Origin of the sequence: Luteococcus sanguinis (genome assembly GCF_039527675.1) — a bacterium.
GTDB classification, from domain to species: domain Bacteria; phylum Actinomycetota; class Actinomycetes; order Propionibacteriales; family Propionibacteriaceae; genus Luteococcus; species Luteococcus sanguinis.
In genome coordinates, this window is sequence record NZ_BAAAKI010000013.1 from 114,404 (window position 1) to 165,501 (window position 51,098).

Below are 51,098 nucleotides of genomic sequence, written 5' to 3' on the forward strand. Positions count from 1 at the left end.
CAGCGGTTTCGCAGACCATCCGGCGGCGGCGGATCGACTCGGTGAAGGCCGCGCGCAGGTTGTCGTCCAGTTCGTCGGCGCAGCGGGCCAGCACCTCCGCGGGCACGCGCAGGTGTTCCGGGGTGACCTTGTCGAACTGCTCGCTGAATCGGCGCAGCGCAGCCTCGCCCTCGGTGGCCACGGCATCACAGATCGGGCGGACCGTCTCCAGGGCATGGTCGACGTCGAAGGACGCGCGGGGCACGGCCTTGCGGTAGTCGAAGTCGTCGGCGGCGCCGACCTGGCGCAGATCCACTTGTCGCAGCACGTGGCTGAGTCTAGTGAGCGGCGCTGACAACCCCGTGCGATTTCCAGTCGCTGGGCCACCGGTCCCTCCCCCGACGATCCCCGAGCAGACAATCACCATCCCCGATCCTGTCGAGGGGTCCCCCCGGCCACCCCCATCCCACGACCCCCGAGCCGGTCGGTTTTGGCCCGTCCGGGTCGATACCGACGACGGGCCCCACGAATCAGGTCGGTTTCGACCGGTTCAGGCCAAAGCCGACGGTGGGACCCCGGACCGCGTGCCCGAATGGTGGAGGCGAGGGCCGGACGGTTTCCAACGGGGTGCCAAGATCGGGAGCATGGCCAAGCACTCAGCCGGAACGCCCGCGACCGTTGCCCTGACCAAGGCAAAGGTGGCGCACACGCTGCACCCCTACGAACACGACGCGGGCAACACCCACTTCGGGGACGAAGCGGTCGCGGCCACCGGCCAGATGCCCGAGCGGGTGTTCAAGACCCTGCTCGTGAGCTGCCAGGGCAGCAAGGAGAGGCTCGGGGTGGCCGTGGTGCCGGTGTCCACCCAGCTGGACCTCAAGGCGGTGGCTTCGGCGCTCGGGGCCAAGAAGGCGGCGATGGCCGACCCGGCTGAGGCGGAGAAGGTCACGGGATACGTGGTCGGCGGGATCTCACCGCTGGGCCAGAAGAAGAAGCTCCCGACCGTGGTGGACGCGTCCGCGATGGTCTATCCGTCGATCTTCGTGTCCGGGGGACGACGAGGGCTGCAAGTGGAGCTCTCCCCCGATGATCTGGTCTTCCTCACGCGGGCACAGGTCGCGGACATCGGGCGCCGAGCCCTGTAGTTGGTAGAGCCGGCCAGAGGGAACCCTAGACAGGCACGGGGAACGTCGGGGAGCGGCTCAGACGCTGTTGTCGCGGCCCAGGGAGGAGCCGAACATCACCGGGAGCACCGCCGCCAGCTGCCAGACCAGGAAACTCGTCCAGGTGTGGAGCTTGAACTGGATCGGGACCACGTCCCCGGCCTGGGCCTCGAAGATGCGCGTGTCAAAGTCCCCGGGACCCATGGCCACACCCACCCGCCAGCAGGCCAGCGACGCGACCAATGCAGCGCCCATCGCCAGCAGCGTCACGGGCCAGCCGAGGCGACGGAATCCGCGCCAGGCCAGCCATCCGACAAGCAGTCCGACTACGACACCCACCAGGCTGAACCAGGCATCGGTGGCGAAGAATTTGGTGATCCCGCGTTCGGTGGTCGAGGCGCCACCATCGTCGGCGATGGTGTAGGTGGGCAGGTCGACGACCGCGTGCCACACCAGCCCCGACACCAGTCCCGCAGCCAGTGAACCGACCAGGAAGGCGATGATGCCGCGCACGATTGGCAACCCGAAGCGCCCCGTCCAGCGCGCAGGCGTCCCATAGGCGTCCGTCCGCGCCGGCAGCGTCGCGGAAGCTGGAGACGTCGCGCTGGCACCGCCGCTCGCCGGCAGCGGCGCAGCGCCGAGATCACTCGGCACGCTTCCTCGATCCACCGACACGGGCCCTCCTTCGACCGGCACAGCCTAGCCAGCCAGACAGGACGGCCCCAACAGGGCCTTCAGGTCGGCCATCAACGGCCCGGACGGGTTGACGCGCAAGGTGTCGTCCAGCCGGAAGGTCGTCGCCTTGGCCGGGCTGAGCAGCTTCAACCGCACCTCGGTGAGACCCGGATGCGCCCCGAGCACCTCGCGCAGCTGCGCGACCACGGGCGGCGTACAGCGTCCGGCGGCCAGCTGGATCGTCACCGGCCCGCTCGGACCCTCGGTGATGTCGGGCAGCACCAGCTCGGTCGCCTGCATCTCGACCGAGTCCTCCTTCTCGCGCACCCGGCCCTTGATCCGCACCACCGTGTCGGTGGCCAGGCTCATCGCCACCTGCTCGTACACCTTCGGGAAGACCATCACCTCGATCGAGGCCTCCAGGTCTTCCACGCTCAGGATCGCCCAGATGGCACCCTGCTTGGTCTGCTTGCGCTGGATCTGGGTGATCATGCCGGCGATGTTGACCTGCAGGTCGCGCGGACCCTCGGGCGAGAGCAGGTTGCCGATCGAGAGGTCCCGCTCCGCCTCCAGGATGTGCTCCAGACCCTGCAACGGATGGTCGGAGACGTACAGCCCCAACATCTCGCGCTCGAAGGCCAGCTTGGTGCGCTTGTCCCAGTCGTCGATCGCGGGGACGACGACGTGCTGCTGCGCCGGGCCGAGGTCCGCCTCGTCCCCGCCGCCGAAGCCGAACAGGTCGTCCTGGCCGTTCGCCTGGTTGCGCTTGAGGTCGATCACCTGGTCGACGGCCGGTTCGAAGACCTCCATCAGCGGACGCCGTCCGTGGCCCATCGAGTCGAAGGCACCGGCCTTGATCAGCGACTCGATCGTCCGCTTGTTGCAGACCTGGATCGGGACGTGGTCGAGGAACTGCCCGAAGTCGGACGCGTGCCCGTGCTCCTCGCGTCCGGCGATGATGCCCTCGACGACATTGCCGCCGACATTGCGGATGGCACCCAGGCCGAAGCGGATGTCCTTGCCGACGGCACCGAACTCGGCGACCGACTCGTTGACGTCGGGCGGCAGCACCTGGATGTGCTGCGCGCGCATGTCGGCCAGGTAGAGCGCCATCTTGTCCTTGTCGTCACCGACGGACGTGAGCAGCGCGGCGCCGAACTCGGCCGGGTAGTTGGCCTTCAGGTAGGCGGTCCAGTAGGAGACATAGGCGTACCCGGCCGCGTGGGACTTGTTGAAGGCGTAGTCGGCGAAGGGGACGAAGACGTCCCACAGCGCCTGGATGGCGGGGGTGGTGAAGCCGTTGCCGGACATGCCGTCGCGGAAGTGCTCCCACTCCTTGTCCAGGATTTCCTTCTTCTTCTTGCCCATCGCACGACGCAGCAGGTCGGCGCCACCGAGGGTGTAGCCGGCCAGCTGCCGGGCCGCCGCCATGATCTGCTCCTGGTAGACGAGCAGGTGGTAGGTGTCGCCGAGGATCGGGTCCAGCGCCTCGCGCAGCTCCGGGTGGATCGGCTCGATCGCCTGGCGTCCGTTCTTGCGCTCCGCGTAGTTGATGTGTGCGTTGGCGCCCATCGGACCCGGGCGGTACAGGGCGATGACGGCGGTGATGTCGTCGAAGGTAGTCGGCTTCAGCAGCCGCAACAGCGAACGCATCGGCCCACCGTCGAGCTGGAAGACGCCGAGGGTGTCGCCGCGCGAGAGCAGCTCATAGGTGGCCGGGTCGTCGAAGGGCACCGTCCGCAGGTCGACCTCCTCACCCCGGTTCGCCTGCACATTCTTGATGGTCTGGTCGATCACGCCGAGGTTGCGCAGCCCGAGGAAGTCCATCTTCATCAGGCCCATCTCCTCGCACTGGGGATAGGCAAAGCCGGCGATGATCATGCCGTCCTTGTCCCGGCGGTGCATGGGGATGACGTCGGTCAGCCGTTCGCGGCTGATGATGAAGGCGCAGGCGTGCACGCCGGTGCCGCGGATCAGGCCCTCCAGCCCGCGTCCGGTGTCGACGACCTTCTTCACGTCCGGGTCGGATTCGTACAGGGCGCGGAACTCGCCACCCTCGGCGTAGCGCTTGTGCTGCGGGTTGAACAGGTCGTTGAGCGGGACGTCCTTGCCCATCACCGCGGGCGGCATGGCCTTGGTGATCTTGTCGCCCAGCCCGAAGGGGTAGCCCAGGATACGGTTCGCGTCCTTGACGGCGGCCTTCGCCTTGATGGTGCCGAAGGTGTTGACCTGGCTGGTGTACTCCTTGCCGTACTTGTTCGTGACGTAGTCGATGACCTTGTCGCGCTGGCGGTCGTCGAAGTCGAGGTCGATGTCGGGCGGGCTGACGCGCTCGGGGTTCAGGAACCTCTCGAACAGCAGCCCGTGCTGCATCGGGTTCACCTCGATGATCTGGGTGAGGTAGGAGACCATCGAACCGGCCGCCGAACCTCGTCCCGGACCAACCGGCACGCCCGACTCGCGGGCGTGGCGGCAGATGTCGGCGACGATCAGGAAGTAGGACGAGTAACCCATCGGCCCGATGACGGCCATCTCGGTCTCGATCCGGTCTCGCAGGCCCTCGGGCTCCCCGTCCGGGAAGCGGACGCGGACGCCCTTCTCGATCTCCTTGCGCAGCCAGGTCTCCTGGGTCTCACCCTCGGGGACGTCGAACTGCGGCATCCGGTCGACGAAGGCGAAGACGTCGGCATAGCTCTCGATGCGCTCGGCGATCTCGAGGGTGTTGTTGCAGGCCTCGGGCAGCTCACCGAAGAGCTGGCGCATCTCCTCGTTGGAGCGGATGTAATAGCCGGAGCCGTTGAAGCGGAAGCGGTTGGGGTCGTCCTTGTTGCGTCCCACGCCCACGCACAGCAGGTTGTCGTGGGAGTCGGCCTGGTCTTCGGTGACGTAGTGCGAGTCGTTGCTGGCCAGCAGCGGGATGTTGAGCTGCTTGGCCAGGCGCAACAGCCCGTCGCGGACGTCGCGTTCGATGGCGATTCCGTGGTCCATCAGCTCGCAGAAGTAGTTCTCGCGGCCGAAGATGTCCTGGTAGGCGGCGGCGGCCTTGACGGCCTCCTCGTACTGGCCCAGGCGCAGCCGCGTCTGCACCTCACCGGACGGGCAGCCGGTGGTGGCGATGATCCCCTCGGAAAGCTCGGAGATGATCTCGCGGTCCATCCGGGGCTTCATGTAGTAGCCCTCGTAGCTCGCCTTCGAGCTGAGCGTGAACAGGTTGCGCAGGCCGGTGGCATTGCGGGCCAGCATCGTCATGTGGGTGTAGCGGCCACCGCCGGAGACGTCCTTGCCACCCTCGACCGATGCGTCGCCGCCCATCTCGTGCCGGCCCGTCGCCCAGAACTCCTGCACCCGGGAGTGCCGCGAGCTGGGCGCGACATAGGCCTCGATGCCGATGATCGGCTTCACGTCCGGGTACTTCTTGGACGTCTGGAAGAACTCGTAGGCGCCGAACATGTTGCCGTGGTCGGTCATCGCGATGGCCGGCATGCCCTGGCGGGCGACCTCCGCGAACAGCTTGGAGTTCTTCGCCGCACCGTCGAGCATCGAGAACTCGGTGTGGGTGTGCAGGTGCACGAAGTTGTCCGCCATCAGTTGCCCAGCCACTCCTCGATCGTTCCGAACGAGTCCCCACCATAGTCGGGGCCGCCGACAAATCCGACGAGGACGACGGCCTGCCTCGTCGGCCCGCGTGGCGAGCTGTTCACGCGCTGAGAGAGGCACGCCGAACCTTCGTTGTCAGCCACCGGCACGGATTCCATGCTGGTCACGTGAACCTGCTCAGCCTCCCGATCCATCCCCTCGTCGTCCACGGTGCCGTCACCCTGATCCCCCTGGCCGCCGTCATCACGATGGCGCACGCGCTGCGCCCCGACTGGCGCTGGTGGTTGCGCCTGCCCAGCATGGTGGTCAACGCCCTCGCGCTGGTGGTGCTGTTCGTCACCCGCGCCACCGGTGACCAGCTCGCCCACGCCACCCCCGACAACAAGGCGCTGATCGAGGAGCACGACCAGATGGCTGGCCTGCTGACGATCGCGACGGTGCCGATGACCCTGCTGGCGATCTTCGCCGCCTGGAGCTTCGCCGCCACCTCCGGCGCGACCAGCGGCTGGGGTGCCAACGACGCACGCCAGCCCCGCTTCGCGTCGGCCGTGAAGTGGCTCGTGGTGCTGCTCGGCGTCGCCGTTCTCGTGTTCACCGTGCTGACCGGGCACTCCGGCGCCACCGCCGCCTGGAGCAAGTGACACAGAGCAAACCTGGCCCGCGAACCGCTACTGGTGCTCCGCGCAGCAGGGGCGGTTCGCGGGTGCCTCGAAGGGCACCTGGATCCCGCCGCTGGCCGGTTGGACGTGCAGTACCCAGCGTCCGTCTTGGCGCAGCGGACGGACGTGGTCGCGGGTGACCAGCGTCGCGTCCGCGGCCAGGGCCGGACCCATCGTGCGCACCTCGTCGATCGCCGAGAGCTCGGTCACGGCGCCGATGGTGAGAGTGCCGACCATTCGCTCGCTGCCCGGGTAGACGACCGCACGAGAGGGCCCAGCGGAAAGCTGGGCCTGCGCGGCCAGCCGCGCCCCGTCCGCCCATTCGGGGTTGCCCACCGACTCCAGCCCTTCGCACCCCGGCCCTTCGCACCACACTGCCGGCGCCTCGGGCTCGGTATGGACGTGGGAGTCGTGCTCGCCGTCCGTTTCGTCCCCGGACCCGAAGGCGGCCTGCACCACCCGCAGCACCTCGTCGGCCGAGCGCTCCCCCGCGTCCAGTTGGACGCTGAGGGCGACATGGTTGCCGGGCGGACCACCGGGCACCACGTGGGTGCAGATCCACAGACCGCCCCCATCGTGGGCTGAGCCCAGACCCGCTGTGGCAAGGCGGGTCTGGGCTCGAGCGATGATCGGCTCGGCGTCCAGGGGCTGGTTGATCCCCTGGTCGACGCCGATGATCACCGGGGCAGGACGAAGATCGGGTTCGTGTAGAACCACAGGTCGGTCCAGGGGTCGGCGTCACCGACGACGTCGATGGCGGGGCCCGCCGGGTCGAAGTCGGCGCCGAAGTAGCCGGCCTGGGTGCGGTTGCCGTCCGAGCCGCGGAGCCGGACGTAGAAGCCCTGCTCCTCGATGACGCCGAGGTCGTAGCTGACCTCGATGGCGTCCACGTGGCCCGAGACGTCCCAGGTCTTGACGACCTTGGTCTGCGGGGCGTGCAGGGTGTCGCGGTCGGTGACCGGGCCGGTGATGGCGCCCTTGATGACGTCCAGCTTCGCGAGTTTCGGGATGAAGGTCGCCCAGTTCGCGACCTGCGCCGGGACGACGCGGATCGTGAGCTTGGCGCGCTGGCCACGACGTCCCATCACCACACCACCGAAGGCCGAGGTGGAGCTGCCGGCGACGCTGACGCGCACGTCGATGTCCTCGATCAGGCGACCGTGGTCGACCCAGACATTGCCGGCGCGCATGCCCTGCATGACGCCCGCGTAGTTGCGGACGTTGGAGCCCACATTGGTGCGGGAGTAGTAGCCGGGCCAGTAGTCGCCACGCTCGACCTGCGGCTTGCCACCGTAGATCGGGTCGTTGTAGCGGCCCTGGGTGGCGAAGTCGCCACCGCCGCGCACCGCGGTGTCCAGGTAGACGGAGTGCGAGTCGGAGTTGGCGCTGATCCACCAGCCCTTGCCCTCGGCGAGCAGGGAGTCCCACAGGCCCCCGACGGTGGCGGTGTAGAAGTCGAAGCCGCCCCAGGTGCGGTAGCTCTCGGGAACGTAGCCCGCGAAGGAGTTCGCGCCGGGAGCGTTGCCGTAGTAGCCACGCGCGTCGCCGGGGCCCATGGCGTCCGCGGAGATGCCGGCGGCCTGGTGGCCGGGAGCGCCCTCCCACCCGATCGCGATCTCGGGGTTGGCGTCACGCCAGCCGCGCACCTCGTGCGGGGAGTCGATGCCGTTGCGGGCGGGGTGGTTGGCCAGGAAGAGGGCGTCGCGCACCTCGCGCGAGTCGACCATGCTGCCCAGGAACTGCACGCCCTTGACGGCCAGCGCCTCGTTCTCGGGGGTGTTGGCGGTGGCCTTCATCACCGCACCGTCGTAGTTGTTCTCGAACTGCTTGAGGACGCTGACTTCCTTGGCGCCCGGGTGCACGATGACGGTGCCGTGCTCGGCGGCCGGGATGTTCCACTCCAGGCCCTGGAAGACCAGCATGTCCTGGTGGCGCTTGCGGGCCGCGAGGATGTCGGGGTTGACCTTGTCGACGCCGATCTTTGCGTGGGTGGCCGAGCCGTGGTCGGTGATGACCATCCAGTCGAGCCCGTAGGCCTCGGCGTGGGCGACCTGGTCGTTGACCTGGTACATGCCGTCGGAGGAGTACTGGGTGTGGATGTGGTGGTCACCGGACAGCCAGCCGGCGCGGTGCCCGGCGCCGCTGGTGCGGGACTTGCCGACAGCGGCCGCGGTGGCGGCACCGTGGGTGTCGACGAGTGCGGCGGTGGCCGCGCCGGCACCGAGGACGCCCGCGGTGCGCAGCAGGGTGCGGCGGCGCATCTGCATCGGGGTCAGGTCGGCGTCGTCGACGCTGAGGTCGGTGGCCAGCTTCTCGTCGGACGAGAACTCGGCGTGGTGGTGGTGCGAGTGGCCACCGTCGTGTGAGTGCGTGATCCCGCCGTGGGAGTGGGTGTGCGACATGGGGGTTCCCTCCTGGGTTCGTCAGGCATGGTGCTCGACAGCTGCTTCCACCCAATCCCGCGCCGGTGACGATGGGCGAGAGCGTCGAACCGAACTGTGGGTGAACTCCCGAGGCCTGTTGCTGCTGGCACGCAAGAAGGCGCCCCGGCCGTGGTACAGCTGGGATCGTTGGGTTCTGAAACACCCCGGACGGACGAGCAGGAGGGCCGATGGAGACCGTGCCGCACAGTCGTTCCCGCGACAGTCACTCCCCCGACAGCCACTCCCGCGACAGTCACTCCCATACCTCGCACGCCCCCGACACACACGTCCAGCACCTGCTGGCTGGTGTCGCGGAGCGGTTGCGCGAGCAGGGGGCGCGCATGACCGGACCCCGCACGGTGGTGCTCCAGGTGCTCGCCGCCAACCCCGGGCACCTGAGCGCCGACCAGGTCTGTCAGCGGGTGACGGCGCTGGACCCGACCGTCCACTCCTCCAGCGTGGACCGCACGCTTGCCCTGCTGTGCCAGATGGGCGTCGTGCAGTCCGTCGCGGTGGCCCACGGCCAGACGACCTACCACCTGGTGGCCGGCAGCGCGCACGCCCACGCCCAGTGCCGCAGCTGCAACCGTCTCGTCGACCTCCCCATCGAGGTGATGGATCCCTTGTGTGCCACGCTTCGCGAGCGCACCGGCTTCAGCGTCGAGCCCGCCGGGGTCGCCCTGCGGGGGCTGTGCGAGCAGTGCGCGGGACGCCGGCCGGCGACCTGAGCGTCGCCAGCTGTTCACCCAGAGGTCCCCCGGCTTGTTGCACCCGGAGTGCAATAGTGGGCCGAAGAACGAGCCCACCCCCTCTCGATCCGAGGTCGCATCGTGCACATTCCCGACGGATTCCTCGACGCCCCCGTCTGCCTGGTCACGGCCGCCGGTTCGCTGGCCGCGGTGACCATGGCGCTGCGCGGCTGTCGCCGTGAGCTGGACGACCGCGCCGCTCCCCTGGCCGGTCTGGTGGCCGCCTTCGTGTTCGCTGCCCAGATGGTCAACTTTCCCGTCGCCGCCGGCACCTCCGGCCACCTGCTGGGCGGCGCGCTGGCGGTCGCGCTGGTCGGTCCGTGGACGGCGATGTTGTGCCTCACGGTGGTGCTGGCCGTGCAGTGCCTGCTCTTCGCGGACGGCGGGATCACCGCCCTGGGCGCGAACACCTGGAACATGGCCGTGGTCGGCGTCCTCATCGCCTGGGCCGTGATGACCGTGCTCGCACGTGTGCTCCCCCGCACCCGGATGACGGTGCTGGCCACGGTCGCGCTCGCCGGGCTGGCCAGCGTGCTCGCCGCAGCCGGCAGCTTCGTCGCGCTGTACGCGCTCGGCGGCACGGTGGACGTGCCGCTGGGCACGGTGCTGGGGGCGATGCTCGGCGTCCACACCCTGATCGGGCTCGGAGAGGCGGCGATCACCGCGCTGGTGGTCTCGGGCCTGCTGGCGCTGCGCCCCGACCTGGTCTGGGCGGCGCGCGGCCTGGTCGCCGACCGGACGCCCGTGCTGCGTGACGCCGCGGAGGTGTCGGCATGAGGCCCGTCTCGGATCCGCGGCTGCGCTGGGTGGCGATTGGTGTCACGGTGCTGGTCGCAGGACTGGTGAGCTATTTAGCGTCCGGCAGCCCGGACGGGCTGGAGGCCGTCGCCGAACGGTTCGGCTTCGAGCACGCGGCCACCGACCCGGTCTGGGGCCACTCCCCATTCGTCGACTACGAGGGCGTGCTGGGCATTCCCGCCGGCCTGGTGCGGATCGTCGGCGTCGCCGTCGTGGCGCTCGTGGTGTTCGCACTGCTTCGCTTCGCCGGACGCCGGTCGGCGCGATGACGCTGCTGCTGCACCGCCCCGCCGAGGTCACCCGAACCGACGCTGTCCGGCCGGCGCCAACCGTCTCCCTTCCGGCGGTGGTTTCGGCTACCGCCAAGGTGCTGGCGGCGCTGGCGTCCGTGGTGGCGGTCGTAGCGGTGCCTGCCCGCATGGTGTGGCCCTACCTGGTGGACCTGGCGATCGTGCTGGCCGTCCTCGCGGTTGCCCGGGTGCCGTGGCGACGCCTCCGGCGGGCCCTCCTCGTGGAGGCGCCGTTCGCGGCCTTCGCCGTGCTCGTCCCCTTCGTCGCCGCCGGACCGAGGGTGCACGTCGCGGGCATCGGCTTGTCGGTGCCCGGGTTGTGGAGCGCCTGGGGCCTGGTGGCTAAGGCGACGCTGGGTGCGCTGACTGCCCTGTGCGTGGCCGCCACCACCCGCGGACCGGACCTGTTGGACGCCCTGCACGACCTGCGCTTGCCGGCCCGTCTGGTGGAGATCGCCTCGTTCATGGTCCGCTACCTCGACGTGGTGCGTGACCAGTGGCAGCGGATGGGCATCGCCCGCGCGTCCCGGGGTTTCACTGCCCGTCGTCCGCGGGACTGGGTGGTGATGGCGCAGTCGCTGGGCACCCTGTTCGTCGCCTGCTACGAGCGCGGTGAGCGGGTGCACGTCGCCATGCTGTCGCGCGGTTACACCGGTTCACTCCCCCGCATCGCGGCTCCCGAGCGACGGACGCGGTGGTGGCCGGTCGTGCTGCCCGCGGCGCTGGTGGTCGCCGTGACCGTCTGTGCCCGGTGGTGGGTGTGAGCGCAGTGGTGGGTGTGAGCGCAGTGCCCGCACCGAGCCCGGCGATCGAACTCTCCCGGCTGACGCATCTCTACCCGGACGGGCACCAGGCCCTGTTCGGCGTCGACCTGATGATCGGCGCGGGTGAGCGGGTGGCGCTGCTGGGCCCGAACGGGGCTGGCAAGACGACCCTGGTGCTGCACCTGAACGGCATCCTGACCCCGGCCAGCGGAACGGTGCGCGTCGGCGGTCTGACCCCGACCGGACGTGACCTGCCCGAGGTGCGTCGCCGGGTGGGCATCGTCTTCCAGGACCCGGACGACCAGCTGTTCATGCCCACCGTCCGGCAGGACGTGGCGTTCGGGCCGGCGAACTACGGCCTGTCCGGGGACGCGCTGGAGGCGCGGGTACTGGACGCGCTGACCGCGGTGGGAATGCAGGACTGCGCCGACCGGATGCCCCACCACCTGTCGCTGGGACAGCGACGACGGGTGGCGCTGGCCACCGTAATGGCCCTGGAACCCGAGGTACTGGTGCTGGACGAACCCACCGCCAACCTCGACCCGGCCGCGCGACGTGACCTGGCCGCCGTCCTGGACCGGCTGGACGTGACCATGCTGATGGTCACCCACGACCTGCCCTTCGCCGCCCAGATGTGCGAACGCACCGTCGTGCTCTCCGAGGGCGTCGTGGTCGCCGACGGCACCACGGGCGCGATCCTCTCGGACGAGCCACTGCTCTCCCGCCACCGACTGGAGCTCCCCTTCGGCTTCGACCCCCGCGCGACGAGGTGAGTCGCGCCCGAAGGCGATGGAGCCGCTTACACCCCTTGTCCGACAGACCCCCTCGCGGAATACGCACGCGGCCCCGGGAATCCGCCAACTCCCGGGGCCGCGTGTGATTCCTGCCAGCTCAGGCCATCAGCTGGCGCACCTGCGGACCGATCGGACGGGGCAGACGCGACTCACGTTCCGACAGCCAGGCGTCCACACCATTCGCCGCGGAACGACCCTCGGCGATCGCCCACACGATCAGGGACTGGCCACGGCCACAGTCACCGGCCGCGAAGACACCTTCCACGCTGGTCATGTAGGCCTCGTCGCGCTTGATGTTGCCGCGCTCGTCCAACTCGATGCCCAACTCGGCGACCACCCCGTCCTGCTGCGGACCGGTGAAGCCCATCGCCATCAACACCAGATCGGCCGGCAGCTCCCGCTCGGTGCCCTCGACCGGCACGAACTTGCCCGCGTCGAACTTCACCTCCGACAGCCGCAGCCCCTTCACGTGGCCGTCCTCGTCGCCAAGGAACTCACTGGTGGAGACCGCGTACAGCCGCTCACCACCCTCCTCGTTGGCTGAGGCCACCCGGTAGATCATCGGGTAGGTCGGCCACGGCTGCGCGTCCGGACGGACCTGCGGCGGGGTCGGCATGATCTCCAGCTGGGTCACCGAGGCGGCCCCCTGGCGCAGGGCGGTGCCCAGGCAGTCGTTGGAGGTGTCACCACCGCCGATCACGACGACGTGCTTGCCCTCGGCGTGGATCTGTCCCTCGACGGGTTCCGGCATCCGGTCCTTGGTGCCCTTCAGCGCCTTGGTGGCCTGGGTCAGGTAGTCCATCGCCTGGTAGATGCCGCCCAGGTCGGCGCCGGGCACCGGCAGGCCGCGGCGCACCGTGGCGCCGATCGTCAGCACCACCGCGTCGAAGCGCTCCACCAACTGGGTGCCGGTCAGGCCACCCTGCTCGGCCGCGTCCGGGCCGATCGGGGTGTCGGTCTTGAAGACCGTCCCCTCCAGCACCATCTGCTTCAGGCGACGGTCCACCACCGCCTTCTCCATCTTGAACTCGGGGATCCCGTAGCGCAGCAGACCGCCGATGGCGTCGTCGCGCTCGTAGACGACCACCGTGTGCCCAGCCCGGGTCAGCTGCTGGGCCACGGCCAGCCCCGCGGGTCCGGAGCCGACCACGGCGACGGTCTTCAGCGAGTGCCACTGGGCCTGCTGTGGGAGGACGCGACGGTCGTCCCAGGCCTTGTCGATGATCGACACCTCAATGTTCTTGATCGTCACCGGGTCACGGGTGATGCCGACGACGCACGAGGTCTCGCAGGGTGCCGGGCAGAGGCGGCCGGTGAACTCCGGGAAGTTGTTGGTCGCGTGCAACCGGTCCAGGGCCTGGGTCCACTCGTCGCGCCAGACCAGGTCATTCCACTCCGGGATCAGGTTGCCCAGCGGACAACCCGTGTGGCAGAAGGGAATGCCACAGTCCATGCAGCGGCTGGCCTGGGTCTGGATGATCGGGAGCAGGGCCTTGCCCGGCCCGCCGGGATAGACCTCGTTCCAGTCGTTGACCCGCTCCTCGACGGGACGACGGTCCGCAACCTGGCGCGGGATGTTGATGAAGCCGCGGGGATCAGCCATGAGCTGCCTCCATCATGAGATCGGTCATTTCGTCCTCCTTGACGCCGGAGAAGAGGGCCTCCTCCTTCGCCTTCATCACGCGCGCGTAGTCACGTGGGCTGAGCTTGGTGAAACGCTGGGCGAGATCGGCGCGCGAGAGCCCCAGCAGGCCTGCCGCCACGGTGGAGCCGGTCAGCTCCTGGTGGCGACGCAGCAGGTCGGTGATCCGTTCGACGTCCGGCTCGGTCACCTGGACCGCGTCGACCAGCTCGGTGTTGAGCCGGGCGGCGTTGAAGTCGAGCAGCCATGCGACGCCACCGGACATGCCGGCGGCGACATTGCGTCCGGTGGGGCCGAGGATCAGGGCCTCGCCACCGGTCATGTACTCCAGCGCGTGGTCGCCCACCCCCTCGACCACCGCGGTCGCCCCGGAGTTACGGACGCAGAAGCGCTCGCCGACGACACCGCGCAGGAAGACCTCCCCGCTGGTGGCGCCGTAACCGATCACGTTGCCGGCGACGATCTGCGTTGACGGGTCGAAGGTGACGCCCTGCGCGGGGGTGACGATGATCCGTCCGCCCGACAGGCCCTTGCCGACGTAGTCGTTCGAGTCGCCGACGAGCTTGAGGGTCACGCCCTTTGGCAGGAAGGCGCCGAAGGACTGGCCCGCGGTGCCGGTCAGGGTGAACTCGATCGCGTCATCAGCCAGGCCCTCGCCCTTGGTCGCCACGGTGACGTGGTGGCCGAGCACGGTGCCGACGGTGCGGTCGACATTGCGGATGGTGAGCTCCTCGCGCACCTGCTGGCCAGCCTCGATCGCGGGACGGGCCAGCTCCAGCAGCCTGACGTCCAGCTTGCGGTCCAGCCCATGGTCCTGGGTGGTGACGCAGTGCAGCGGGGCACCCTCGGGCAGCTCGACCTGGGCCAGGATCGGCGACAGGTCCAGCCCGGCGGCCTTCCAGTGGTCAACCGCCGCGCGGGTGTCCAGCGCCTCGACGTGGCCGACGGCCTCCTCGATCGACCGGAAACCCAACTGCGCCAGGTACTCGCGCACCTCCTGGGCGATGAACTCCATGAAGTTCACGACGTGGTCGGCCTGGCCGTGGTAGTGCGCGCGCAGCGCCGGGTTCTGCGTCGCGATGCCGACCGGGCAGGTGTCCTTGTGGCAGACGCGCATCATGATGCACCCGCTGACCACCAGCGCCGTCGTGGCGAAACCGAACTCCTCGGCGCCCAGCAGGGCGGCGATCACGACGTCACGTCCGGTCTTGAGCTGCCCGTCGCACTGGACGACGATCCGATCGCGCAGGCCGTTGGCGAGCAGGGTCTGCTGGGCCTCGGCCAGACCGAGTTCCCAGGGGCCGCCGGCGTGCTTCACCGACGTCAGCGGGGCCGCGCCGGTTCCGCCGTCGTGGCCGGAGATCAGGACGACGTCCGCCTTCGCCTTCGACACGCCCGCCGCGACCGTGCCGACGCCCAGCTCGGCGACCAGCTTGACGTGCACGCGAGCCGAGGGGTTCGCGCACTTCAGGTCGTGGATGAGCTGCTTCAGGTCCTCGATCGAGTAGATGTCGTGGTGCGGGGGCGGGGAGATCAGGCCCACGCCGGGCGTCGAGTGCCGGGTGGCAGCCACCCAGGGATAGACCTTCGGGCCGGGCAGCTGGCCGCCCTCGCCGGGCTTGGCTCCCTGCGCCATCTTGATCTGGATGTCGGTGGCATTGCTCAGGTACTCGCTGGTGACGCCGAAACGTCCCGAGGCCACCTGCTTGATCGCCGAGCGACGCTCCGGGTCGTACAGCCGGTCGCGGTCCTCGCCGCCCTCACCGGTGTTCGACTTGCCGCCGATCCGGTTCATGGCAATCGCCAGGGTCTCGTGCGCCTCCTTCGAGATGGAGCCGTAGCTCATCGCGCCGGTGGAGAAGCGCTTGACGATGTCGCTGACCGACTCGACCTCGTCGATGTCGACCGGCGTGCGGTCAGAGCGGAACTCCAGCAGCGAACGCAGCGTCATCAGCCGTCGCGAGTTGTCGTCCACCAGGTTGGTGTAGCGCTTGAAGACCTCGTACTTGCCGGTCTGGGTGGCATGCTGCAGCCGGAAGACCGTCTCGGGGTTGAACAGGTGCTCCTCGCCCTCGCGACGCCACTGGTACTCACCACCCACCGGCAGGGTGCGGTGGGAGTTGGCAACCCCGTCGAGGGGGTAGGCGAGGGAGTGGCGCAACTGCACCGCCTGCGCGACCTCGTCCAGGCCGATGCCCTCGATCCGGGAGCTGGTGCCGGCGAAGAACTCCTCGACGAACTCCGAGCGCAGGCCGACGGCCTCGAAGACCTGGGCGCCGGTGTAGCTCTGGATGGTCGAGATGCCCATCTTGCTCATCACCTTGAGCACGCCCTTGCCCAGCGCCTTGTAGACGTGGTGGATGGCCTGCTCGGGGCTGACCTGCACGTACAACTCGTTGCGGGCCATGTCCTCGGCCGACTCGAACAGCAGGTAGGGGTTGACCGCGGCCGCGCCAAAACCGATCAGCAGCGCGACGTGGTGCACCTCCCGCACGTCCCCGGCCTCGACGATCAGGCCTGTCATGGTGCGGGTCTTCTCCCGGACCATGTGGTGGTGGATCGCCGAGGTGAGCAGCAGCGACGGGATCGGTGCATGCTCGCGGTCGGCGTGGCGGTCCGACAGCACGATCGTGCGGGCGCCGTTGGCGACGGCCTCGCTGACCTCGCGGCGGATCTCGTCCATCCGGTCGCGCAGCGACTGCGCTCCCCCGTCGACGCGGTACAGCCCGCGCACGACGTGCGTCTCGTAGTCGGGGTGCTCACCGTCGGCGTTGATCCGGACGATCTTCGCGAGCTGCTCGGAGTCCAGGATCGGGAAGGGGATCACCATCTGGCGGCACGACGCGGGGCCGGGCTCCAGCAGGTTGGCCTCCGGGCCGATGGAACCGGACAGCGAGGTGACCAGCTCCTCGCGGATCGCGTCCAGCGGCGGGTTGGTGACCTGCGCGAAGAGCTGGCTGAAGTAGTCGAACAGCAGTCTCGGACGCTCCGAGAGCACCGCCAGCGGCGTGTCGGTGCCCATCGAACCGATCGTCTCCGCGCCGGTGTTGGCCATCGGCGCCACCAGCAGGCGCAGCTCCTCGTGGGTGTAGCCGAACAGCTGCTGACGACGGGTGACCGAGGCGTGGGAGTGGACGATGTGGTTACGCTCGGGGAGCTCGTTGAGGTTGATCCGGCCCGCGTCCAACCATTCGCCATAGGGGTGCTCGGCGGCCAGCGCGTCCTTGATCTCGTCGTCCTCGACGATGCGGTGCTGCTCCAGATCGACCAGGAACATGCGCCCGGGCTGCAGGCGGCCCTTCTGGACGACGTCGGCCGGCTCGACCGGCAGCACGCCGGCCTCGGAGGCGAAGATGACCCGCCCGTCGGTGGTCACCCAGTAGCGAGCGGGGCGCAGGCCATTGCGGTCGAGCACGCCGCCGATCTGGGCGCCGTCGGTGAAGGTGACGCACGCGGGGCCGTCCCAGGGCTCCATCACGCAGGAGTGGAACTCGTAGAAGTCCTTGCGGGCCTGGCTCATCTCGGCGTGGTTCTGCCATGCCTCGGGGATCATCATCAGCACGGCGTGTGGCAGCGAGCGTCCGCCCAGGTGCAGCAGCTCCAGCACCTCGTCGAAGGAGGCGGAGTCAGAACCGTCCGGGGAGCAGATCGGGTAGAGCCGCTCCAGGTCGCCGGGGATGACGTCGCTCGACAGCAGCGCCTCACGGGCGCGCATCCAGTTGCGGTTGCCCTTGACCGTGTTGATCTCGCCGTTGTGAGCGATCAGGCGGAAGGGGTGCGAGAGCTCCCAGGCCGGGAAGGTGTTGGTCGAGAAGCGGGAGTGCACGAGCGCCAGCGCGGAGCGGAAGCGCTCGTCGTGCAGCTCGGGGTACACCTTCTCCAGCTGGTCGGTGGTCAGCATGCCCTTGTAGACCATGGTGCGCGAGCTGAGGGACGCGAAGTAGACCCCGCACTCGTGCTGGGCCCGGCGGCGCAGGACGTAGACCAGCCGGTCCAGGTCGAGCCCGGTCTCGGTGCCGCGGCCGGCGACGAAGAGCTGGCTGAAGTGGGGCATGGCGCCCAGGGAGATGGGGCTCAGCGAGTCGGTCTCGACGGGGACGTCACGCCAGCCGAGCACCTTGAGGCGTTCCTCGACCGCGATCTTCTCGATCGTGATGCGGGCCATGTCGCGATCGGCCTCGTCGACCGGCAGGAAAGCCATACCGGCGGCGTAGGCGCCCGCGGCGGGCAGGTCGAAGCCAACCTCGCCGCGCAGGAACTCGTCGGGAACCTGCACCAGAATGCCGGCGCCGTCTCCCGCTGCCTCGTCGGCGCCGGTTGCGCCACGGTGGTCGAGATTGCGCAGGGCCTCGAGGCCCTGCTCCACGATCTCGTGGCTGGCCTCACCGCTCAGTTGCGCGACGAAGGCGACGCCACAGGCGTCATGTTCGGTGGTGGGGTCGTACAGCCCGAACTTCGGGCGGCGAGGAAAGACCTCACGGGCCATGGTGTGCTCCCATCAGGAGGGGGACGGGTACCGGCGCAGCCGGGTGCCCGCCGAGAGTCGAGGTGTCGACGCCCGGGTGCCGGGCGAAGGAAAAATACGCGCGCCGTGTTACTGCTGTGTGACAGTTCACTGTGCGAGACGGGGGTCCCGCTGTTCGGACGAACCCTCGGCAGGTGTGGCGAAGGGCCGGTCGCGACGCGCGCCGTGGCGGCGTCCGATCCACATGAACAGCACCAGACCGATCAGGAAGACGACCACGGAAGTGTACTCGTTGAGACGCAGCCCGCCGATGGTGTTGACCGTGTCGATGCGCAGCCGCTCGACCCACAACCGTCCGAAGCAGTAGACGATCACGTACAGCGCGAACAGTCGTCCCCAGCCCAGCTTCCAGCGGCGCTCGGCCCAGACCAGGAAAGCGGCACCGGCGAGGTTCCACACCAGCTCGTAGAGGAAGGTCGGGTGGAAGGTGGCGTACTGCGTGAAGCCGGCCGGGCGATGGTCGGCGTCGATCTCGAGCCCCCAGGGCAGGGTGGTGGGACGTCCGAACAGTTCCTGGTTGAACCAGTTGCCGAGCCGACCCATCGCCTGCGCCACCAGCAGGGTGGGGGCCACCACGTCGGCGAAGTCACCGAAGCTCAGGCCACTGCGCCGGCACATGATCCACGCACCCAGCGCACCGAGCGCGACAGCGCCCCAGATGCCCAGCCCACCCTGCCAGATCTTGAGCGCGTCGATCGGGTTGCTCCCTGGCCCGAAATAGAGCTGGTAGTCGGTGATGACGTGGTAGAGCCGAGCGCCGACGATGCCGAAGACGACCGCGACACCGGTGATGTTCTCGAAGGTCTCGGCCTGTCCGCCGCGAGCCACGAATCGTCGCGTCCCCCAGGCCCAGGCCACGGCAATGCCGGCCAGGATGCACAGGGCATAGGCGTGGATCGTCACCGGCCCGAGGTGGAAGGCGGACCAGCTGGGGCTCGGCAACGACAGCAGCATGTCAGCCCTCGACCCCACCCATGGTGTTCACGGAACTCTCGCCGCGCACACCGGCAGCGAGTTCGTCGACCAGCTGCCGCAGGGGGGCCAGATCGCGGGTGCCCTGCTCCTCGCTGCGAAGCAGGTGGTTGACCAGCGCGGAGCCGACGATCACCGCGTCCCCGACCCCGACAAGTTCGGCGGCCTGCTGGCCATTGGAGACCCCAAGGCCGATGCCGACGGGCAGGGTCGGGTCAACCCGGCGGATGCGTTCCACCAGGATCGGCGCCGCTGTGGACGTGGTCTTGCGAGCGCCGGTGACTCCCATCACGGCGGTGGCGTAGACCCAGCCACGGCAGGCGGCGATGGTGGAGGCCAGGCGCTCATCGGTCGAGGACGGGGAGACAAGGAAGATCCGGTCCAGCCCGTGGGCATCGGACGCGGTGACCCAGTCACCGGCCTCGTCGGGGGTCAGGTCGGGGGTGATCAGCCCCGCTCCCCCGGCATTGCGCAGGTCGCGCGCGAAGCGGTCGACGCCGTAGCGGTCGACGAGGTTCCAGTAGATCATCACGACCGGGGTGGCCCCGGCGGTGCTGACGGCCTCGACCGCGCGGAAGACGTCGGAGGTCCGGACGCCGCGCTCCAGCGCCCGGGTGGTCGCGTGCTGGATGGCCAGGCCGTCCATCACAGGGTCGGAGTAGGGCATGCCCACCTCGACCATGTCGACACCACGGCCATTGCTGCCCTCGACCAGCGCGCGCATCGCGTCGATGGAGCCGGGGACGTCGGGGTAGCCGACCGGCAGGTAGCCGACCAGTGCTGCGCGGCCCTGTTCGCGGGCGCCCGCGAGGACCCTGCCGGAGATGCCCAGGCGGGACTCATCACTGGAGTTGGTGCTCACTTCTCGACCCCCATGGCCTCGCTGGTGGATGCGGGCTGCTCCATCCGGCCGGCCACGTCGTCCACCGAACCGTCGATGCCGAAGTACTTGATCGCCGTGTCAACGTCCTTGTCACCGCGTCCGGAGATGTTCACCAGGATCAGCGGACGGGCGTTCGGGTCGGCCTCGGTGAGCTGGAGGGCCAGCCGACGAGCGCCGGCGACGCCATGGGCGGACTCGATGGCGGGCATGATGCCCTCGGTGCGGCTGAGCAGCCGCAGTGCGTCCATCGCCTCGGTGTCGGTGACCGGCTCGTACTTGGCGCGTCCGGTCGCGGCCAGGAAGGAGTGCTCGGGGCCGACGCCGGGGTAGTCCAGGCCGGCGCTGATGGAGTGCGACTCGATCGTCTGCCCGTCCTCGTCCATCAGCACGTAGGTTCGCATGCCGTGTAGCACGCCCACCTCGCCCTGGGTGATGGTCGCGGCGTGGCGCCCGCTCTCGATGCCTTCACCGCCCGCCTCGAAGCCGTAGAGCGCCACCTCGGGGTCGTCGATGAAGTCGGCGAAGATGCCCATCGCGTTGCTACCGCCGCCGACGCACGCCGTGACCGCGTCGGGCAGGCGCCCGTAGCGGTCGAGCATCTGCTGGCGCGCCTCGGTGGAGATGATGCGTTGGTATTCCTTGACCAGCTTCGGGAAGGGCGCGGGGCCCGCCACGGTGCCGATCAGGTAGTGGGTGGTGTCCACATTGGTGACCCAGTCGCGCATCGCCTCGTTCATCGCGTCCTTGAGAGTCATCGAACCGGCCTCGACGGCGACGACCTCCGCGCCGAGCATCTGCATCCGGGCGACGTTGAGGGCCTGGCGCTCGGTGTCGACCTTGCCCATGTAGACCCGGCACTCCAGCCCGAACAGGGCCGCGGCGGTGGCGGTGGCGACGCCGTGCTGACCGGCGCCGGTCTCGGCGATGACGCGCTTCTTGCCCATCCGCTTGGTCAGCAGGGCCTGGCCGAGCACGTTGTTGACCTTGTGGGAGCCGGTGTGGTTCAGGTCTTCGCGCTTGAGGACGATCGTCGCGTTGCCGCAGTGCTCGCTGAACCGATCGGCCTGCCAGATCGGGGTCGGACGCCCGGCGTAATCGCGCCGCAGGCGTTCGAGTTCGGCCTGGAAGTCGGAGTCGGTCTGGGCGGAGGTGAAGGCCTCGTCCAGCTCGTTCAGGGCCGCGAACAGGGCCTCAGGGACGAATCGTCCACCGAACTGGTCGTAGTGGCCGCCCAGGTCGGGGAACTGGGATTCAGGCTGGGTCATGACGTCCTTACAGGTTGGGAAGGCTGTCTGGTCTGGCGGTTGGCGCTCACCGCGTCGCGTCGACCATGGCACGAATGGCCGCGGTCGGGTCGCCGTCTCGCACCAGCGCCTCGCCGACGAGCACGACGTCCGCGCCCTGGGAGTGCACCAGCGCCGCGTCCGCAGGTGTGAGGATCCCGGACTCGGCGACCTTGACGATGTCATCGCCCAGCATTGGTGCCAGCCGTCCGAACTGGGACAGGTCGACGTCGAGGGTCTTGAGATTGCGGTTGTTGACGCCGACGAGTTCGGCGCCCAACGAGAGGGCTCGCTCGGTCTCCTCGGGCGTGTGCACCTCGACGAGCGGGGTCATGCCGAAATCGGTGATCTGGTCGTGCAGGTCGCGCAATTGCGCGTCGTCCAGGGCCGCGACGATCAGCAGCACCAGGTCGGCACCATGGGCGCGAGCCTCGAGCACCTGGTAGGGCGCGACGACGAAGTCCTTGCGGAGCACGGGAATGGTGACGCGCTCGCGCACGGCGTCCAGGTCGGCGAGGGTGCCGCCGAAGCGGCGCTGCTCGGTGAGCACGGAGACGGCGCTCGCGCCGCCAGCTTGGTAGTGGGAGGCGAGTTCGGCGGGGTCGGTGATCTCGGCCAGCGCGCCCTTGGACGGGCTGGAGCGCTTCACCTCGCTGATCACCGACAGCGGCGCGCGCCGCATCGCCGGGATCGGGTCCAGTGCGGTCGGACGCGCCGCAGCGAGTTCGGTCAGCTCGGCGACGCTGGTGGCGCGCTGACGCAGGGCGAGGTCCTCACGGACCCCGGCGATGATCTGATCGAGAACCGTGCCGTCCAGCGAACTCACAGGTCCCGCGGCGGATTGCCGTAGCCCATGCTCTTCATCACGAGCGTCGCGATCGCGCCGATGGCGATCAGGGCTGCGCCGAGGCCCAGCAACGGCATCGAGGGGGACATGGTCGAGCTGTCACCAAGGCCGGGCAGCACGAAGGCCACGGTTGCGACGATGAAGCCGAGCATGCAGACCAAGGAACCGGTCCAGGCGGCGGGGCTGCGGCCGTGGTGATACTCGGCCTGCTGCGGACGCTTTTGGTTCGTCGCGGTGTTCACTGGTCCTCCTGGATCTTGGACGGCGCTGGCGTGACCATTCTCGCCTGTGAGGCGAGGTTATCGCCAAATCCGTCCGCCGTCGGGTCAAGTCCGGCGTCCATCGCCTTCCAGACGTCCGTGTCGCTGTCGAGCACGGTGGGAGTCTCGCGGTCGAAACGTCGGGTGGCGTCCCATCGTCCGGCGTGGGCGAGGAAGATCCCGCCCGCGATGATCGCGGCGATTCCCGCGGCGACCAGCCCCGGATGGGCTGCCGGCCAGGCCAGGCCGAGACCGAGGACGACGACCAGCGCGCCCAGCACCTGGCGACCGCGGTGACCGAAGGTCAGCGAGGCGACGGTGGCCGCGAGCAGGGCCCAGCCGATGGCGCGCGGCAGTTCGGGCTGATCGGAGCGTCCGGCCAGCACCAGGGCACCGACGCCGGCGGCGAGGCCAAGGATGAGCGCGACCGGGCGCGTGCTGGCCATCCGCATCAGTTCGCCCCCTCCAGGGCCACGAGCCCCTCGGCGCGTCGGACCGCGGCGATCACGGCGGCGGCCTTGTTCTGGGTCTCCAGGTCTTCGGTGGCGGGGTCGGAGTCAGCGACCAGCCCTGCTCCGGCCTGGACGTGGGCCACGCCGTCCTTGACGACGGCGGTGCGGATCGCGATCGCAGCGTCGGCATTGCCAGCGAAGTCGAAGTAGCCGACCACTCCCCCGTAGACACCGCGACGGGTGCGTTCCAGTCGGTCGATGATCTGCATGGCGCGCACCTTGGGGGCGCCGGACAGCGTCCCGGCCGGGAAGCAGGCGAGGGTGACGTCGAGTCCGGTGGCGCCCTCGGCGACCTGCCCGACGACCGCGGCCTCCAGGTGCATCACGTGGCTGTAGCGGCGCACGTGCATGAACTCGGTGACGGCGATGGTGCCCGGGCGGCACACCCGTCCCAGGTCGTTGCGGCCCAGGTCGACCAGCATCAGGTGTTCGGCGCGTTCCTTCTCGTCCGCCAGCAGTTCGGCCTCGAGTTCGGCGTCTTGTTCTGGGGTGGCTCCGCGCGGCCGGGTTCCGGCTATCGGGTGGGTGGTCGCGCGTCCCTCGTTGACCGTCACCAGTGCCTCGGGCGACGACCCGACGACGCAGAAGCCGGGCAGCCGTAGCAGGTAGAGGTAGGGGCTGGGATTGGTGTTGCGCAGTTCGCGGTAGATGGCCAGGCCGTCGGCCCGGGTGGGCAGGTCGAAGCGCTGCGAGCCGACGATCTGGAAGGCCTCGCCGGCGCGAATCTCCTCGACGGCATCCCGGACGAGTTGCTGGAAGTCCTCGCTGGAACGCTGCCGGATGGGCTCGGTGGTGGCTGCCGGACCCTGCTGGGCCAGCAGCACCGGGCGCGGCCCGGCCAGTTGGCGGGCCATCTGCTCCACGCGGGCGGTGGCATCGGCCCAGGCGTCCTCGACGCGCTCGGGTGATCCGTCGTGGTTGACCGCATTGGCGATCAGCCAGACCTCGCCCTTGTGGTGGTCGAGCACGGCCATGTCGCTGGCCAGCATCATCACCAGTTCGGGCAACTGCAGGTCGTCGTCCAAGCCGTCGGGCAGTTTCTCGATCCGGCGGACGACGTCGTAACCGAGGTAGCCGACCATGCCGGAGGTGAAGGGCGGCAGTTCCGGGTCAGGTTCGGTGTGCAGGGTGCGCAGGGTCTCGCGCAGCACCTCCAACGGATCACCGTCGGCCGGCACGCCCTCGATCGGGCGCCCCAGCCAGTGCGCCTGCCCATCCTGCTCGACCAGCGTGGACGCGGCGTTGACGCCGACGAACGACCAGCGCGACCACACGCCCGACTCGGCGGACTCGAACAAGAAGGTGTTCTCCCGGTCGCCGCACAGCTGCGCGTACAGCCCGATCGGGGTGATGTCGTCGGCCAACAGGCGCGCATGGACGCTGACCACGCGCCGTCCGGAGTCGGCCAGTGCGCGGAAGCCCGCGAGGTCGGGGGTGGTGACCAGTGCCATCAGCCCTCCTCGGTGAGCAGCAGGTCGGCGTCGAAGCAGGTGGTGTCGCCCGTGTGGCAGGCGCCGCCGACCTGGTCGACGCGCATCAGCACGGTGTCGCCGTCGCAGTCGAGGCGCACCTCGCGGACGTGCTGGGTGTGGCCGCTGGTCGCGCCCTTGACCCAGTACTCGTTGCGGGAACGGGACCAGTAGGTGGCCTGGCGCGTCACGAGGGTGCGGGAGAGGGCCTCGTCGTCCATCCAGGCCAGCATCAGGACGGCGCCGGATGTCGCGTCGGTGACCACGGCGGGCACCAGTCCGTCCGGGTTGCGCTTGAGGCGGGCTGAGATGGCGGGGTCAAGAGACATGCGGTCCATTCTTCCCGATCAGCAGCGCTGGGGCGCAGTACGCTCGCGGCGTGAGCTTCGCAAGAACTGAACGTGCCCAGCTGTGCGACCTGTTGGACGAGCTGGGTCCCACCGCCCCGACCCTCTGCAGGGGTTGGACGACCAGTCACCTGGCCGCCCACCTGTGGCTGCGCGAAACCGACCCGCTGGCGATGCCCGGCATCGTCGTGAAGCCTCTTGCGGGGCTGACCGAGCGCCGGATGGCGTCAGCGCAGGAGAAGCTGGGCTACCAGACGCTGGTGAGCCGGGTGAGGTCGGGCCCGGGACGCATTTCGGTGTTCGCGCTGCCCGGGCTGGACGAGGCCGCCAACGCGATCGAGTACTTCGTCCACCATGAGGACGTGCGCCGGGCTGGTGAGGGATGGCAGCCGCGGGAGCTGCCCGACGCCGATGAGGACGCCTGCTGGAAGCGTGTCGGCCTGATGGGGCGCGCAATGTTCCTGCGCTCCCCCGTCCCGGTGGTGGCCCAGCGCGCGGGCACCATCGATCGTGTCACCTTGAAGGCGGGCGAGGATCCGGTGGTGCTGATTGGCAAGCCGTCGGAGCTGGTGCTCTTCCTCTTCGGACGCCGTTCCGTCGCCCAGGTTGAGATCACCGGTTCCGAGGACTCGGTCGCACAGTTGGAAGGCTTCACCACCGCCCTGTGACGCGGATGTTCCCCGAACCCGGGTCACAGGTCGTCGACGACCACCACGTACAGCTGGCGCGGACCATGGACCCCGTCCACCCGGGACAGCTCGATGTCGCTGGTCGCCGAACCGCCGGAGATCATGGTCATCGGGTAGCCCTCCAACACTTCCGGCTTCACCGCCGCGATGGACTCGGGCACGTCGGAGACCACCTGACTGGCGCGCACCACGCAGACGTGCCGGTCGGGCACCAAGGTGATCGCCCGGCGTCCCTGGTCGGCGCCGTGGGTCAGCACGATGGTCCCGGTGTCGGCAATCGCCGAGCTGGCGGCGGTGACCACTGCGTCGGTTCCGTTCAGCTGCTCGTGCGTCAGCGGTGGGTCATCCACCCGCACCTCCCAGCCGACGCCGCGCATCGCCTCGAGCCAGGCCGGGTCGAGCCCGGGTGGCACCACGACGGACGAGGTGACGCCGCTGGCAACGAGCCCATCCACGACCGCTTGTGCGACATTGGCCGCAGCCACCCGCACGACGGTCGCCTGGTAGTCCAGCACCTTCTCGACGAAGGTGGCGACGACGTCGTCCAGCGGCAAGCCGGTGCCGTAGGTCCACTCGACCGGGACGTCCACCACCGGATCGGTCTCGGTGATGTCGGCGCTGGCCCGACGGATGCGGTCCAGGATTTCCGTGCGCGCGTCCATCACCTGCCCTCCTGACGGTTCTTCTTCCACCACTGCCGGAAGCTCTGCGCGGGGACATCCTCGACGTCGCGATAGCGCAACCACCGGTCCGCGATGGGAGCGGGAATCGGACCGATCGTCCGTCCCCCGAGCACCCGTCCCGCCAGCGATGAACCCTTCTGCACGGCCTCGAAGTGTCGGGCATCGCCCATCACCCAGGCTGCTGTCTTCATCAGCGCCATCTCGGTGGCCACCTCCACGTCGCGGGGCACCCGGTCGGCCTTCTCGGCCTGGACGACACGGTGGCGCAGGTGCACCAACACGTCGGTGAAGGGGATCTTGACCGGGCACACGTCATTGCAGGCTCCGCACAGCGAGCAGGCGTAAGGCAGCCCTCGGTCGACGTCGTTCTCGACACCACGCAGCTGCGGGTTGAGCGCCGCCCCGATCGGGCCGGGGTAGACCGATCCGTAGGCATGCCCTCCGGTGCGTTCATAGACCGGGCAGATGTTCAGGCAGGACGCGCAGCGGATGCAGCGCAGCACCTCTCGCCCCAGCGGGTCGGCCAGCACGTCGGTACGTCCGTTGTCGAGGAAGATGACGTGCTGCTCACTTGGGCCGTCACCCTCGCGAACCCCACTCCACACGGAGTTGTAGGGGTTCATCCGCTCCCCCGTCGCCGAACGCGGCAGCAGCTTGAGGAAGACCTCCAGGTCGTCGAAGGTCGGCAGCACCTTCTCGATGCCGACAATCGAGACGATCGTCTCGGGCAGGGTCAGGCACATCCGGCCATTGCCCTCGGACTCGACGACGACCAGCGAGCCGGTCTCGGCGATCACGAAGTTGCCGCCGGAGACCGCCATCTTCGCGCGCAGGAACTTCTCGCGCAGGTGCAGCCGCGCCGCTGCCGCCAGCTCGGGCGGGTTCTCGGTCATGTCCTCGGGCGCCGGACGGCCGTAGCGGCCCATCTCGCGTTTGAAGATCTCGCGGACTTCGGCGCGGTTGCGGTGGATCGCCGGCACGACGATGTGGGACGGACGATCGTGCCCGAGCTGGACGATCAGCTCGGCCAGGTCGGTCTCCCAAGCCGCGATCCCCTGCTCCTCCAGGTACTCGTTGAGGTCGGTCTCCTGGGTGGTGATCGACTTGATCTTCACCACCTCGTCGATGCCCTTCACGCGCGCCACCTGGGCGACGATCTCGTTGGCCTCGGCCGCATCGCGCGCCCAGTGGACGACCACTCCGTTTCGGGTCAGATTCTCCTCGGCCTGCACGAGGTAGTGGTCGAGGTGACGCCCGACCCGGTCCTTGATCGCGGCAGCCGCGTCACGCAGGTCTTCCCAGTCGGGCGACTCGGCGACGCGATCGGCGCGCTTGGCCCGGATCGTCCCGGTGGCATTTCGGAGGTTCTTGCGCTGGACACCCAGCTCCAGCTCGGAGCGGGCGGCCTTCGGGAACTTGGGCATGCCCAAGTAGGTGCCAGCCCGGTCAGGTGCCGGGGTCAGACGGGCGACCCCTCCATTGCCCTCGGTGACACGCTGCAGGGACGTCATGCCAACACCTCCTCGGTGGAGTTGAGGATTTCGACCAGGTGGATCGGCCGGACCCCCGAGTTCTGGCGGGACAGCACTCCGCCGATGTTCATCAGACACGAGTTGTCGCCGCCGACGACGAACTCGGCGCCGGTCTCGCGCACGTGACGCGCCTTGTCGGAGGCCATCGCGGCGCTCACATCCGCATTCTTGATGCTGAAGGTGCCGCCGAAACCGCAGCACTGGTCGGCTTCGGGCAGGTCCACCAAGGTCATCCCACGGACGGCCTGCAGCAGCTGGAGTGGCTTGTCACCCAGCCGCAGTAGCCGTTTGCCGTGGCAGGAGGGGTGGTACGTGACGGTGTGTGGGAAATAGGCATCGACGTCGGTGACGCCGAGCACATCCACCAGGAACTCGGGGATGTCGAAGACGCGCTGCGAGAGAACGTCCACCGCTGCCACCAGGCCCATGTCGCCGCTGTGCCTGGCCAGCATCGGGTGCTGTTCCCGGACGGCCGCGGTGCAGGACCCGGACGGGGAGACGACGTGGTCATATCCCTCGAAGGCCTTGAGGTACTGCCGCACCTGCGGCACCGACTCGTCGAGGTACCCGGTGTTGGTGGTGATCTGCGCGCAGCAGGTCTGTGCCGTCGGGAACTCGACGGTGCAGCCGAGGCGCTCCAACAGTTCGACGGTGGCACGTCCGGTGCCGGGGTACATCACGTCGTTGATGCACGTGATGAACAGCGCGACGCGCATTCCGGAACCTGGACGAGAGCCAGGCGTCGCGGCCGTGGGCTTGGTCAACGGTGTGGTCATGGGCTGCCTCCCGCCACCCATCATGGCTCCGCAAGCCCCGTCCCGCAATACCGGATGGCCCTGCTTCTGTTTCCAGCAGGCAGAACCACCCGGTGTCCGCGTCGTGCGGCCACGTCGTCGGGGAGCCCTCAGCTGAGTTTCTCGAGCACCAGCTCCCGGACGCGGGCTGCGTCGGCCTTGCCCTTCATCGCCTTCATCACCTGGCCGATCAGCGCGCCGGCGGCCTGCACCTTGCCGTCGCGGATCTTGTGCGCGATGTCGGGGTTGGCGTCGATCGCCTCGTCGATGGCCGCGCCCAGCGCACCGTCGTCGGATACCACCGCCAGGCCACGGGTCTCGACGACCTCGGACGGGTCACCCTCGCCGGCGATCACGCCGTCGATCACCTGGCGGGCCAACTTGTCGTTGATCGTCCCAGCCTCGACGAGCTGCTGCAGCGCCGCGACCTGCGCGGTGCTCATGCCGACCTCGTCCAACGCGACGCCGGTCTCGTTGGCACGACGGGCCAGCTCACCCAGCCACCACTTCTTGGCGCTGGCAGGGCTGGCGCCGGCCGCGACCGTCGCGTCGATCAGGTCGATCGCGCCCTCATTGCCCAGCACATCGCGCATCTCGAGGTCGGTGAAGCCCCAACTCCGCTGGAGGCGCGCCCGGCGCTCGCTGGGTGGTTCGGGCAGGGTCGCCCGGAGCTCCTCGACCCATTCCCGGCTCGGCGCCACCGGCACCAGGTCGGGTTCGGGGAAGTAGCGGTAGTCCTCGGCCTGCTCCTTCGAACGTCCGGACGAGGTGGTGCCCTCAGCCTCCTGCCAGTGCCGGGTCTCCTGCTTCACACGTCCACCGGACTGCAGCACCGCACCCTGGCGACGGATCTCGTAGCGCAGCGCATTCTCGACGCTGCGCAGCGAGTTCACATTCTTGGTCTCGGTGCGGGTGCCCAGCTCGTCGCTGCCCTTGGGCATCAGCGAGACATTCGCGTCGCAGCGCATGTTGCCCTGCTCCATGCGCGCCTCGGAGACTCCCAGCGCGCGCATCAGCTCCCGCAGGTGGGTCATGTAGGCACGTCCGACCTCGGGGGCCTTGGCGCCGAGCCCACGGACGGGACGGGTGACGATCTCCATCAGCGGCACGCCAGCGCGGTTGTAGTCGACCAGCGAGTAGTCAGCGCCGTTGATGCGTCCGGTGGAACCGCCCTGGTGGCTGAGCTTGCCGGCGTCCTCCTCCATGTGGACGCGCTCGATCTCCACCCGGAAGGTCTCCCCGTCCACCTCGACGTCGACATGGCCGTCCACGCAGATCGGCTCGTCGGACTGGCTGATCTGGTAGTCCTTGGCCATGTCAGGGTAGAAGTAGTTCTTGCGAGCGAACCGGCACCACTCGGCGATGTCGCAGTTGAGCGCCAGCCCGATCCGGATGGCAGACTCCACGGCCTTCGCGTTGACCACCGGCAGCGATCCGGGCAGGCCGAGGCAGACCGGGCAGACCTGGGTATTGGGTGCCTGTCCCGGCTTGGTCGAGCAGCCGCACCACATCTTGGACGCGGTGTTGAGCTCGACGTGCACCTCCAGGCCCAGGACGGGGTCGTAGGCCGCCATCACGTCGTCGTAGTCGAGCAGTTCGTCGCTCATGCGCGTGCCTCCTGCTGGGTGTTCTCGTCAAGAGCGGTGATCTGGTCGAGCAGGGTGATCTGGTCGAGCAGGGGCCCGCCCCACTGGGTCTGCAATGCCTGCTCCAGAGCGGCGCCCACCTGGTAGAGGCGGTCGTCGGCCAGCGCCGGGGCCATCACTTGGAAGCCGACCGGCAGGCCGGCCGAATCCAGGCCACAGGGGAAACTGGCGGCAGGCAGCCCGGCCAGGTTTGCCGGGATGGTGCACAGGTCGCCCGCGTACATGGCCACCGGGTCGTCGAACTTCTCCCCCAGCGGCCAAGCGGTGGTCGGGGCGACCGGCGAGACGAGCACGTCGCACTGGGCAAAGGCGGCCTCGAAGTCGCGGGCCACCAGCGTGCGGACCTTCTGCGCGGAGCCGTAGTAGGCGTCGTAGTACCCGGACGACAGTGCGTAGGTGCCCAGGATGACCCGGCGCTTGACCTCGTCGCCGAAGCCCGCGGCGCGCGAGAGGCGCATCACCTGCTCGACCGAGCGGGTGCCGTCGTCCCCGACGCGCAGGCCGTAGCGCATCGCGTCATAGCGGGCCAGGTTCGAGCTCGCCTCGGCCGGCATCACCAGGTAGTAGGCGCCGAGCGCGTAGTCGAAGTTCGGGCAGCTGACCTCCACGACCTCGGCACCGGCCGCGGTCAGGGTCGCGACGGCCTCGTCGAAGCGGGCGCGGACGTCGGGTGCGAAACCCTCCCCGCCCAGCTCGCGCACGATGCCGACCCTCAGGCCGCGAACATCTGCGGAGCTGGCCGCTGCGACGACGTCCGGGACGGGTGCCGGGACCGACGTCGAGTCATTCGCGTCGTGCCCGCAGATGATCTCGTGCAGGGCAGCGGCGTCGGCGACCGTCCGGGCGCAGGGTCCGGGCTGGTCGAGCGAGGAGGCCATCGCGATCACGCCGAAGCGGGAGGTGCCACCATAGGTCGGCTTCACACCCACCGTGCCGGTCAGCGCGGCGGGCTGGCGGATCGAGCCGCCGGTGTCGGTGCCGATGGTCAACGGAACTTCGAAGGCGGCCAGCGCCGCGGCCGAGCCGGAGCCTGAGCCGCCGGGGACGCGGTCGGTGGCCCATGGGTTGCGGGTGGGTCCGTAGGCAGAGTTCTCGCCCGACGAGCCCATCGCGAACTCGTCCAGGTTGGTCTTGCCCACGATCACCAGGTCGGCGTCCAGCAGGCGGCGCACGATGGTGGCGTCGTAGGGAGGGGTCCAGCCCTCGAGGATCTTCGAGCCGGCGGTGGTCGGAAGTTCCTGCCAGCACAACAGGTCCTTGACACCGATCGGAACGCCAGCCAGCGGGCCGACTTCCTCACCTGCTGCGACCTTGGCGTCCACCGCTGCGGCGGCGGCCAGGGCGGCCTCACGGTTGGTGGAGATGAAGGCGTTGACCTTCTCGTCCACCGCCTCGATCCGGTCCAGGTGGGCGGTGACGACCTCAACCGAGGTGTGCTCACCGGTACGAATCCATTCGGCCAGCTGCAGCGCGGAGGCGTGCAACAGGTCGTGGCTGATCGTGCTCATCATGCCTCCTCGTCCAGGATCCGGGGAACGCGGAAACGATCGTCCTCGCTCGCCGGCGCGCCGGCCAGGAGCGCCTGCACCGGGAAGGAGGGACGCGTCTGGTCGGCGCGGAAGACATTGGTCAACGGCACGGGGTGCGAGGTGGGCGGGACGCCGTCCAGTGGGGCCTCGGTCACCCGGCCCACGGACTCGAGGATGAGGTCGAGCTGTGGGGCCAGGTGGTCGAGTTCGGCATCGCCGAGCTCGATGCGGGCCAGCGCCGCGAGGCGCGCCACGTCATCTCTGGTGAGGGCCACGATGTGCACTCCTGTGATGTTGGATTGGGTACTGCGGGCGCACGCACCTGGGTCGGGACGTACGCCTCACCATCGTAGTGGACTGGTGTCGGGCACCTGTCCGCCGTAGTGCGCCCGGGCGGTACGGATGTCGACATGGTGCAGGATGTCAGGGTGCTGTTGTTGCGAGTGAGCCTCCCCGACGTTCCCGGTGCCCTGGGAATGGTCGCGTCCGCCATGGGTGCAGTGGGTGCCGACATCAGCGCGGTCGAGATCGTCGAGAAGGGTGGGGCCCAGGTCGTCGACGACTTCATGCTCGACCTGCCGCCCTCGGTTCCGCACGACGAGTTGGTCAGCGCATGCACCGCTTTGGAGGGCGTACGCGTGCTGTGGATCTCCCGCTACCCGGAGAGCTGGGGCATCGAGTCCGACATCGAACTGATCGACCACATGGTGGCCGCTCCTGCCCGCGCGGCAGAGGTGCTCGCCACCGAGGCGCCGGCGGTCTTCCACTGCCAGTGGGCTGCGGTGGTCGACCTTGCTGGCGGACGAGTCGTCGCGGGCAGCGAGCAGGCACCCGAGTTGGACGCTGCATCGCTGGCGTTGTTGGGTGACCTGACCAGGCCCGGACGGGTGGAGCTGGACTCGGGCTGGCTGCCGAACTGGGGGGACGCTGTGTGCGCCCACGCCCCGGTCAGCGGTGGCCGGGCGGTCGTGCTGGGGCGAGTGGGTGGTCCCGAGTTCCTGGACTCAGAGGTCCGTCGGCTGCAGCACCTGTCCGGCCTCGTCTAGGCCCGAGACGTCCTCACGACACCGACCCGAACCGGTCAACAAGGCCCTGAGTCTGGGGACGGACGCAGCTTTCGACCGCCAAGGCCGATCGCGTCAGAGCAGCCCGTTGAGCGCGCGGTAGAAGAACCAGCCGAGCAGGCACAACGCGGTCAGCACCGCGAGGAAGACGACGACCGAAAGCACGCGCTGGCGCTTCTTCGCGCGGGTGGTGGGCACATTTTCCGGCCCCCACTCCCCCAGCCGGGGGTGGACCCGGACCGGCGTCGCCTGCCCCAGTTCCGACGCGCGGGGCGAGGAGCTGTTCAGGTCGAGGTCGGTGAGGATGCGCACGCGGCCAGCTTAGCCGGGCTGACAGCGGGTGAGTTGTTCGGGCAACAACTCCGCGGCGCGCTCCAGCTGTTCCAGGAGACGTCCAGCTCCCAGCTCTGACCATCCGGCCAGACCACAGTCGGGGGACAGGTCGACCTTCTCGACCCAGACGGCTGGGTCGAGGCCCAACGGCCGGGCGATCCGCAGCACCCGGGCGACCACGGCATCGGCGCCCGGCAACTGGTCGGGCACCGGCGTGTCCGCCACGCCGAGCGCGAGCCGACGTCCTGATTCCAGCCAGGGGCCCAGCTGGTCCCACTGAGCTGCGCTCAGGTTGGCCGTCGGCAGCGCGAGCACGTGGACACCTGCCTTGTCGGGCACGTCCAGGTCCAGTCCGGGGGCGCAGCAGTGCATCGTCACCTCGTCCACGACGGCCTTGACCGGCTGCACGACGCGGGCCAGCAGGTCGACCGCCATCGGGACGTCCACGCTGCGGTGCCGGGAGAAGCCGGACGCGGTGGGTACCCGACCCGCCAGGACGGCCGGCAGCGAGGGCTCATCCAGTTGGGCTGTAAAGGAGACCTCGGGCAACCGCCTGCCCAGTTCGGCAAGCAGGTCAGCGAACCCGATCCCCAGCGACTCGGCCAGCTCGCGGCGCAGGCCATGGTCGGCCAGCACCCGGTCTCCACGGGGACGCTCGACGCAGGCAGCCATCGTCCACGGGCCGCTCATCGTCACCCGCACCGGGCCCGCATGGCCCTGGGCAGCCTCCTCCAGGTCATCCAGGTCATGACGCAGCGTGCTGCGCGCGCGTGCGTGGTCAGCGCCGGAACCGTCGATCAGCCGCCAGCCCTGCGGCTGGAGGTCTGCTCCGAGACCTTCGAGGACGGCCGTGGTCCGCCCGATCATGCCGGCCCCGGGACCACGGGCAGGCAGCTCCGGCAACCACGGCGAACCGGTGCCGAGCGCCATCCCCAGCGCAGCGGGCATGTCGGTGCCGGGCAACGAACCCAGGCCGGTCGCGCGCATCAAGACACCCCGTCGTCACGAGCCGAAACCGCCCGGGCATGGGCAATGGTGGCAGAGCCGACGACGCGGTCACCGTCGTAGACGACGACAGCCTGGCCGGGCGCGATCCCTCGCACCGGCTCGTCCAGTTCGATCAGCAGCGAATCCTGGTCCGGGCTGGAGACCCGGCATGCCAGCGCATCGCCGTGGGCGCGCACCTGCGCGACACCACGCCAGGAGCCCTCGACACGGGACTGCGCCCAGATGGGCCGGATCCCCTCGATCACCCGCACCGACAATGCTTCCTCCGGCCCGACGACCACCCGCTTGGTGACCGGCTCGATGTCCAGCACATAGCGCGGACGTCCGTCGGCCGCGGGAACGCCGAGGCGCAGCCCGCGCCGCTGGCCAACGGTGAACTGGTAGTGCCCGGTGTGCTGTCCGACCACGACGCCCTGTGCGTCGACGAACTCACCCGGTTCCGTGCCGATCCGGCCGCGCAGGAAGCCGGCGGTGTCTCCGTCTGCGATGAAGCAGATGTCATGGCTGTCGGGTTTCTTGGCCACGCCCAGACCCAGTGCCGCAGCCTCGGCGCGAATCTCGGTCTTGGTGGTGTCGCACAAGGGGAACAGGGAATGGCGCAACTGGTGCTGGTCGAGCACTCCGAGCACATAGGACTGGTCCTTGGCCGGGTCGGCGGCGCGGTGCAGGCTCACCTCGTCGCCGTGGTTTTCCAGGCGGGCGTAGTGGCCGGTCGCGACGGCGTCGAAGCCCAACGCGAGGCCGCGTTCGAGGACGGCTGCGAACTTGATCTTCTCGTTGCAGCGCAGGCAGGGGTTGGGGGTGCGTCCAGCCGCGTACTCGGCGACGAAGTCATCCACGACGTCGGACGCGAAACGGTCGCTGAAGTCCCAGACATAGAAGGGGATGCCGAGCTTGTCGGCGGCGCGCCGTGCATCGTGCGAGTCCTCCAGCGAGCAGCACCCACGAGCGCCGCTGCGGTAGCTGGCCGGGTTCTTGCTCAAGGCCAGATGGACGCCGGTGACCTCATGCCCGGCCGCCACCATCCGGGCAGCCGCAACGGCCGAGTCGACCCCGCCCGACATCGCCACCAGCACCTTCATGCCAACCACCTCACGCCCTACCCCTCACGCCATACATACCTCACGCCCTGCACCGCACGACGCGTGAGCCTACCCCGCGTGCGCGACCCGGGCCCTGCTGACGAGTTCGGGCAGAACGTCAGCCAGGCGGTCGATGTCATCGTCGGTCGTGCCGGGGCCGAAGGAGAAGCGGATGGATCCCAAGGCCTCGTCCAGGCTGCGGCCCATCGCCAGCATCACCTCGGACGGCTGGTGCACCCCTGCTCGGCAGGCCGATCCGGTGGAGCAGTCGAAGCCCGCCTGGTCGAGCAGCAACAACAGGTCGTCGGCTCGCAGGCCTTCGAAGGTGGCGTGGCAGATGGCCGCCGAGACGGTCTCTCCCCCATTCACCCGCACCCCTTGGACGTCCGATCGCAACCGTCGGACGAGGTCCTCACGCAGGCGATGCAGGCGTGCCGATTCAGCGTCCAGCTGTTCGACCGCTTCGGCAGCGGCGGCCGCGAAGGCGGCAGCCAGAACCGCCGGCTGCGTGCCGGAACGAACGCGTGCTTCCTGCCCCCCGCCGAGCCCGTAGGGAGGCAGTTCGAGGCCCCGACGAACCAGCAGCGCACCGATGCCGACCGGGCCGCCCACCTTGTGCGCGGACAGGCTCGCGAAGTCGACGTCCAGCGCCGCGAAGTCGAAGGGCACGTGCCCCAGCGCCTGCACCGCGTCGGTGTGGAACCAGGCACCTGCGGCCCGGGCCACCTGCGCGAGTTCGGCAACCGGCTGCACGAGGCCGGTCTCGTTGTTGACCAGTTGGACGCTGGCGAGCGCGGTGCCCTGGCCGACCGCCGCCGCAAGCGCCTCCGGCCGCACGCGTCCGTCCTCGTCGACGGCCACCAGTTGGGCGCCCAGGGCGTCCCGCGCCCCTGCCACACAAGGATGTTCGGTCGCCCCGACCACCACTTCGGTGCGCCCCTCCCGCCGGGCCGCGCCGTACAGGACGATCGAACTGGCCTCCGAACCACCGCTGGTGAACACCACCTCCCCAGGCTGCGCCCCCACTGCGGCCGCGAGTCGTTCGCGGGCATCCTCCAGGACGGCGCGCGCCGCCCGGCCCGACGCATGCAGCGCGGCCGGGTTCCCGACGAGGTCGTGGTACCGCGACATCACCTGGGTGGCCACGGCCCGCTGCGGTGAGCTGGCGGCATGGTCGAGGTAGGCTCGGGTGTCCATGGCGCGACGCTACACGCCCTTGGAAGCCGAACTTTCGACCAATTCACGGCGCGGCCCGGTTCTGGACCCGTAGATTGGCTGCGGCAGCTGGCACAATGAACAGCCGTGCCCGGTTGCTTCCGGCAGCACGACCCGGAGGGATGCTTGCCCCGCCGGGACGCAATAGCAAAGGCTTGAACGTTCATGAATCCTGAGACTCGTCAGCCGGTGGACTCGTCCGTCCTCGGAGCCCAGCTGATGGATGACGGTTGCCGCTTCGCCCTATGGGCGCCGCGCGCTTCCCGCGTCGAGCTGGCCCTGGTCGCGGCCGACCGCAGCCAGTACAACTTCGACATGGCGATGAACCCCGACGGTGTGTGGATCGTCCACATCGCCGGGATCGAGGCCGGCCAGCGCTATGGCTTCCGCGTGCACGGCGACTGGAACCCCGACGCCGGTATGCGCTTCAACCCCGCCAAGCTCTTGGTCGACCCCTATGCCCGCGCCATCACGGGCGGCGTCGACTACTCCGGCCCGATCCTTGACCACGCACCCGAGTCGAACTACATCCTCGACCCGCGTGACTCCTTCGAGGCCGTCCCGCTGTCGGTCGTGGTGGCCGACTCCCCCGCTCCCGAACCCATCGATCGGCGCCGTCCCCTGGACGAGTGCGTGATCTTCGAAACCCACGTCAAGGGCTTCACCAAGCTGCATCCCTCGGTTCCCGAGCACCTGCGCGGCACCTACAGCGGATTGGCCTACGACTCGGTGATCGACTACCTCGTCCAGACCGGTGTCAACACCGTCGAACTGTTGCCCGTGCACCACTTCGTCTCCGAGCCCTTCATCGTCGGGCGCGGCCTGTCGAACTACTGGGGCTACTCGACGCTTGGCTTCTTCGCCCCGCACGCCGCCTATGCCTCGGAATCGACGCTCGGTGGGCAGGTGAGCGAGTTCAAGGAGATGGTCACCAAGCTGCACCGCGCGGGCATCGAGGTCATCATCGACGTCGTCTACAACCACACCGCCGAGGGCGGTCACGAGGGGCCCACGCTGAGCTTTCGTGGCATCGACCACCAGGGCTATTACCGGCTGACCCCCGACCAGCGCAATGACTACGACGTGACCGGCTGCGGCAACTCGGTCGACACCTCCCACCCCGGGGTGCTCAACCTGGTCATCGACTCGATGCGTTACTGGGTACGCGAGATGGGCGTCGACGGCTTCCGCTTCGACCTCGCCACCACCTTGGTGCGCAACCGCGACCACCACGTCGACCAGATGCACGAGTTCAAGCAGATCATCGCGGCCGACCCGACCTTCGACGGCATCAAGATGATCGCCGAGCCCTGGGACGTCGGCCCCTTCGGCTACCAGGTCGGCAACTGGGGACCTCGATGGAGTGAGTGGAATGACCAGTTCCGCAACTTCTTCCGCGACTTCTGGCGCGGCTCCATCGGCGGCGTCCAGACCCTCGCCACCCGGATGGCGGGCTCCCCCGACATCTTCAACCACGACGGACGGGGCCCCGCCTCGACGGTGAACTTCATCACCGCCCATGACGGCTTCACCATGCGTGACCTGGTCACGTACAACATGAAGCACAACGAGGACAACGGTGAGGGCAACCGGGACGGCGCGGACGACAACCGCTCCTGGAACTGTGGCGTCGAGGGTGAAACCTCCGACCCCGGCATCAACGACTTCCGTCACCGCCAGGTCAAGAACATGATGTCGAGCCTGCTGCTCGCCTCCGGCATCCCGATGATCACCGCGGGTGACGAACTGGGACGCACCCAGGGTGGCAACAACAATGCGTACTGTCAGGACTCCCCGTTGTCCTGGACGCATTGGGACACCCTCACCGAATGGGGTGACATCTCCGAGCACACGGCCGAGTTGTTGCGCCTGCGCCGCGACCACAAGGTCTTCCGAAGCGCGCACTACTTGGGCCGCGACGAGGTCGTGGACGCCAACGGTCAGCCCACTGGACGCGGCCAGCTGGCCTGGTTTGACGGCTGGGACGGCGAGATGGCCGACTGGCAGTGGACCGATCCGGGACGCCGTCACCTGGGCATGTACCTGTCGGACGAGGAGGACGCCTTCCTGGTTTGGTTCAACGGCTCCGAGGGTGCGGTCACGGTGCGCAATCCCGGCCTGCCGTGGGGTTCCAGCTACACGGTCGAGTTGACCACGGCCCACCGTGAGGAACTACCGCCGGACCCGATCCAGGCGATGGTCGAGTTCCAGCTTCCCGGACGCAGTGTCACGGTGCTGCGCGCGGGCCTGGCCCCCGCCCCGGTCCCGGTCACCCCGCCGAGCGAGGACGCAGTCGACCCGGCCGACCTGCCGTCCGAGACTCTCGCCCTGACCCCCGAACAGGAGCAGGCCGTGGCCGAGTCTGCCCACGAGGCTGCCATCAGGGGCGACAATGCCCCCGCCTCGGGCACCACGCCGGAACCGAAGGACGTCGTCGCCCAGCCGGAGCAGTAGTCCGGTTCGGTGGAGCTCACCACGCCCATCTGCCCGGCCCAGCACAGCGCCCCCGCAACCCGAAATCGGGTTGCGGGGGCGCTGTTCTTCCGGCCGAACTGCAGGTCAGATGACCGGGGGGGTGTCCCAGATGCGCTGGATGTAGTCCCGGATGGAGCGGTCGGAGCTGAAGAAACCACAGCGGGCGATGTTGAGGATCGCGGAACGGCTCCACGCCTCCTCGTCCGCGTAGTAGGCCTCGACATTGGCCTGGGCGTCCAGGTAGGAGCTGTAGTCGGCCAGCGCCATGAAACGGTCCTCGTGCAGCAGGTTCGCAGCCAGCGGCTCGAACACGGAACGGTCGCCACCGGAGAAGTGCCCGGACGCGATGAGGTCCAGCGCACCCCTCAGGCGCTGGTCCGACTCGTAGTACCTGCCGGGCTGGTAGCCCTGCGCCGAGAGCTGCGCCACGTCCGGCTCGGTCATGCCGAACAGGAAGAAGTTCTCGTCACCGACGTGCTGGCGGATCTCGACGTTGGCGCCGTCGTCCGTGCCGATGGTGAGGGCGCCGTTGAGGGCGAACTTCATGTTGCCGGTCCCCGAGGCCTCCATACCGGCGAGCGAGATCTGCTCGGACAGGTCTGCGGCCGGGATCAGCTTCTCGGCGAGGGTGACGTTGTAGTTGGCCGGGAAGGCGACGCGCAGTCGTCCCTCCAGCACCGGGTCGTCATTGACGACCTGGGCCACCTTGTTGATCAGGTGGATGGTGTCCTTGGCCATCCGGTAGCCGGGGGCGGCCTTGGCGCCGAAGATGACCGTGCGCGGGGTGACCTCGGAGGCGGCCATGCGCCCCTCGCGCACCTCGTTGTAGACGGTCACGATGTGCAGCAGCTTCAGCGACTGGCGCTTGTACTCGTGCAGGCGCTTCACCATCACGTCGAGCATGTGGTCGTCGGCCAGCTCGATGCCGTCACGCACGACGAGCAGCTCGGCCAAGCGCTTCTTGTTTGCCGCCTTGACGTCACGGAAGGCCTTGCGGAACTCGGGATCCTCCGCGTAGGGCTCCAGTTCGCGCAGCCGGTCGAGCTTGTTCACCCAGCCCTTGCCGATGGTGGAGCTGATCAGGTTCGCCAGCTCTGGGTTGGCCTGGCGGATGAAGCGGCGCGGCGTCACGCCATTGGTGACATTGGTGAACTTCTCCGGCCACATCGCGCTGAAGTCGGGCAGCACCTTGTCACGCAGCAGCTGGCTGTGCAGCTCGGCGACGCCGTTGACCTTCGAGCCGGCGACGGTGGCCAGGAAGGCCATCCGAACCGACCGCTCGGGGTACTCGGCGATGATCGACATCCGGCGAGCACGCATCTCGTCGCCGGGGAAGGCCTCGCGGACCTCCTCAAGGAAGTCGTCATTGATCCGGTAGATGATCTCCAGATGGCGCGGCAGCAGGCGTCCGAGCAGTTCCACCGACCACACCTCCAAGGCCTCGGGCAGCAGGGTGTGGCAGGTGTAGGCGAAGCAGCGCTTGGTGACGTCCCACGCCTCGTCCCAGGCGAAGCCCTCCTCGTCCACGAGGATGCGCATCAGTTCGGGGACCGCGATCACCGGGTGGGTGTCGTTCATCTGGAAGATGATCCGGCTCGGCAGCTCGTGCAGGTCGAAGTCATCCGGCAGCACGTTGTCGATGAAGTCGCGCAGCGAGCAGGCGACGAAGAAGTACTGCTGCTGCAGGCGCAGCTCCTTGCCCTGGGGCGTGGAGTCCTCCGGGTAGAGCACCTTGGAGATGTTCTCGGCGAAGGTCTGGGCGCGGACGGCCTGGGCGTAGTCACCTGAGTTGAAGATCTGCAGGTCGAAGGCCTGGGTGGCCTGGGCGCTCCACAGGCGCAGAGTGTTCACACGGTCATTGCGGTAGCCCGGGACCATGTAGTTGTACGGGATGCCGTTGACATTCCAGTCGGGCACCCAGTTGACGAGCTCGTTGCCCTTGTCATCGGTGCTGTGGACGGTGTGCCCGCCGAAGTTGACCTGGACATTGTGCTCGGGGTGCGGGAACTCCCACGGCGAGCCCATGGTCAGCCAGGAGTCGGGCTGCTCGACCTGGCGTCCGTCGACGAAGGTCTGACGGAAGATGCCGTACTCGTAACGGATGCCGTAGCCGATGCACGGGACGTTCATGGTGGCTAGCGAGTCGATGAAGCAGGCAGCCAGACGACCGAGGCCGCCATTGCCCAGACCTGGCTCGACCTCGGCCTGGCGCAGGGTGTCGAGCTCGATGCCACAGCCCTGCAGCGCCTCGACGACGATGTTGGTCAGGTCGGTGGAGGCCAGGTTGTTGTCCAGCTGGCGACCCAGCAGGTATTCGGCCGACAGGTAGCCGACGGCTTTGTTGGGATTCTCGCGCTGCTGGCGAGCTGTCTCCAGCCAACGTCCCATCAGGTAGTTGCGCACGGTGCGTGCCAGGGACAGGTACAGATCGTTCTCGGTGGCCTCGCTCAGGGTCACCCCCTGGCCGGTGTTGAGCTCGCGGAGAAACTCCTTCGTGAATCCGTCCACGCTGACCGGCGGAGTACCGACCGGCGCGAGGGCGAAGGGGTGGGTCGGGGCAAACTCGGGGCCCTTGCCCTTGGTCACGCTGAAGCTCGCATTGGAGCGCAGGTCAGGCCTGCTGGGAGTGTTCATGGTTTCAGACACCGGGCCAGCGTACAGAAGTTCCGAGACCAATTGGGGACTGGGTGGCACCCACGGTTGGAGGCCCATGACAGGCGGCATACACCCCGGTAGGTTGGGCGCGTGAGCACCTCGCCGAAGAGCCCCAGCCCCGCGCCCGGTACGTCGCCGCAGTCCGCCGCCCGGCGGGCCGCCCCGGCGCCCGCCCCCACCAGCGCCAGCCCCGAACCTGCACCGGTCGAGGCGACGCAATCACAAGCCGTCCAGCCGATCCCGGGATTTGGACGCATCCCGGTCGCGAATGTGGAGCCGGTCATCGAGGGGGGCGCCTACCCCGCCAAGGCCGTCGTTGACGAGTGGTTCCCGGTCACCGCGAATGTCTTCCGCGAAGGTCACGATTGTGTCAACGCGACCGCCGTGCTCAGCTCCCCCGACGGGCGCGAGCTCTCCTTCGGCATGAAGCAGCTCGAACCGAAGGGCCTCGACATCTGGGAGGGCTGGGTGTGCCCCGACGCCGAGGGTGACTGGACCTTCCGGATCGAGGGCTGGTCGGACGACTGGGCGACCATCCACCACCACTGCGTGGCCCGCTTCACCGCCGAGGTCGACGTTCCCCTGGCCTGCCAGGAGTTCGTCCACGTCGTCTCGCAGGCGGCCGAGGCAGCCGAGGCTGCCGGCGACACCACCACCGCCAAGCAACTGCAGGCCAAGATCGACATGATGCTGCCCGAAGCACCGGTCGAATCCCTGCTGGAGACTGTCAACTCGGGCGCGCTCGCTGCGGCGATGGACATTTACCGTCCCCGCGCGCTGGTCTCAGCGACCCAGGAGTTCCCCCTGCGCGTCGACCGCAAGCGTGCGCTCTACTCGTCCTGGTACGAGTTCTTCCCGCGCTCGCAGGGTGCGTGGTGGGACGAGGAGAAGAAGGTGTGGCACTCGGGCACCTTCGCCAAGAGCCATGAGCGCCTCGAGGCCGCCGCCGCGATGGGCTTCGACATCGTCTACCTGCCCCCGATCCACCCGATCGGCACCGCCTTCCGCAAGGGGCGCAACAACTCCCTCGAGCCCTCCGAACTCGATCCTGGATCGCCGTGGGCCATCGGCAACACCGAGGGTGGGCACGACGCCATCCATCCCGACCTCGGCACCCTGGAGGACTTCGACGACTTCGTCGCCAAGGCCAAGGCGCTCGGGCTCGAGATCGCCCTCGACTTCGCCCTGCAGGCCTCCCCCGATCATCCCTGGGTGAGCGAGCACCCGGACTTCTTCACCACCCGCGTCGACGGCACGATCGCCTACGCGGAGAACCCCCCGAAGAAGTACCAGGACATCTACCCGATCAACTTCGACAACGACCGGGACGGCATCTACCACGAGTCGCTGCGCATCCTGCGCTTCTGGATCGACCGCGGCGTCACGGTCTTCCGGGTCGACAACCCGCACACCAAGCCCGTCGACTTCTGGGCCTGGCTGCTGGACCAGGTGCACCGCACCAATCCGGAGGTCATCTTCCTGGCCGAGGCCTTCACCCGTCCGGAGATGATGAAGGCGCTGGGCAAGGTGGGCTTCCACCTCAGCTACACCTACTTCACCTGGCGCAACACCCGCCAGGAGCTGATCGACTACGCGCTCGAGCTGGCGCGCGAGTCGGCGCACTGCTTCCGTCCGTCGTTCTGGCCGAGCACGCCCGACATCAACCCGGCGTTCCTGCACTCGGGCAACCCGGCCGCCTTCACGATCCGGGCCGTGCTGGCGGCGACGATGTCGCCCAGCTGGGGCGTCTACTCCGGCTACGAGCTGTGCGAGCACGAGGTCTTCCGCCCTGGCGGCGAGGAATACCTGAACTCGGAGAAGTATGAGTACCGCCCGCGTGACTGGGATGCCCAGCCGAACCTGTCGATGCTGCTCGGGACGCTGAACCGGATTCGCCGGGAGCATGGCGCCCTGCAGCAGCTGCGCAAGATCGACTTCCACTCGGCCTGGAACGACCAGGTGATCGCGTTCTCCAAGATGGACCGCGACGACCGGGTCATCGTCGTCTGCTCGCTGGACCCCTGGAACCCGCAGACGACCGACGTCTACCTCGACATGTCCGCGCTCGGGTTGGACCCGCACGCGATGCTCGAGGTGACCGACGAGCTGACCGGCAACACCTGGACCTGGGGCTCGCGCAACTGGGTCGAGCTCACCCCTGCCAATCCCGCGCACATCCTGCGCGTCACGCCCCGATGACGGCCGGGTCGATGACGTCAGGTGCCATGACGTCAGGTGCCATGGAGCAGGTGCCCGGCTGGCTCAATGAGCACGTCGGTTCTGCCCGATGGTTCGGTGGCAAGGGACGCGGTGGCGAGGTCTCGCGGGTCGTCGGTCTGCGCTGGTTGGGTGAGCGTGATGGGGTGCGAGTGCGCCCCGAGGTCGCGACCTGGCGCTACCCCGACGGTTCCCAGGAGCACTACCAGCTGTTGGTGGCCTACAGCGACGCCGAGCAGCCCGCCGGCGTCCTCGGGCCGTCGTCCGAGGGCATTGCGCACGACGCGACGAGGGTCCCGGCGGCGCTGCAGGTGCTGTTGGCGAGCCTGCTCGACGGCGCCCAGGACGAGCAGTGGCAGCCGGTGATCCCGGACGGGCGACGTCTTGCTGCCGACCTGCCGCTCAGCGTCTATGGCGGTGAGCAGTCGAACACCAATGTGATGGTGGGCGACGTCGCGATCCTCAAGCTCTTCCGCAAGCTGGAGCCCGGACGCAACCTCGACATCCAGGTGCACGACGCCCTGGGCCGCGCCTCGGTCGGCTCTGCTGCGCGCCTGTACGGCTGGGTCGCCGGTGAGCTGCCCGCAGCCGAGGGTGAGGAGCCGGTGGAGACCGACTATGCGATGGTCGTCGAGCAATTGCAGGACGCAGCCGACGGTTTCGTGATGGCCCGCGAGGCCTGCGCGAGTGGTGCCGACTTCAGTCAAGAGGCGGCTGCCCTGGGCGAAGCCCTGGCCGAGGTGCACGCCGCCCTGCACGACACCTTCGACACCACGACCGTCGACGGTGACGAGGTCGCCGCCACGATGGCCCGCCGGCTCGACGAGGCGATCGAGGCGGCACCGGTGCTCTCGGACCACCGCGATGGTCTGGTCCAGGTCTTCGGGCGTCTGGCCGGGCACCGCCTGCCGGCCCAGCGGATCCACGGTGACTTCCACCTCGGGCAGACCCTGCGCACCCCCGATGGCTGGCGGATCATCGACTTCGAGGGCGAGCCCATGAAGACGCTGGCCGAGCGCCGGCTACCCGACTCGCCCTGGCGAGACGTGGCCGGCATGTTGCGGTCCTTCGGCTACGCCACCTCCGGCAGCGACGACCCGACCGGCCCGGCGGCCCGGCAGTGGCTGGCCGACGTGCGGGCCGCCTTCCTGGGCGCCTACGGCGAACCACGGGGCGGTGAGGCTGACGTCCTCAGCGCCTACGAGGCGGACAAGGCCACCTATGAGGTGGTCTACGAGGTGCGCAACCGGCCTGACTGGTTGCCCATCCCGATGAGCGCGATCAGCTCGATCGTACCCAGCCGCGCTGGGAACTACCCCCTGACTTCCGGGACCAACCACGCGGGCCCGGCCGCGGACGAGGAGAACTGACATGGGATATGACCTGGCGGGCGGCCTGACCGGCTGGGACATGGAGGGTTTCCACTCCGGCGGTGACACCGAGCTGTGGAAGCGGCTCGGCGCCGAGGTCGTGACCATCCCCACCGACGACGGTGGAACGGTCACCGGCACGCGATTCTCCGTCTGGGCACCGAATGCACAGGCCGTGAGCCTGATCGGTGACTTCAACTACTGGTCGGGGGACGAGATGTACCGTCTGCCCGGCACCGGTGTCTGGAGCCGCTTCATCGAGCAGCGAGGCACCGACACGGTCTACAAGTTCCGCATCCAGGGGCCCGACGGTGTCTGGCGCGAGAAGGCCGACCCGATGGCGAAGTTCTGCGAGTCGGCCCCCTCGACCGGGTCGATCGTCTACCAGAGCCAGTACATCTGGGACGATGAGGAGTGGATCGCCCGCCGCGAGCAGTCAAAGGCCCACCAGGAGCCGATGAGCGTCTACGAGGTGCACCTCGGCTCGTGGCGCAAGGGGCTGTCATACCTCGACCTATGCGAGGAACTCGTCAGCTACGTCAAGTGGCAGGGATACACCCACGTCGAGTTCATGCCCGTCGCGGAGCACCCCTACGAGCCCTCCTGGGGCTACCAGGTCACCGGCTACTTCGCCCCGACGAGCCGCTTCGGACGTCCGGACGACTTCCGCCACCTCGTCGACAAGCTGCATCAGGCCGGCATCGGCGTCATCCTCGACTGGGTGCCCGGCCACTTCCCCAAGGACGAGTGGGCGCTCGGCAACTTCGACGGCACCCACCTGTACGAGCACGCCGACCCGCGCCAGGGCGAGCACATGGACTGGGGCACGTACATTTTCAACTACGGCCGCAACGAGGTGAAGAGCTTCCTGGTCAGCAATGCCCTGTACTGGATCACCGAGTTCCACATCGACGGCCTGCGCGTCGACGCCGTGGCGTCCATGCTGTACCTCGACTACTCGCGCAAGGAGGGCGAGTGGGTGCCGAATGTCTATGGCGGGCGCGAGAACCTCGAGGCCATCGACTTCATGCGCTACGTCAACAAGCACCTCTACGAGCGCCACCCCGGCGTCCTGATGATCGCCGAGGAGTCGACCAGCTTCCCCGGCGTCACCCGGCCTGTGCACCACGACGGTCTGGGCTTCGGCTTCAAATGGAACATGGGTTGGATGAATGACTCGCTGCGCTATGTCGAGTCAGACCCGGTGCACCGCCAGTACAACCACCACCTGATGACCTTCGCGATGGTCTACGCCTACTCGGAGAACTTCATCCTGCCGATCAGCCACGACGAGGTCGTGCACGGCAAGGGATCGATGCTCACCAAGGTCCCGCAGGACGACTGGCGCAAGTTCGCGACGCTGCGCGCCTTCTACGCCTACATGTGGGCTTTCCCCGGCAAGCAACTGGTTTTCATGGGCCAGGAGTTCGGCCAGCGCGCCGAGTTCAGCGAGGAGCGCGGGCTCGACTGGTGGACCGCGGACATGTGGGGCCACGGCGGCCTGAAGCGCCTGTTCAAGGACATGAACGAGATCTACGTGAACGAGCCGGCGCTGCACGAACTGGACAGCGACCCTGCCGGCTTCAGCTGGATCAACGGCGACGACGCCCAGGGCAACACCTTCAGCTGGATCCGGCACTCCTCCACCGGCGAGATGGTCGCCTGCCTGGTGAACTACTCGGCCGACCCGCACAACACCTACGGCATCAATCTGCCCCGGGCCGGCGTTTGGCAGGAGATCCTGAACACCGACTCCCCCGAGTACGACGGTGACGGCAACTTCGGCAACTACGGCCAGGTCATCGCCCGCGAGGGTGCCGCGCCATGGGGTGACGGGCCGGGCGCGACGGTCTGCATCCCGCCGCTGGGAGCGATCTGGCTGAAGTACGACCCGAAGGCGACCGCGGCGCTGCCCGGCGACACCGGTCTGGCCTGATCCATGGCAGAGGAGTTCAGTGTCCGGGCTGAGGTGAACGGCGTCGTCGGCGTCCTGATGTGGGATGGCTCCACCGACGTCGAGACCTTGGCCCGGGCGGTGGCCCTCGCCGCCACCGACCTGTTCGGCGAGAAGGGTTTGCGCCGCCTTGAGGTGTCGATCCCGACCACCGACCCGATGGCCCGCCATGCCTTGCACCGCGCAGGCTTCCGTCGCGAGGGCCGGGCTCGTGCGGCGATGGACGTCGGCACCGGTGACCACGTCGACGTCGACCGTTATGCGCGGCTGGACACCGACTCGGTCGATGCGCCCGACACCTTCTCGTCCGTGATGGACACCGTGCTGCCGACCAAACGCATGATCGGCCACGTCTTCTTCCGCGATGGCAACGGACGGGTGCTGCTGCTGGAGACGCACTACAAGAAGGACTGGGAACTGCCCGGCGGGGTGGTCGAGCCGGGCGAACCACCGCGGGTGGGCGCAGAGCGCGAAGTCCTGGAGGAGCTCGGCATGTCCGTCCGGCTGGGTGCCCCAGCACTGGTCGACTGGCTGCCGCCCTACCTGGGCTGGAGCGATGCCGTCGAGTTCATCTGGGACGGTGGGGTGCTCGAGCAGAGCGTGATGGACGAGTTCATCCGCGAGGAGCGCGAGATCCGTGCCATCCACTGGCTTGATCCGGCAGATGTCGCGCAGCACGTCACTGCCCTGTCCGCCCGACGGATCGCGTTGCTGGTGGATGGCTTCCGAGGCTTCACCGAGGATGGCATCCCGGTCTGAGCCGGTGCGGCTGGCGATCCCGGGTTTGTCGGCGTCGATACGCTGCGCATCATGACCCTGCGCATCGACATCTGGTCCGACATCGCCTGCCCCTGGTGCCTGATCGGCAAGCGCCGTTTTGAGCGTGCCATCCAGCAGCTGCCCTTTGCCGACCAGATCCACGTCGAGTACCACTCCTACCTGCTCGACCCCGACCTGCCGAGCCACTACGACGGCACCGAGGCGCAGTACCTCGCCGAGCGCAAGAAGATCCCGGCCGAGCAGGTCTCCCAGATGCTGGCGCAGGTGACCGAGGTCGCCGCCGGCGAGGGCCTGCACTATGACTTCGACCGCCTCGTGGTGGCCAGCTCCCGACGCGCACACCGGCTGCTGCAGGCCGCCCGCCGCGTCGCTCCGGACCGCTCCGCGGGCGGGCTGGTGCCGAGGCTGAAGGGTGCACTACTGGAGGCGCACTTCGAGCAGGGCGTCGACATCGGCGACGACGATGAACTCGTCCGCATCGCACGCATCGCAGGTCTGGACGAGCAGGCCGCCCGCTCGGCACTGGACGATGAGTCGCTCGACGAAGCCGTCCAGCTGTCGGTGTCCACCGCCTCGTCGCTGGGCATCCAGGGCGTGCCCTTCTACCTCATCGACGATCGCTACGGCATCTCCGGAGCGCAGCCGACCGAGGCCTTCATCCAAGCGCTCACGCAGGTCTGGCAGGAGAAGCAGGCCACGCCCGCTCCCCTGCTCCTGCCCGACGCCGGCGAGGCGTGCGGCCCCGAGGGCTGCTGAGCCCGCAGGTCAGGCGAACAGGGCCGTGGACAGCTTGCGGCGCGCCTTGAGCACGGCCGGGTCGGTCTTGCCGACGGCGTCGAACAGCTCCAACAGGCGCAGCCGCAGCTGCTCGCGCAGGTCGGCGTCCCGGTTCTCGCGGATCAGCTCGAGAACCCGGTCGAAGGCGGCAACGGCATCGCCGTTGATGAGCTCCAGGTCAGCGGCCTGCAGCTGAGCCTCGACGTCGCCGGGCTCGGCGCTCGCCCGGGCGACGATCGCGGCAGGGTCGAAGGTCATCGAACGCTGCAGCAGCTTGGCCTGGGCGAGACCCTGGACGGCCTCCTGGTCGGCTGGTGCGGCGGCCAGCACCTTCTCGAACTCGGCCACGGCTGTCGGGAAGTCCCCGGCGACCATGGCCTGGTCAGCGGCGGCGAAGCGCGGATCGACCTGCGGGGTCGCTGCTTCTCCGTCGGCGCCAGCCTGGTCCGCGGTGCTGGCCGCCACCGGCTCGGCCCGTCCAGTGAGGCCATTGGCGATGGCGACCTGGCCCAGTTGCTCCAGCACGGCCTGGATCTCAGCGGCATCCCGCGTCCCCTGGAACAGCGGCGCAACCTGGCCGGCAATCACTGCGATGACAGTGGGAACGGCCTGCACCTGCAGGGCGGCGGCGATCCGCGGCTGCGCATCGACGTCGACCCGGGCCAGCAACCACTTCCCACCCGCGGCGTTCGTGGCGGCGATCAGCGCGTCCGAGACCTCTTGGGCATTGGCGCGGGCCGAGTGCAGTTCGATCACGACGGGGTACTGCATCGACCGCGACACGACGGCGTCGAAGGACGCCTCGTCCAGGTCCTGTACGTAACTGGCACCACCGCGACCGGTTGTCTGGGGCGCGGCGGGCTGGCCCAGGGCGGAAAGGTCGACGGCCCCGGGGCGGTTGAAGCTCTCAGCGGTCATGGTGGTAATTCTTCCACGCCCACCAACCGGCGTTTTCACCTCCGGGTCCCCTGTCACTCAACCCCGGGGCAGTGCAAGATGGGTTCCATGGCACATGAGCGCGCAGGACAACCTGCCCAGGAACAAGACCTCATCAAGGTCGAGGAGGTCGTGCAGGCCTACTACGACCTCACCCCCGACCCCTCGAACATCGACCAGCAGGTCGTCTTCGGCACCTCGGGCCATCGTGGCTCCAGCCTGGACAAGAAGTTCAACGACCTGCACATCGCCGCCACCACGCAGGCGATCGTCGAGTACCGCGCCACCCAGGGCACCGACGGACCACTGTTCATCGGCAAGGACACCCACGCGCTGAGCCTCCCGGCGTGGAAGACCGCCACCGAGGTGCTCGTCGCGAACGGTGTCGACGTGCTGGCCGAGGGTGAGGACGACTACACAGCGACCCCTGCCGTCAGCCGCGCGATCATCGTCCACAACCGGGACAACGCCGGCAAGCCGCAGGCCGACGGCATCGTCGTCACCCCCTCGCACAACCCGCCGCGCGATGGTGGCTTCAAGTACAACCCGCCGAATGGTGGCCCAGCCGACACCGACGCCACCAAGTGGATCGCTGGTCGCGCCAACGAGCTGATGGCTGACCCCACCGGCATCAAGCGGATGCCCTATGACCAGGCCAAGGGCTCGGTCGAGCGCTTCGACTACATCACCGCCTACTGCACCGACCTCAAGAACGCGATCAACCTGGACGCGATCCGCGAGGCCGGCGTCAAGATCGGCGCCGACCCCATGGGTGGTGCCTCGGTGCAATTCTGGGGCTACATCGCCGACAAGCTCGGTCTGGACCTCACCGTCATCAACCCCGAGGTCGACCCGACCTGGCGTTTCATGACGCTCGACACCGACGGCAAGATCCGGATGGATTGCTCCTCCCCCGATGCGATGGCCTCGCTGATCAAGAACAAGGACAACTTCCAGCTGTCCACCGGCAACGACGCCGACTCCGACCGGCACGGCGTCGTCACCCCGGACGCTGGCTTGATGAACCCGAACCACTACCTGGCGGTGGCGATCTGGTACCTCTTCCAGAACCGTCCTGGCTGGGGCGAGCGGGCCCGCGTCGGCAAGACGCTGGTCTCCAGCTCCATGATCGACAAGGTCGCGGCCGAGATCGGACGCGAGCTGGTGGAGGTCCCTGTGGGCTTCAAGTGGTTCGTCCCAGGCCTGATCTCCGGCGACATGGGCTTCGGCGGCGAGGAGTCGGCTGGAGCGTCCTTCCTGGCGCTGGACGGGTCGACCTGGACGACCGACAAGGACGGCATCCTGCTCGACCTGCTGGCCAGCGAGATCCTTGCGGTGACCGGGAAGACCCCGAGCGAGCACTACGCCGACCTGGAGGCCAAGTACGGTCGCAGCTACTACGCACGCGTGGACGCGGACGCCAATCGCGAGCAGAAGGCGCGGCTCTCGAAGCTGTCGCCGGCCGACATCACCGCCACCGAGCTGGCCGGCGAGCCCATTACGGCGGTACTCACCGAGGCCCCCGGAAACGGCGCGGCGATCGGTGGCGTGAAGGTCACCACCGAGAACGGTTGGTTCGCCGCCCGTCCGTCGGGCACCGAGGACAAGTACAAGATCTACGCCGAGTCGCTGAAGTCGGCCGAGCACCTGGCACAGATCCAGGCGGAGGCGAAGGACGTCGTGAACGCGGCCCTCAACGCCTGAGCCACCCGCGAAACACGCTTTCGG

The 51,098-nt window shown here is 68.7% G+C and carries 43 protein-coding genes and 1 pseudogene (1 of these 44 cut by a window edge); 16 read left to right on the top strand and 28 right to left on the bottom strand.

Annotation, left to right across the window (positions count from 1 at the left end):
- Positions 1 to 307, bottom strand: partial view of a histidinol dehydrogenase gene (hisD, locus tag ABD089_RS09785; RefSeq protein ID WP_386769634.1) — the beginning only. 1,055 nt of this gene lie to the left of the window's left edge; 307 of the gene's 1,362 nt are visible here — the first part of the coding sequence; it begins with the start codon at positions 305 to 307; the stop codon falls past the left edge of the window.
- Between the two features lie 316 nt (positions 308 to 623).
- Between hisD and ybaK the strand changes: the two genes are divergently transcribed.
- Positions 624 to 1,124 carry a Cys-tRNA(Pro) deacylase gene (gene ybaK, locus ABD089_RS09790; RefSeq protein ID WP_343886174.1) on the top strand — a complete coding sequence of 167 codons (501 nt, stop codon included), beginning with the start codon at positions 624 to 626 and terminating at the stop codon, positions 1,122 to 1,124.
- Positions 1,125 to 1,181: 57 nt separating this feature from the next.
- On the opposite strand, the gene ABD089_RS09795 is transcribed toward ybaK, so the two are convergent.
- Genes ABD089_RS09795 through ABD089_RS09805 form a run of 3 tightly spaced genes read right to left on the bottom strand, consistent with a single transcriptional unit; the run spans position 1,182 to position 5,581 of the window.
- A complete protein-coding gene (locus tag ABD089_RS09795; protein WP_343886176.1) occupies positions 1,182 to 1,811 on the bottom strand; it encodes a hypothetical protein in 630 nt (209 codons plus the stop codon).
- 30 nt (positions 1,812 to 1,841) lie between these two features.
- Positions 1,842 to 5,405 carry a DNA polymerase III subunit alpha gene (gene dnaE, locus ABD089_RS09800; protein WP_343886295.1) on the bottom strand — a complete coding sequence of 1,188 codons (3,564 nt, stop codon included), beginning with the start codon at positions 5,403 to 5,405 and terminating at the stop codon, positions 1,842 to 1,844.
- Positions 5,402 to 5,581: a hypothetical protein gene (locus ABD089_RS09805; RefSeq protein ID WP_343886177.1), complete on the bottom strand. Its 180-nt coding sequence runs from the start codon at positions 5,579 to 5,581 to the stop codon at positions 5,402 to 5,404. Before ABD089_RS09805 ends, dnaE begins: the two co-directional genes overlap by 4 nt.
- Between ABD089_RS09805 and ABD089_RS09810 the strand changes: the two genes are divergently transcribed.
- A complete protein-coding gene (locus ABD089_RS09810; RefSeq protein ID WP_343886178.1) occupies positions 5,582 to 6,055 on the top strand; it encodes a DUF2231 domain-containing protein in 474 nt (157 codons plus the stop codon). It begins immediately after the preceding gene.
- Between the two features lie 27 nt (positions 6,056 to 6,082).
- Here the strand turns inward: ABD089_RS09810 and ABD089_RS09815 are convergent, their stop codons facing one another.
- Together ABD089_RS09815 and ABD089_RS09820 are read right to left on the bottom strand one after the other, a co-directional pair.
- The gene (locus ABD089_RS09815; protein ID WP_343886179.1) at positions 6,083 to 6,754 is read right to left on the bottom strand and encodes a hypothetical protein; all 672 of its coding nucleotides are present in this window, start codon (positions 6,752 to 6,754) and stop codon (positions 6,083 to 6,085) included.
- The gene (locus tag ABD089_RS09820) at positions 6,751 to 8,475 is read right to left on the bottom strand and encodes a PHP domain-containing protein (protein ID WP_343886180.1); all 1,725 of its coding nucleotides are present in this window, start codon (positions 8,473 to 8,475) and stop codon (positions 6,751 to 6,753) included. The genes ABD089_RS09815 and ABD089_RS09820 overlap by 4 nt, the downstream gene beginning before the upstream one ends.
- 209 nt (positions 8,476 to 8,684) lie before the next feature.
- Here ABD089_RS09820 and ABD089_RS09825 point away from each other — a divergent pair, with 209 nt between their 5' ends.
- The 5 genes from ABD089_RS09825 (at position 8,685) to ABD089_RS09845 (ending at position 11,870) form a co-directional block, all read left to right on the top strand.
- Positions 8,685 to 9,224: a Fur family transcriptional regulator gene (locus tag ABD089_RS09825; RefSeq protein ID WP_343886181.1), complete on the top strand. Its 540-nt coding sequence runs from the start codon at positions 8,685 to 8,687 to the stop codon at positions 9,222 to 9,224.
- Between the two features lie 102 nt (positions 9,225 to 9,326).
- Positions 9,327 to 10,022: an energy-coupling factor ABC transporter permease gene (locus tag ABD089_RS09830; protein ID WP_343886182.1), complete on the top strand. Its 696-nt coding sequence runs from the start codon at positions 9,327 to 9,329 to the stop codon at positions 10,020 to 10,022.
- On the top strand, positions 10,019 to 10,312 hold the full coding sequence (locus ABD089_RS09835) for a PDGLE domain-containing protein (protein ID WP_343886183.1): 294 nt from the start codon (positions 10,019 to 10,021) through the stop codon (positions 10,310 to 10,312). The genes ABD089_RS09830 and ABD089_RS09835 overlap by 4 nt, the downstream gene beginning before the upstream one ends.
- Complete coding sequence (cbiQ, locus tag ABD089_RS09840) at positions 10,309 to 11,097, top strand: cobalt ECF transporter T component CbiQ (protein WP_343886184.1); 789 nt, start codon at positions 10,309 to 10,311, stop codon at positions 11,095 to 11,097. The genes ABD089_RS09835 and cbiQ overlap by 4 nt, the downstream gene beginning before the upstream one ends.
- Positions 11,098 to 11,111: 14 nt before the next feature.
- Positions 11,112 to 11,870 carry an energy-coupling factor ABC transporter ATP-binding protein gene (locus tag ABD089_RS09845; RefSeq protein WP_343886185.1) on the top strand — a complete coding sequence of 253 codons (759 nt, stop codon included), beginning with the start codon at positions 11,112 to 11,114 and terminating at the stop codon, positions 11,868 to 11,870.
- A gap of 118 nt (positions 11,871 to 11,988) precedes the next feature.
- Here the strand turns inward: ABD089_RS09845 and ABD089_RS09850 are convergent, their stop codons facing one another.
- The 10 genes from ABD089_RS09850 to hisI form a co-directional block, all read right to left on the bottom strand.
- A complete protein-coding gene (locus ABD089_RS09850) occupies positions 11,989 to 13,494 on the bottom strand; it encodes a glutamate synthase subunit beta (protein WP_343886186.1) in 1,506 nt (501 codons plus the stop codon).
- Positions 13,487 to 18,019 (bottom strand): glutamate synthase large subunit, encoded by a 4,533-nt coding sequence (gene gltB, locus ABD089_RS09855; protein ID WP_343886187.1) that lies wholly within the window; start codon positions 18,017 to 18,019, stop codon positions 13,487 to 13,489. Before gltB ends, ABD089_RS09850 begins: the two co-directional genes overlap by 8 nt.
- Before the next feature lie 126 nt (positions 18,020 to 18,145).
- A complete protein-coding gene (gene lgt / locus ABD089_RS09860) occupies positions 18,146 to 19,012 on the bottom strand; it encodes a prolipoprotein diacylglyceryl transferase (RefSeq protein WP_343886188.1) in 867 nt (288 codons plus the stop codon).
- 1 nt (position 19,013) lies between these two features.
- On the bottom strand, positions 19,014 to 19,892 hold the full coding sequence (gene trpA, locus ABD089_RS09865) for a tryptophan synthase subunit alpha (protein ID WP_343886189.1): 879 nt from the start codon (positions 19,890 to 19,892) through the stop codon (positions 19,014 to 19,016).
- Complete coding sequence (trpB, locus tag ABD089_RS09870) at positions 19,889 to 21,178, bottom strand: tryptophan synthase subunit beta (protein ID WP_343886190.1); 1,290 nt, start codon at positions 21,176 to 21,178, stop codon at positions 19,889 to 19,891. Before trpB ends, trpA begins: the two co-directional genes overlap by 4 nt.
- A gap of 46 nt (positions 21,179 to 21,224) precedes the next feature.
- Entirely contained in the window at positions 21,225 to 22,022 is a 798-nt protein-coding gene (trpC, locus tag ABD089_RS09875) for an indole-3-glycerol phosphate synthase TrpC (protein ID WP_343886191.1), read from the bottom strand.
- Positions 22,019 to 22,285 (bottom strand): HGxxPAAW family protein, encoded by a 267-nt coding sequence (locus tag ABD089_RS09880; RefSeq protein WP_343886192.1) that lies wholly within the window; start codon positions 22,283 to 22,285, stop codon positions 22,019 to 22,021. The genes trpC and ABD089_RS09880 overlap by 4 nt, the downstream gene beginning before the upstream one ends.
- A complete protein-coding gene (locus tag ABD089_RS09885) occupies positions 22,282 to 22,755 on the bottom strand; it encodes a Trp biosynthesis-associated membrane protein (protein WP_343886193.1) in 474 nt (157 codons plus the stop codon). Before ABD089_RS09885 ends, ABD089_RS09880 begins: the two co-directional genes overlap by 4 nt.
- A complete protein-coding gene (locus ABD089_RS09890; RefSeq protein ID WP_343886194.1) occupies positions 22,755 to 24,266 on the bottom strand; it encodes an anthranilate synthase component I in 1,512 nt (503 codons plus the stop codon). The genes ABD089_RS09885 and ABD089_RS09890 overlap by 1 nt, the downstream gene beginning before the upstream one ends.
- A complete protein-coding gene (gene hisI / locus ABD089_RS09895; RefSeq protein ID WP_343886196.1) occupies positions 24,266 to 24,613 on the bottom strand; it encodes a phosphoribosyl-AMP cyclohydrolase in 348 nt (115 codons plus the stop codon). Before hisI ends, ABD089_RS09890 begins: the two co-directional genes overlap by 1 nt.
- Before the next feature lie 50 nt (positions 24,614 to 24,663).
- Between hisI and ABD089_RS09900 the strand changes: the two genes are divergently transcribed.
- Positions 24,664 to 25,299, top strand: coding sequence for a TIGR03085 family metal-binding protein (locus ABD089_RS09900; protein WP_343886197.1), 636 nt, complete (start codon positions 24,664 to 24,666; stop codon positions 25,297 to 25,299).
- A 23-nt stretch (positions 25,300 to 25,322) separates the two neighbouring features.
- On the opposite strand, the gene ABD089_RS09905 is transcribed toward ABD089_RS09900, so the two are convergent.
- From ABD089_RS09905 to gatC, 6 genes are all read right to left on the bottom strand, one after another.
- Positions 25,323 to 25,982 (bottom strand): LutC/YkgG family protein, encoded by a 660-nt coding sequence (locus ABD089_RS09905; protein WP_343886198.1) that lies wholly within the window; start codon positions 25,980 to 25,982, stop codon positions 25,323 to 25,325.
- The gene (locus tag ABD089_RS09910) at positions 25,982 to 27,514 is read right to left on the bottom strand and encodes a LutB/LldF family L-lactate oxidation iron-sulfur protein (protein WP_343886199.1); all 1,533 of its coding nucleotides are present in this window, start codon (positions 27,512 to 27,514) and stop codon (positions 25,982 to 25,984) included. Before ABD089_RS09910 ends, ABD089_RS09905 begins: the two co-directional genes overlap by 1 nt.
- A complete protein-coding gene (locus ABD089_RS09915; protein ID WP_343886200.1) occupies positions 27,511 to 28,311 on the bottom strand; it encodes a (Fe-S)-binding protein in 801 nt (266 codons plus the stop codon). The genes ABD089_RS09910 and ABD089_RS09915 overlap by 4 nt, the downstream gene beginning before the upstream one ends.
- Positions 28,312 to 28,439: 128 nt before the next feature.
- A complete protein-coding gene (gene gatB / locus ABD089_RS09920; RefSeq protein ID WP_343886201.1) occupies positions 28,440 to 29,936 on the bottom strand; it encodes an Asp-tRNA(Asn)/Glu-tRNA(Gln) amidotransferase subunit GatB in 1,497 nt (498 codons plus the stop codon).
- The gene (gatA, locus tag ABD089_RS09925) at positions 29,933 to 31,483 is read right to left on the bottom strand and encodes an Asp-tRNA(Asn)/Glu-tRNA(Gln) amidotransferase subunit GatA (protein ID WP_386769621.1); all 1,551 of its coding nucleotides are present in this window, start codon (positions 31,481 to 31,483) and stop codon (positions 29,933 to 29,935) included. The genes gatB and gatA overlap by 4 nt, the downstream gene beginning before the upstream one ends.
- Positions 31,483 to 31,779 (bottom strand): Asp-tRNA(Asn)/Glu-tRNA(Gln) amidotransferase subunit GatC, encoded by a 297-nt coding sequence (gatC, locus tag ABD089_RS09930; RefSeq protein WP_425560032.1) that lies wholly within the window; start codon positions 31,777 to 31,779, stop codon positions 31,483 to 31,485. Before gatC ends, gatA begins: the two co-directional genes overlap by 1 nt.
- Positions 31,780 to 31,938: 159 nt before the next feature.
- Between gatC and ABD089_RS09935 the strand changes: the two genes are divergently transcribed.
- Entirely contained in the window at positions 31,939 to 32,550 is a 612-nt protein-coding gene (locus ABD089_RS09935; RefSeq protein WP_343886297.1) for an ACT domain-containing protein, read from the top strand.
- 93 nt (positions 32,551 to 32,643) lie between these two features.
- On the opposite strand, the gene ABD089_RS09940 is transcribed toward ABD089_RS09935, so the two are convergent.
- The 4 genes from ABD089_RS09940 to ABD089_RS09955 form a co-directional block, all read right to left on the bottom strand.
- The gene (locus ABD089_RS09940; protein ID WP_343886204.1) at positions 32,644 to 32,880 is read right to left on the bottom strand and encodes a hypothetical protein; all 237 of its coding nucleotides are present in this window, start codon (positions 32,878 to 32,880) and stop codon (positions 32,644 to 32,646) included.
- A 9-nt stretch (positions 32,881 to 32,889) separates the two neighbouring features.
- Positions 32,890 to 33,888 carry a uroporphyrinogen decarboxylase/cobalamine-independent methonine synthase family protein gene (locus tag ABD089_RS09945; RefSeq protein ID WP_343886205.1) on the bottom strand — a complete coding sequence of 333 codons (999 nt, stop codon included), beginning with the start codon at positions 33,886 to 33,888 and terminating at the stop codon, positions 32,890 to 32,892.
- Entirely contained in the window at positions 33,888 to 34,991 is a 1,104-nt protein-coding gene (gene mnmA / locus ABD089_RS09950; protein WP_343886207.1) for a tRNA 2-thiouridine(34) synthase MnmA, read from the bottom strand. The genes ABD089_RS09945 and mnmA overlap by 1 nt, the downstream gene beginning before the upstream one ends.
- A gap of 69 nt (positions 34,992 to 35,060) precedes the next feature.
- Positions 35,061 to 36,188, bottom strand: coding sequence for a cysteine desulfurase family protein (locus ABD089_RS09955; RefSeq protein ID WP_343886208.1), 1,128 nt, complete (start codon positions 36,186 to 36,188; stop codon positions 35,061 to 35,063).
- A 183-nt stretch (positions 36,189 to 36,371) separates the two neighbouring features.
- Between ABD089_RS09955 and glgX the strand changes: the two are divergent.
- Positions 36,372 to 38,486: pseudogene (glgX, locus tag ABD089_RS09960) on the top strand (glycogen debranching protein GlgX); the annotation flags it as partial.
- 279 nt (positions 38,487 to 38,765) lie between these two features.
- Here glgX and ABD089_RS09965 read toward each other — a convergent pair.
- Positions 38,766 to 41,327, bottom strand: coding sequence for a glycogen/starch/alpha-glucan phosphorylase (locus ABD089_RS09965; protein WP_343886209.1), 2,562 nt, complete (start codon positions 41,325 to 41,327; stop codon positions 38,766 to 38,768).
- A gap of 99 nt (positions 41,328 to 41,426) precedes the next feature.
- Between ABD089_RS09965 and ABD089_RS09970 the strand changes: the two genes are divergently transcribed.
- Genes ABD089_RS09970 through ABD089_RS09990 form a run of 5 tightly spaced genes read left to right on the top strand, consistent with a single transcriptional unit; the run spans position 41,427 to position 48,413 of the window.
- The gene (locus ABD089_RS09970) at positions 41,427 to 43,535 is read left to right on the top strand and encodes an alpha-1,4-glucan--maltose-1-phosphate maltosyltransferase (protein ID WP_343886210.1); all 2,109 of its coding nucleotides are present in this window, start codon (positions 41,427 to 41,429) and stop codon (positions 43,533 to 43,535) included.
- Between the two features lie 26 nt (positions 43,536 to 43,561).
- Positions 43,562 to 44,923: a maltokinase N-terminal cap-like domain-containing protein gene (locus ABD089_RS09975; RefSeq protein ID WP_343886211.1), complete on the top strand. Its 1,362-nt coding sequence runs from the start codon at positions 43,562 to 43,564 to the stop codon at positions 44,921 to 44,923.
- Between the two features lies 1 nt (position 44,924).
- The gene (gene glgB / locus ABD089_RS09980) at positions 44,925 to 46,859 is read left to right on the top strand and encodes a 1,4-alpha-glucan branching protein GlgB (RefSeq protein ID WP_343886212.1); all 1,935 of its coding nucleotides are present in this window, start codon (positions 44,925 to 44,927) and stop codon (positions 46,857 to 46,859) included.
- 3 nt (positions 46,860 to 46,862) lie between these two features.
- Positions 46,863 to 47,636: an NUDIX hydrolase gene (locus tag ABD089_RS09985; protein WP_343886213.1), complete on the top strand. Its 774-nt coding sequence runs from the start codon at positions 46,863 to 46,865 to the stop codon at positions 47,634 to 47,636.
- 51 nt (positions 47,637 to 47,687) lie between these two features.
- Positions 47,688 to 48,413 (top strand): DsbA family oxidoreductase, encoded by a 726-nt coding sequence (locus ABD089_RS09990; protein ID WP_343886214.1) that lies wholly within the window; start codon positions 47,688 to 47,690, stop codon positions 48,411 to 48,413.
- A gap of 9 nt (positions 48,414 to 48,422) precedes the next feature.
- Here the strand turns inward: ABD089_RS09990 and ABD089_RS09995 are convergent, their stop codons facing one another.
- Positions 48,423 to 49,352, bottom strand: a complete 930-nt coding sequence (locus ABD089_RS09995; protein ID WP_343886215.1) for a co-chaperone YbbN — start codon at positions 49,350 to 49,352, stop codon at positions 48,423 to 48,425.
- Positions 49,353 to 49,439: 87 nt separating this feature from the next.
- On the opposite strand from ABD089_RS09995, the gene pgm reads away from it, so the two are divergent.
- On the top strand, positions 49,440 to 51,074 hold the full coding sequence (pgm, locus tag ABD089_RS10000; RefSeq protein ID WP_343886216.1) for a phosphoglucomutase (alpha-D-glucose-1,6-bisphosphate-dependent): 1,635 nt from the start codon (positions 49,440 to 49,442) through the stop codon (positions 51,072 to 51,074).
- Positions 51,075 to 51,098 lie beyond the last annotated feature (24 nt).

Bases quoted from the DNA above. Each gene is read 5' to 3' on its own strand.
- ybaK (WP_343886174.1), top strand. From the start codon at position 624: ATGGCCAAGCACTCAGCCGGAACGCCCGCGACCGTTGCCCTGACCAAG.
- ABD089_RS09820 (WP_343886180.1), bottom strand. From the start codon at position 8,475: ATGTCGCACACCCACTCCCACGGCGGGATCACGCACTCACACGACGGT.
- ABD089_RS09825 (WP_343886181.1), top strand. From the start codon at position 8,685: ATGGAGACCGTGCCGCACAGTCGTTCCCGCGACAGTCACTCCCCCGAC.
- ABD089_RS09835 (WP_343886183.1), top strand. From the start codon at position 10,019: ATGAGGCCCGTCTCGGATCCGCGGCTGCGCTGGGTGGCGATTGGTGTC.
- cbiQ (WP_343886184.1), top strand. From the start codon at position 10,309: ATGACGCTGCTGCTGCACCGCCCCGCCGAGGTCACCCGAACCGACGCT.
- ABD089_RS09850 (WP_343886186.1), bottom strand. From the start codon at position 13,494: ATGGCTGATCCCCGCGGCTTCATCAACATCCCGCGCCAGGTTGCGGAC.
- gltB (WP_343886187.1), bottom strand. From the start codon at position 18,019: ATGGCCCGTGAGGTCTTTCCTCGCCGCCCGAAGTTCGGGCTGTACGAC.
- lgt (WP_343886188.1), bottom strand. From the start codon at position 19,012: ATGCTGCTGTCGTTGCCGAGCCCCAGCTGGTCCGCCTTCCACCTCGGG.
- trpB (WP_343886190.1), bottom strand. From the start codon at position 21,178: ATGACCCAGCCTGAATCCCAGTTCCCCGACCTGGGCGGCCACTACGAC.
- ABD089_RS09885 (WP_343886193.1), bottom strand. From the start codon at position 22,755: ATGCGGATGGCCAGCACGCGCCCGGTCGCGCTCATCCTTGGCCTCGCC.
- ABD089_RS09890 (WP_343886194.1), bottom strand. From the start codon at position 24,266: ATGGCACTGGTCACCACCCCCGACCTCGCGGGCTTCCGCGCACTGGCC.
- hisI (WP_343886196.1), bottom strand. From the start codon at position 24,613: ATGTCTCTTGACCCCGCCATCTCAGCCCGCCTCAAGCGCAACCCGGAC.
- ABD089_RS09905 (WP_343886198.1), bottom strand. From the start codon at position 25,982: ATGGACGCGCGCACGGAAATCCTGGACCGCATCCGTCGGGCCAGCGCC.
- ABD089_RS09910 (WP_343886199.1), bottom strand. From the start codon at position 27,514: ATGACGTCCCTGCAGCGTGTCACCGAGGGCAATGGAGGGGTCGCCCGT.
- ABD089_RS09915 (WP_343886200.1), bottom strand. From the start codon at position 28,311: ATGACCACACCGTTGACCAAGCCCACGGCCGCGACGCCTGGCTCTCGT.
- gatB (WP_343886201.1), bottom strand. From the start codon at position 29,936: ATGAGCGACGAACTGCTCGACTACGACGACGTGATGGCGGCCTACGAC.
- gatA (WP_386769621.1), bottom strand. From the start codon at position 31,483: ATGAGCACGATCAGCCACGACCTGTTGCACGCCTCCGCGCTGCAGCTG.
- ABD089_RS09945 (WP_343886205.1), bottom strand. From the start codon at position 33,888: ATGCGCGCGACCGGCCTGGGTTCGTTGCCCGGCACCGACATGCCCGCT.
- mnmA (WP_343886207.1), bottom strand. From the start codon at position 34,991: ATGAAGGTGCTGGTGGCGATGTCGGGCGGGGTCGACTCGGCCGTTGCG.
- ABD089_RS09955 (WP_343886208.1), bottom strand. From the start codon at position 36,188: ATGGACACCCGAGCCTACCTCGACCATGCCGCCAGCTCACCGCAGCGG.
- ABD089_RS09975 (WP_343886211.1), top strand. From the start codon at position 43,562: ATGACGTCAGGTGCCATGGAGCAGGTGCCCGGCTGGCTCAATGAGCAC.
- glgB (WP_343886212.1), top strand. From the start codon at position 44,925: ATGGGATATGACCTGGCGGGCGGCCTGACCGGCTGGGACATGGAGGGT.
- ABD089_RS09985 (WP_343886213.1), top strand. From the start codon at position 46,863: ATGGCAGAGGAGTTCAGTGTCCGGGCTGAGGTGAACGGCGTCGTCGGC.
- ABD089_RS09990 (WP_343886214.1), top strand. From the start codon at position 47,688: ATGACCCTGCGCATCGACATCTGGTCCGACATCGCCTGCCCCTGGTGC.
- ABD089_RS09995 (WP_343886215.1), bottom strand. From the start codon at position 49,352: ATGACCGCTGAGAGCTTCAACCGCCCCGGGGCCGTCGACCTTTCCGCC.
- pgm (WP_343886216.1), top strand. From the start codon at position 49,440: ATGGCACATGAGCGCGCAGGACAACCTGCCCAGGAACAAGACCTCATC.